The sequence below is a fragment of the Achromobacter animicus genome (assembly GCF_902859585.1).
Taxonomy (GTDB): domain Bacteria; phylum Pseudomonadota; class Gammaproteobacteria; order Burkholderiales; family Burkholderiaceae_B; genus Achromobacter; species Achromobacter animicus.
The window spans coordinates 168,526-223,453 of record NZ_CADIJM010000002.1; the positions used below are offsets into that span (position 1 = coordinate 168,526).

General features: G+C 65.4%; 53 protein-coding genes (2 of these 53 running past the window's edge). 14 read left to right on the plus strand and 39 right to left on the minus strand.

The genetic code is table 11. The features are described from left to right. The 3 genes from HV681_RS05625 to HV681_RS05635 all read right to left on the minus strand — a co-directional run. A protein-coding gene (locus HV681_RS05625) for an SDR family NAD(P)-dependent oxidoreductase (RefSeq protein WP_175122156.1) crosses the window boundary here: on the minus strand, nucleotides 1-561 show its 5' portion. 207 nt of this gene lie to the left of the window's left edge; only the first 561 of its 768 coding nucleotides appear in the window; the start codon lies at nucleotides 559-561; its stop codon lies beyond the left edge, outside the window. A 14-nt stretch (nucleotides 562-575) separates the two neighbouring features. Further along, a complete protein-coding gene (locus HV681_RS05630) occupies nucleotides 576-1,274 on the minus strand; it encodes an NADPH-dependent F420 reductase (protein WP_175122157.1) in 699 nt (232 codons plus the stop codon). A 63-nt stretch (nucleotides 1,275-1,337) separates the two neighbouring features. Then, the gene (locus HV681_RS05635; RefSeq protein ID WP_175122158.1) at nucleotides 1,338-2,141 is read right to left on the minus strand and encodes an NADPH-dependent F420 reductase; all 804 of its coding nucleotides are present in this window, start codon (nucleotides 2,139-2,141) and stop codon (nucleotides 1,338-1,340) included. A gap of 93 nt (nucleotides 2,142-2,234) precedes the next feature. Here HV681_RS05635 and HV681_RS05640 point away from each other — a divergent pair, with 93 nt between their 5' ends. Continuing rightward, nucleotides 2,235-3,200 carry a LysR family transcriptional regulator gene (locus HV681_RS05640; RefSeq protein WP_239214968.1) on the plus strand — a complete coding sequence of 322 codons (966 nt, stop codon included), beginning with the start codon at nucleotides 2,235-2,237 and terminating at the stop codon, nucleotides 3,198-3,200. Between the two features lie 11 nt (nucleotides 3,201-3,211). Here the strand turns inward: HV681_RS05640 and HV681_RS05645 are convergent, their stop codons facing one another. Continuing rightward, nucleotides 3,212-3,799 carry a hypothetical protein gene (locus tag HV681_RS05645; RefSeq protein ID WP_175122159.1) on the minus strand — a complete coding sequence of 196 codons (588 nt, stop codon included), beginning with the start codon at nucleotides 3,797-3,799 and terminating at the stop codon, nucleotides 3,212-3,214. A gap of 87 nt (nucleotides 3,800-3,886) precedes the next feature. Next, nucleotides 3,887-4,720, minus strand: coding sequence for an oxidoreductase (locus tag HV681_RS05650; protein WP_175122160.1), 834 nt, complete (start codon nucleotides 4,718-4,720; stop codon nucleotides 3,887-3,889). Between the two features lie 151 nt (nucleotides 4,721-4,871). Here HV681_RS05650 and HV681_RS05655 point away from each other — a divergent pair, with 151 nt between their 5' ends. After that, nucleotides 4,872-5,780, plus strand: coding sequence for an AraC family transcriptional regulator (locus HV681_RS05655; protein WP_175122779.1), 909 nt, complete (start codon nucleotides 4,872-4,874; stop codon nucleotides 5,778-5,780). 27 nt (nucleotides 5,781-5,807) lie between these two features. On the opposite strand, the gene HV681_RS05660 is transcribed toward HV681_RS05655, so the two are convergent. The 3 genes from HV681_RS05660 to HV681_RS05670 all read right to left on the minus strand — a co-directional run bounded on the left by HV681_RS05660 (nucleotide 5,808) and on the right by HV681_RS05670 (nucleotide 7,820). After that, nucleotides 5,808-6,407 (minus strand): glutathione S-transferase, encoded by a 600-nt coding sequence (locus HV681_RS05660; RefSeq protein ID WP_175122161.1) that lies wholly within the window; start codon nucleotides 6,405-6,407, stop codon nucleotides 5,808-5,810. 235 nt (nucleotides 6,408-6,642) lie between these two features. Continuing rightward, entirely contained in the window at nucleotides 6,643-7,293 is a 651-nt protein-coding gene (locus tag HV681_RS05665) for a carbonic anhydrase (protein ID WP_175122162.1), read from the minus strand. Nucleotides 7,294-7,478: 185 nt separating this feature from the next. Continuing rightward, on the minus strand, nucleotides 7,479-7,820 hold the full coding sequence (locus HV681_RS05670; RefSeq protein WP_175122163.1) for an FxLYD domain-containing protein: 342 nt from the start codon (nucleotides 7,818-7,820) through the stop codon (nucleotides 7,479-7,481). A gap of 245 nt (nucleotides 7,821-8,065) precedes the next feature. Here HV681_RS05670 and HV681_RS05675 point away from each other — a divergent pair, with 245 nt between their 5' ends. Then, nucleotides 8,066-8,392 (plus strand): PsiF family protein, encoded by a 327-nt coding sequence (locus HV681_RS05675; RefSeq protein ID WP_175122164.1) that lies wholly within the window; start codon nucleotides 8,066-8,068, stop codon nucleotides 8,390-8,392. 145 nt (nucleotides 8,393-8,537) lie between these two features. Here the strand turns inward: HV681_RS05675 and HV681_RS05680 are convergent, their stop codons facing one another. Genes HV681_RS05680 through HV681_RS05705 form a run of 6 tightly spaced genes read right to left on the minus strand, consistent with a single transcriptional unit; the run spans nucleotide 8,538 to nucleotide 12,393 of the window. After that, entirely contained in the window at nucleotides 8,538-9,578 is a 1,041-nt protein-coding gene (locus HV681_RS05680; protein WP_175122165.1) for a cyclase family protein, read from the minus strand. A gap of 5 nt (nucleotides 9,579-9,583) precedes the next feature. After that, nucleotides 9,584-10,363 carry a 3-oxoadipate enol-lactonase gene (gene pcaD / locus HV681_RS05685; protein WP_175122166.1) on the minus strand — a complete coding sequence of 260 codons (780 nt, stop codon included), beginning with the start codon at nucleotides 10,361-10,363 and terminating at the stop codon, nucleotides 9,584-9,586. Between the two features lie 54 nt (nucleotides 10,364-10,417). Further along, nucleotides 10,418-10,714: a YciI family protein gene (locus HV681_RS05690; protein WP_105240952.1), complete on the minus strand. Its 297-nt coding sequence runs from the start codon at nucleotides 10,712-10,714 to the stop codon at nucleotides 10,418-10,420. A gap of 12 nt (nucleotides 10,715-10,726) precedes the next feature. Further along, entirely contained in the window at nucleotides 10,727-11,002 is a 276-nt protein-coding gene (gene catC, locus HV681_RS05695) for a muconolactone Delta-isomerase (protein WP_056559790.1), read from the minus strand. A 60-nt stretch (nucleotides 11,003-11,062) separates the two neighbouring features. Beyond that, nucleotides 11,063-11,707 carry a 3-oxoacid CoA-transferase subunit B gene (locus HV681_RS05700; protein WP_175122167.1) on the minus strand — a complete coding sequence of 215 codons (645 nt, stop codon included), beginning with the start codon at nucleotides 11,705-11,707 and terminating at the stop codon, nucleotides 11,063-11,065. Beyond that, complete coding sequence (locus tag HV681_RS05705) at nucleotides 11,704-12,393, minus strand: 3-oxoacid CoA-transferase subunit A (protein WP_056559787.1); 690 nt, start codon at nucleotides 12,391-12,393, stop codon at nucleotides 11,704-11,706. Before HV681_RS05705 ends, HV681_RS05700 begins: the two co-directional genes overlap by 4 nt. Nucleotides 12,394-12,586: 193 nt before the next feature. Here HV681_RS05705 and HV681_RS05710 point away from each other — a divergent pair, with 193 nt between their 5' ends. Beyond that, on the plus strand, nucleotides 12,587-13,369 hold the full coding sequence (locus tag HV681_RS05710; RefSeq protein ID WP_175122168.1) for an IclR family transcriptional regulator: 783 nt from the start codon (nucleotides 12,587-12,589) through the stop codon (nucleotides 13,367-13,369). Between the two features lie 53 nt (nucleotides 13,370-13,422). Here HV681_RS05710 and HV681_RS05715 read toward each other — a convergent pair whose 3' ends face one another. The 5 genes from HV681_RS05715 to ppc all read right to left on the minus strand — a co-directional run bounded on the left by HV681_RS05715 (nucleotide 13,423) and on the right by ppc (nucleotide 21,010). Then, nucleotides 13,423-14,151: an SDR family NAD(P)-dependent oxidoreductase gene (locus tag HV681_RS05715; protein ID WP_056559783.1), complete on the minus strand. Its 729-nt coding sequence runs from the start codon at nucleotides 14,149-14,151 to the stop codon at nucleotides 13,423-13,425. Nucleotides 14,152-14,178: 27 nt separating this feature from the next. Beyond that, on the minus strand, nucleotides 14,179-15,519 hold the full coding sequence (locus HV681_RS05720) for a short-chain fatty acid transporter (protein ID WP_175122169.1): 1,341 nt from the start codon (nucleotides 15,517-15,519) through the stop codon (nucleotides 14,179-14,181). 170 nt (nucleotides 15,520-15,689) lie between these two features. Beyond that, nucleotides 15,690-16,625: a 3-hydroxyacyl-CoA dehydrogenase family protein gene (locus tag HV681_RS05725; protein WP_175122170.1), complete on the minus strand. Its 936-nt coding sequence runs from the start codon at nucleotides 16,623-16,625 to the stop codon at nucleotides 15,690-15,692. Between the two features lie 701 nt (nucleotides 16,626-17,326). Continuing rightward, nucleotides 17,327-18,148: an alpha/beta fold hydrolase gene (locus tag HV681_RS05730; RefSeq protein WP_175122171.1), complete on the minus strand. Its 822-nt coding sequence runs from the start codon at nucleotides 18,146-18,148 to the stop codon at nucleotides 17,327-17,329. 12 nt (nucleotides 18,149-18,160) lie between these two features. Then, nucleotides 18,161-21,010 carry a phosphoenolpyruvate carboxylase gene (gene ppc, locus HV681_RS05735; protein ID WP_175122172.1) on the minus strand — a complete coding sequence of 950 codons (2,850 nt, stop codon included), beginning with the start codon at nucleotides 21,008-21,010 and terminating at the stop codon, nucleotides 18,161-18,163. Between the two features lie 167 nt (nucleotides 21,011-21,177). On the opposite strand from ppc, the gene queC reads away from it, so the two are divergent. Beyond that, nucleotides 21,178-21,897, plus strand: a complete 720-nt coding sequence (gene queC / locus HV681_RS05740) for a 7-cyano-7-deazaguanine synthase QueC (RefSeq protein WP_175122173.1) — start codon at nucleotides 21,178-21,180, stop codon at nucleotides 21,895-21,897. Nucleotides 21,898-22,003: 106 nt separating this feature from the next. Here queC and HV681_RS27785 read toward each other — a convergent pair whose 3' ends face one another. The 6 genes from HV681_RS27785 to HV681_RS05770 form a co-directional block, all read right to left on the minus strand. After that, nucleotides 22,004-22,804: a DUF6708 domain-containing protein gene (locus tag HV681_RS27785; protein WP_254594890.1), complete on the minus strand. Its 801-nt coding sequence runs from the start codon at nucleotides 22,802-22,804 to the stop codon at nucleotides 22,004-22,006. Nucleotides 22,805-22,939: 135 nt separating this feature from the next. Beyond that, nucleotides 22,940-23,629, minus strand: coding sequence for a DUF6708 domain-containing protein (locus HV681_RS27790; protein WP_254594891.1), 690 nt, complete (start codon nucleotides 23,627-23,629; stop codon nucleotides 22,940-22,942). A 110-nt stretch (nucleotides 23,630-23,739) separates the two neighbouring features. Beyond that, nucleotides 23,740-27,012, minus strand: a complete 3,273-nt coding sequence (locus HV681_RS05755) for a T6SS effector BTH_I2691 family protein (protein ID WP_175122174.1) — start codon at nucleotides 27,010-27,012, stop codon at nucleotides 23,740-23,742. Continuing rightward, a complete protein-coding gene (locus tag HV681_RS05760) occupies nucleotides 27,009-27,719 on the minus strand; it encodes a hypothetical protein (protein WP_217467827.1) in 711 nt (236 codons plus the stop codon). The genes HV681_RS05755 and HV681_RS05760 overlap by 4 nt, the downstream gene beginning before the upstream one ends. Nucleotides 27,720-28,259: 540 nt before the next feature. Further along, complete coding sequence (locus HV681_RS05765) at nucleotides 28,260-29,498, minus strand: MFS transporter (RefSeq protein ID WP_175122176.1); 1,239 nt, start codon at nucleotides 29,496-29,498, stop codon at nucleotides 28,260-28,262. Beyond that, nucleotides 29,495-30,040, minus strand: coding sequence for a GNAT family N-acetyltransferase (locus tag HV681_RS05770; RefSeq protein ID WP_175122177.1), 546 nt, complete (start codon nucleotides 30,038-30,040; stop codon nucleotides 29,495-29,497). Before HV681_RS05770 ends, HV681_RS05765 begins: the two co-directional genes overlap by 4 nt. Before the next feature lie 191 nt (nucleotides 30,041-30,231). Here HV681_RS05770 and HV681_RS05775 point away from each other — a divergent pair, with 191 nt between their 5' ends. From HV681_RS05775 to HV681_RS05800, 6 genes are all read left to right on the plus strand, one after another. Beyond that, nucleotides 30,232-31,131, plus strand: a complete 900-nt coding sequence (locus HV681_RS05775; protein WP_175122178.1) for a LysR family transcriptional regulator — start codon at nucleotides 30,232-30,234, stop codon at nucleotides 31,129-31,131. 146 nt (nucleotides 31,132-31,277) lie between these two features. Continuing rightward, nucleotides 31,278-32,090, plus strand: a complete 813-nt coding sequence (locus tag HV681_RS05780; RefSeq protein ID WP_175122179.1) for an AraC family transcriptional regulator — start codon at nucleotides 31,278-31,280, stop codon at nucleotides 32,088-32,090. A gap of 139 nt (nucleotides 32,091-32,229) precedes the next feature. Further along, nucleotides 32,230-34,098 carry a dihydroxy-acid dehydratase gene (gene ilvD, locus HV681_RS05785; protein WP_175122180.1) on the plus strand — a complete coding sequence of 623 codons (1,869 nt, stop codon included), beginning with the start codon at nucleotides 32,230-32,232 and terminating at the stop codon, nucleotides 34,096-34,098. A 237-nt stretch (nucleotides 34,099-34,335) separates the two neighbouring features. Next, a complete protein-coding gene (locus HV681_RS05790; protein WP_175122181.1) occupies nucleotides 34,336-34,596 on the plus strand; it encodes a helix-turn-helix domain-containing protein in 261 nt (86 codons plus the stop codon). A gap of 2 nt (nucleotides 34,597-34,598) precedes the next feature. Beyond that, a complete protein-coding gene (locus HV681_RS05795) occupies nucleotides 34,599-35,954 on the plus strand; it encodes a type II toxin-antitoxin system HipA family toxin (RefSeq protein ID WP_175122182.1) in 1,356 nt (451 codons plus the stop codon). 19 nt (nucleotides 35,955-35,973) lie between these two features. Further along, nucleotides 35,974-36,855 (plus strand): LysR family transcriptional regulator, encoded by an 882-nt coding sequence (locus HV681_RS05800; RefSeq protein ID WP_175122183.1) that lies wholly within the window; start codon nucleotides 35,974-35,976, stop codon nucleotides 36,853-36,855. Between the two features lie 126 nt (nucleotides 36,856-36,981). Here the strand turns inward: HV681_RS05800 and lpdA are convergent, their stop codons facing one another. The 10 genes from lpdA to HV681_RS05850 all read right to left on the minus strand — a co-directional run bounded on the left by lpdA (nucleotide 36,982) and on the right by HV681_RS05850 (nucleotide 48,364). Next, the gene (gene lpdA / locus HV681_RS05805; protein WP_175122184.1) at nucleotides 36,982-38,379 is read right to left on the minus strand and encodes a dihydrolipoyl dehydrogenase; all 1,398 of its coding nucleotides are present in this window, start codon (nucleotides 38,377-38,379) and stop codon (nucleotides 36,982-36,984) included. 8 nt (nucleotides 38,380-38,387) lie between these two features. Next, the gene (locus HV681_RS05810; protein ID WP_175122185.1) at nucleotides 38,388-39,749 is read right to left on the minus strand and encodes a pyruvate dehydrogenase complex dihydrolipoamide acetyltransferase; all 1,362 of its coding nucleotides are present in this window, start codon (nucleotides 39,747-39,749) and stop codon (nucleotides 38,388-38,390) included. A gap of 10 nt (nucleotides 39,750-39,759) precedes the next feature. Beyond that, nucleotides 39,760-40,248 carry a VOC family protein gene (locus tag HV681_RS05815; RefSeq protein WP_175122186.1) on the minus strand — a complete coding sequence of 163 codons (489 nt, stop codon included), beginning with the start codon at nucleotides 40,246-40,248 and terminating at the stop codon, nucleotides 39,760-39,762. Continuing rightward, entirely contained in the window at nucleotides 40,245-42,428 is a 2,184-nt protein-coding gene (locus HV681_RS05820) for an alpha-ketoacid dehydrogenase subunit alpha/beta (protein ID WP_175122187.1), read from the minus strand. Before HV681_RS05820 ends, HV681_RS05815 begins: the two co-directional genes overlap by 4 nt. Before the next feature lie 40 nt (nucleotides 42,429-42,468). Next, nucleotides 42,469-43,263 (minus strand): SDR family NAD(P)-dependent oxidoreductase, encoded by a 795-nt coding sequence (locus HV681_RS05825; protein ID WP_175122188.1) that lies wholly within the window; start codon nucleotides 43,261-43,263, stop codon nucleotides 42,469-42,471. 35 nt (nucleotides 43,264-43,298) lie between these two features. Beyond that, nucleotides 43,299-44,018 (minus strand): ABC transporter ATP-binding protein, encoded by a 720-nt coding sequence (locus HV681_RS05830; protein WP_056559753.1) that lies wholly within the window; start codon nucleotides 44,016-44,018, stop codon nucleotides 43,299-43,301. Beyond that, nucleotides 44,015-44,767, minus strand: a complete 753-nt coding sequence (locus HV681_RS05835; RefSeq protein ID WP_105240929.1) for an ABC transporter ATP-binding protein — start codon at nucleotides 44,765-44,767, stop codon at nucleotides 44,015-44,017. The genes HV681_RS05830 and HV681_RS05835 overlap by 4 nt, the downstream gene beginning before the upstream one ends. Continuing rightward, nucleotides 44,764-46,044 (minus strand): branched-chain amino acid ABC transporter permease, encoded by a 1,281-nt coding sequence (locus HV681_RS05840; RefSeq protein ID WP_175122189.1) that lies wholly within the window; start codon nucleotides 46,042-46,044, stop codon nucleotides 44,764-44,766. The genes HV681_RS05835 and HV681_RS05840 overlap by 4 nt, the downstream gene beginning before the upstream one ends. Next, nucleotides 46,041-46,982: a branched-chain amino acid ABC transporter permease gene (locus tag HV681_RS05845; protein ID WP_056559748.1), complete on the minus strand. Its 942-nt coding sequence runs from the start codon at nucleotides 46,980-46,982 to the stop codon at nucleotides 46,041-46,043. The genes HV681_RS05840 and HV681_RS05845 overlap by 4 nt, the downstream gene beginning before the upstream one ends. A gap of 146 nt (nucleotides 46,983-47,128) precedes the next feature. Continuing rightward, nucleotides 47,129-48,364 (minus strand): branched-chain amino acid ABC transporter substrate-binding protein, encoded by a 1,236-nt coding sequence (locus HV681_RS05850; protein ID WP_175122190.1) that lies wholly within the window; start codon nucleotides 48,362-48,364, stop codon nucleotides 47,129-47,131. Nucleotides 48,365-48,855: 491 nt separating this feature from the next. Here HV681_RS05850 and HV681_RS05855 point away from each other — a divergent pair, with 491 nt between their 5' ends. Next, a complete protein-coding gene (locus HV681_RS05855) occupies nucleotides 48,856-49,593 on the plus strand; it encodes an SDR family NAD(P)-dependent oxidoreductase (protein WP_175122191.1) in 738 nt (245 codons plus the stop codon). Between the two features lie 149 nt (nucleotides 49,594-49,742). Continuing rightward, a complete protein-coding gene (locus tag HV681_RS05860) occupies nucleotides 49,743-50,489 on the plus strand; it encodes a FadR/GntR family transcriptional regulator (protein WP_175122192.1) in 747 nt (248 codons plus the stop codon). A 53-nt stretch (nucleotides 50,490-50,542) separates the two neighbouring features. On the opposite strand, the gene HV681_RS05865 is transcribed toward HV681_RS05860, so the two are convergent. The 4 genes from HV681_RS05865 to HV681_RS05880 all read right to left on the minus strand — a co-directional run bounded on the left by HV681_RS05865 (nucleotide 50,543) and on the right by HV681_RS05880 (nucleotide 53,814). Continuing rightward, entirely contained in the window at nucleotides 50,543-51,880 is a 1,338-nt protein-coding gene (locus HV681_RS05865; RefSeq protein WP_175122193.1) for an NAD(P)H-dependent oxidoreductase, read from the minus strand. 71 nt (nucleotides 51,881-51,951) lie between these two features. Beyond that, nucleotides 51,952-52,512, minus strand: coding sequence for a 5'-3'-deoxyribonucleotidase (locus HV681_RS05870; RefSeq protein ID WP_175122194.1), 561 nt, complete (start codon nucleotides 52,510-52,512; stop codon nucleotides 51,952-51,954). Nucleotides 52,513-52,548: 36 nt separating this feature from the next. Continuing rightward, the gene (gene thpR, locus HV681_RS05875) at nucleotides 52,549-53,079 is read right to left on the minus strand and encodes an RNA 2',3'-cyclic phosphodiesterase (RefSeq protein WP_175122195.1); all 531 of its coding nucleotides are present in this window, start codon (nucleotides 53,077-53,079) and stop codon (nucleotides 52,549-52,551) included. 48 nt (nucleotides 53,080-53,127) lie between these two features. Then, the gene (locus tag HV681_RS05880) at nucleotides 53,128-53,814 is read right to left on the minus strand and encodes a M24 family metallopeptidase (protein ID WP_175122196.1); all 687 of its coding nucleotides are present in this window, start codon (nucleotides 53,812-53,814) and stop codon (nucleotides 53,128-53,130) included. A gap of 256 nt (nucleotides 53,815-54,070) precedes the next feature. Between HV681_RS05880 and HV681_RS05885 the strand changes: the two genes are divergently transcribed. Further along, nucleotides 54,071-54,928, plus strand: partial view of a GlxA family transcriptional regulator gene (locus HV681_RS05885; RefSeq protein ID WP_175122197.1) — the 5' portion only. It continues 126 nt past the right edge of the window; 858 of the gene's 984 nt are visible here — the first part of the coding sequence; it begins with the start codon at nucleotides 54,071-54,073; the stop codon falls past the right edge of the window.

Consider the following 54,928-nt stretch of genomic DNA (forward strand, 5'->3'; position numbering starts at 1 on the left):
ATTCACCGTGATGCCGCGCGTGCCCAGCTCCTGGGCAAGCGCGTGGGTCAGGTTGTTGATGCTGGCCTTGGCCATCGAGTAGATGGGCACGGCGGACATTGCCCGCACGCCGGCGCCGGAAGAGATATTGATGATCCGACCATTGCGGGACAGACGGCTCAGTGCGGCTTGAACCATGAAAAAAGGTGCGCGGGCGTGGACGGCGAAGAGCGTGTCCCAACTCTCCGGGGTGGCCTCCGCCAATCCGCCCCAGCCGGAATTTCCCGCATTGTTCACGAGAATGTCGAGTGCGTTGCTGCCCATCAGGTCAGCGAGCCTGCCGTCAAGATTCTCGAACAGGGCCGGAATGGTGTTTGCATCGGTCAGATCGGCGTGCAGTGCGAAAGCGCGGCCTCCGGCTGCTTGAATGGCGCCAACCACGTCGTCCGCGCCAGCCTTGCTGACGTTGTAGGTCAGCGCGACCATCGCACCTTCCTGGGCCAGGCGTTCAGCGATCGAACGGCCGATGCCGCGGGACCCTCCGGTCACCAGGGCGGTTTTTCCAACTAGCATCTGTGACATGGAAATCTCCTTGGTCAAACGATGCGTTCGCGCACGATGGGCCCAGGATCTGCCAAAACAACCGACAGCCCCATTCGAATCAGATCCGCATCGCCGCCGTATTCGTGCCGCGCGATGTGGTGCAGCAGCACACCCAACTGCTCCAGCTGGCGAGCTGCCTTCAGCGGGCCTGCGTTGACGGGCGCAAAGCCCGCGTCGTCGATCAGCTTTCGCACGACCTGACCGGCTTCGGGGTCGTCCGTGGCATAGAAAACGTTGGGCCTGGACGGCGATGACGCCCAGGCGGCGGCTTCCAGCACGGGCGCGGCCATCAGGCTGAACGCCTTTACCACCCGCGCCGCAGGAAGTCTTTTTTGCAGGTATTCGGCGGTCGAGCTGTCTCGCATGAAGGCATGATCATGGAAGTGTTCGAAATCGCCGGTGACGCCAAGCGGGTTCATGGTTTCGATCACGATCTTGCCGTCGAGCGCATTGCCCACCGCGTCGATCACGGCGTCCACCCGAGGCCAATAGACCGAGAAGAGCACCGCTTCACCGAAGTCTGCTGCCTGTTTGATGGTGCCAAGCCTTGCGTCGTCGGCCAGCTCGGCAAGCAAGGGAGAGATCTTGCGATCCTCGCCGTCCTTGGCAAGCACCAGTTGATGATTGGCGGTGGCCCAGGCTCGCGCGAGCCGGCTACCGATGTTGCCGGTGTTCAGAATTCCTATCTTCATTGCACTTTCCGCTAACGATGAATGCGGCTGGCGGCGCCGCGAACGGGCGCCGGCGCCAGGGAGTTATTGCTTGACGGTGTCGGCGCTGGCCTGCTCGAGGAAAAGATCCACGTGCACTTTCGGCATGCCCACCAGCGTTCCACCGATCGGGGACGGACGCACCGCCTCATCGATGAGCTTGCGTGCCTCTTGCGGGAGAACCGGCTCGCCCCGCTGCTGGTAGATCCTCTTGGCCTCGTCATCCGACACGCCCGCGGGAACGACCGGCGCATACCGCCAGAAGTAGATCGGCGTACCGGGTTCCACGCGCCAGCTGTCGGCAAGCGAGCCGGCGTTGACGACGTCGTAGCCCACTGCCTCGATGAAGCGCGTCACGGTCTGCACCGCCTCGGCGTCGTCACCGGCAATGGGCAGCGTTGTCCGATCAGCATTGCCCTTGGGGCGGGCGTTGCTTTCCATGTGAATCCAGCTCAGGTTGTGAAGCCCCTTGACCACCGCCGCGCCTGGCAGGTGCCGCTGGATGAGTTCGCTTGATGTCAGTTCGCCTGCATCAAGATCGGGGCGGCGAAATCCGCCCATGCCGGGGTAGTAGTTGGTCTGGTCGAGCACGACCTTTCCGGCGAACCGGTCGGCCGGCAGGCTTTCGAATGTCGCCAACGGAATGGCGAGCGAGACGATGTCTCCCGCTGCGATCGCGTCGTCGACCGAGCCGGCACGGGCAAGGGGTCCCAAGGCTTTGGTCAGCGCAGAGAGCGTTTCGGGGCCGCGTGAATTGCTGATCACGACGTTGTGACCCGCCGCGACGGCCAGACGCGCGACAGCCTTGCCGACAAGGCCGGCGCCAATGATTCCGATTGTTTGTTTCATCGTAGATATCCGTTGATGGAGCGCGGCGGAATTCGCCGGCAGATGTCATGCAGGGCACACCCGCCGCGTCGCGGCCGATGTGCAGCGTGTTGCATGAAGCTCACTGTAGATTCGGCTCCCGGATTGATAAATGGTGCTGAAAGGCAAATACTGTTGTCCATGAATACATCAATCGATTTGCCCGAAATGAGAGTTTTCGCGGCGGTGGTGACCGATGGCTCGTTCACGTCCGCGGCCGAGCGGCTTGGCACCGATAAGGCGCGCGTCAGCCGCATCGTCAGGCGTATGGAAGAAAAGCTGGGCGTCCAACTCCTTACCCGTTCGACACGCCGCCTCAATGTGACCGAGGTGGGGCGGGACTATTTCGAACGCGCCGTCTGCATCCTGACCGCTGCTGAGGCGGCTGAGGCCGCGGTGGCGCAGCAGTCCCGCGAGCCCAAGGGATTGCTCAAGATCACGGCGGGCGCCGAGTTCGGGACGATGGTGGTGGATGACTGGATTGCGGCGTTTCTGCGCGCGGCGCCCAAGGTGACCGTGGAAGCGGAATACACGAACCGGCTGGTGGACATCATCCATGAAGGATTCGACGTCGCAATCCGTGTCGGCGCGCTGGAGGATTCAGGGCTTTCTGCGCGTCGGCTTGGCGAAGTGTCATACGGGCTGTATGCAGCGCCGAACTACCTCAAGCGCGCACCGAAGCTATCCGCAGTCGGAGATTTGAAACACCACGCGTTGATCATGAAGACAATCCGTGGCCGCTCGAGTTGGACGCTGGTCAAAGAGGCGATAGCGGAAAGGGTCACGGCGACGCCCCGTTGTGCCGTCAACAGCATCATCGCGGCAAAGAATCTTGCCGTCGCGGGGCTGGGAATTGCGCAGCTGCCACGTTTCATGGCAGCGCCGTTCGTGGCGGACGGCAGCCTCGCCTGTGTGCTTGCGGGCTGGGCTGAAATTCCTGCACCCGTTCATGCCGTGTTCGCATCCAGCCGCTATATGGATCCCAAGGTGCGCACTTTCGTGGATCTGAGCGTGGAGGCGTTCAAGGGCGGAGACGCCTGAACGCCGTCCGCTTACATCCAGCGTGATTGGCCCGGCCGGTAGCGCGCGTTGTCGGTCACATTTTCAGTGGGCCCGATGTTGGCCACTGCTGGGATGCCGGCGCTCGCCGCCTTCATGACAGCCGCCGCCTGCAATTCCACCTGCGGATTGCCCATGGCGACGCGATAGGGTTGCAGCGGCGCCAGGCCTTCGATGGTGCCCCAGTCGTTAGCGATGTCGGCGCGTTGCGCCACCGGGTCCGGCCGCGCGGCAAAGTCCTCGACCGCGCGCCGCATCCGGGCGTCCGCGTACAGGTCGCGCAATTCATCGATATTGATGGCGGGCGCGATGAGGGCAAGGGGCGCGACGGCAGGGTCGGCTTTGTGTCTGACAGGCGGGGCGTCTTGTTCCGCCCTTGCCAATCTGTCGGCCTGGGCGCGTTCCACGCGCTGGGCGTCGCGGGCGGCCTGGGCTTGCGCGGTGCGCTGGGCCTGCCGGGCGGCGAAGTTCTGCGCGGCGCGTTCGGCTTCCCAGGCAGGGCGGTTCTCATCCAGCATCGAAACGCGCGCCGGATAAGGCGCGGCGACGTGGGGGATGGCGGAGATCGCAGAAATGGCCATGCGGGGGCTCCTTGTCGTGATTGACCTTTGGGTTGGTCTGTCCGGGGAGATGCAAGTTCACTGTAGCAAAGGCCTCTGCGAAAGGCTTTACCCATCTGTGGATTTCGTAACCGTCTCCCACGCCGTCAATTCCTCCTGCAAGGCGGCCAGCTTGCCCCGCACCAACCCGAGCGCATCGCTGCCGAGCAGCAAGTGCGCGGGAGGATGATCGGCGTCGATGACCGCCAGCATGGCGCGCGCCGCCTTGCGTGGATCCCCCAGCTGACGGCCGTTTTTCTCTTCGCGGGCCTTGCGGATAGGGTCGAAGATGGCGTCGTAGTCCGCAATGGTGCGGGGCGTGCGCGTCATGGATCGGCCCGCCCAGTCGGTGCGGAACGACCCCGGCGCCACCGCCGTCACGGCAATGCCCAGCGGCTGCACTTCCTTGCCCAGCGCTTCGGAAATCCCCTCCAGCGCGAACTTGCTGCCGCAGTAGTACGCGATGCCCGGCATGGTGATGTGGCCACCCATGGAAGTGATGTTCAGGATGTGGCCGCGCCGGCGCTGGCGCATGAAGGGCAGGACTGCCTTCATCATCGCGACCGCGCCAAACACATTCACGTCGAACTGGCGGCGCATTTCCGGCAGGGGCGACTCTTCCATCACGCCTTCATGGCCATAGCCCGCGTTGTTGACCAGCACGTCGATGGCGCCGACGCTGGCTTCGATATCGGCCACCACGCCGTCAATGGCGTCGAAGTCGGTCACGTCCAACACGCGACCGATCGCAGCGCCGGGAGACAGGCTTTCAAACGCGAGGCGGGCCGGCTCGCCGCGCACCGTGCCGACAACGCGGTGGCCTGCGGCCAGGGCTTCCTCGGCCAGGGCGCGGCCGAAGCCGCTGCTGACGCCCGTGATGAGCAGGGTTTTGGAGGAGGTCATGGAGGGGGCTCCGAAGTCATTGGAGAATGCATGGTAGTCTTGACAAACTGCGCGGATAAGCCGTAGTCCGCTGCTTATCTTGCACAAAGCTATGAACACCGACGCCATGGCCCCCGACGACGCGGTAGGCGCGGATCCTGCCGAAAGCCGCATGGCCGCGCTGCTGCGCGGCCTGGCGCCTGATGAGGGCTACAACCTGACCGCGTTGCCCAGCGTGCGCGTGCTGCGCGCCAACCGGGCGCTCGCGCGCACGCCGGTGCTGTATGACCCGGGCATCGTGATCGTCTGTCAGGGCCGCAAACGCGGCTACTTCGGCGATAGGCTGTACCTGTACGACGAGCAGCATTACCTGGCCGTGTCCGTCCCGGTGCCCTTCAGCATGGAGACCGACGCAACGCCCGAGCGCCCGCTGCTGGCGCTGTACCTGCACCTGGATTTCGCGCTGGCCGCGGAACTGGCGTCTCAGATCGACGCCGCCGGCTCTGCGGCGGCAGCCCAGCCGCCGCAGAGCATGTTGTCGACGCCGATGGATGACGCGATGCGCACGTCGGTGCTGCGATTCATCGAGGCCATGTCCCGGCCGCTTGAAGCCGCCGTGCTGGGACCGGGGCTGTTGCGTGAGCTTTATTTCCGCGTGCTGACCGGCCCGCAGGGCGGTTCGATGCGGGAAGCGTTGTCCCTGCGCGGGCAGTTTGGCCGGATCGGCAGATCCCTGCGCCTCATTCACGCGGAATACGCCCGGCCGCTTGACGTGACGCGGCTGGCCAACGAGGCGGGCATGAGCGTCCCCAGCTTTCACAGCCATTTCAAGGCGGTGACGCAGGTCTCTCCCATGCAGTACGTGAAATCGACGCGCCTGCACCAGGCGCGTCTCTTGATGGTGCGGCAGGACCTTACGGCCGAGTCGGCGAGTCAGGCGGTGGGCTACACAAGCCCGTCCCAGTTCAGCCGCGAGTTCAAGCGCCTGTTTGGCCTGACGCCGGCGGCGGAGGCGCGACGCATGCGCGAAGGCTTCGCTTTGCCGGCATTCGCGGACGCCACCTACGTGTCGTCACACTGAATCGGCGGCTGCCCGCCGACGGTTCGTTCAAGGCTTGGTGGCCTGCATCGACGGACGCTGGCTGAGCCCTTCGAACCACTTGGCCGTGGCGGGATGCGACGCGCGCCAGTCCAGATCCGGGAAGCGGAAGTCCAGGTAGCCCAATGCGCAACCGATGGTGATGGTGCCGATGTCCAACCGGCCTTCGAGGCCTGCGGCGTTCTTCTCGATGAGCGCGAGACCGTCGCGCACCTTGCCAAGCTGGCCTTCAACCCAGCCATCCCAGCGCAACGCCTCCGGGCGCAGCACGGTCTCATAGCGCGCCAGCAGCGCCGCACCCAGCATGCCGTCGGCCATCGCCTGCTCGGCCAGCACCGGCCAGCGGGCCTTGCCAGCGGGGAAGAACGTGCCGCCGCCCAGATCGTTCAGATACTCGCAGACGACGCGGCTGTCGAACAGCGCCTGGCCGTCATCGGTGATGAACGTGGGCACCTGGCCCAGCGGGTTGCTCGGGATGATGGTCTGGTCGCGGGCGACGGGACCGGCGGCGCTGGGCAGCTTTTCAATGCGGTCGACCAGGCCGAGTTCATGGGCGATGACCATGCACTTGCGTACGAAGGGCGAAGCAGGCGAGAAGAAGATTTTCATGGGGTTCCCTGTCGGTGAGAGGCGTCAGTGTTGCGCAGGGGGCGAACGCTGTCCAGCCTGCGTGCGGATGACCGGCGGGGAACACATGAAAGGGGGAATGGATGCGCTGCGCAAGGCGGCGCGAACGCTGGCATGAAGGCGATGGCGCGCGTCGGGCGACGCGCACTTTGCATGCAGACCGCGCCGGAACCGTTGCGGTCCGGCGCGCGCCGCGTATCAGCGGCTTATCCGCTGCTTATTCCGTAATACCCGATTCCAGGCAGGGCTTGAATTCGCCGGTGTCCGGATCGCGCAGGAACAGGACGCCGGTGGCCACGCCGAAGTACGCCCCGTGCAGTTCCAGTTCGCCCTTTTCGACGCGGCGGCGGATGGACGGGAACGTCATCAGGTTGTTCAGGCTGTGCGCGACGGTGGCCAGTTCCAGACGCTTCAGGTTGGCCTGGCGGTCGCCGGTATCCGGCGACATGCCCTTGGCCACGGGTTCGATCTGCGACATCCACTTGCCGATGAAATCGCTCTTGCTCAGCGGCGTGGCGTCGTCGAAGAAGAAACGGATGCCGCCGCAGGACGCGTGGCCCAGCACGACGATGTGCTTGACGTTCAGGCCGTTGACCGCGAATTCGATGGCGGCGCTGGTGCCGTGGTACGACGATTCCGAGTCCGGGTCACAGGGCGGCACAAGGTTGGCCACGTTGCGCACGACGAACATCTCGCCGGGGCCGGCGTCGAAGATCGCTTCGGGCGACACGCGCGAGTCGCAGCATCCGATGATCAGGATTTCCGGGCTTTGGCCGATTTCGGCCAGCTTTTGATAGCGGCTGCTTTCAGTCTGGAAGCGGCCGTCCAGGAAAGATTGATAGCCTTCGGAGAGTCTTTTGGGAAACATGATCTTCACTTCCTAGTATCGAGGCCAGGCTTGCTGGCGCGCCGGCATACGCAATAAGGGGCTTCGTTTGGAAGCCCCTGTTATCGAGTCGGCAGACGCGATTTTCCCATAACTGGCCTGATAGCCACCTGTCTAAACCCTGATCACAAAAGGGTTTTTGGCGGCTGGCCGGGCGGCGGTCTGACCTAGCGTGCGGCGACGTCCAGCGCATTCACCCGGGCGAATTCCAGCGGCGTGATCGCCTTGACCACCTTGATCTGGCCGGGCGCGAACGGGCCGACGACATCTTCGCTGACCCTGCCGATCTCGCGGTTCTGCGCGTCGTACAGGACGTAAGTCAGCAGGACGCTGTTGACGTTGCGCTCCGACTGGTTGGCGAGAAAGCCCGTAATGGTGGAGACGTTGCGGGTGCTGTCGCGCACGGCCTGGACGTTGCCCAGGGTGATGCCGTAGGCAAGGCTTTGCGCGGCAGCGGCGCCGGACAGGCCGGCTAGCACGACGAGCGCGGCAAGGACGAGTTTTTTCATGGTTGTCTCCTGATACGGCCCGCGGCGGCGACGGTAGTACGGCATCGCGGCGGGGATCAGGCGTATCTCACTCCTTTCTGCCACGAGAGACAACGGGCCAGAAGGATGAATGGGTAACAGGTTGCGGCGGATGTTGCCAATGCTGGGGCTTTGTTCGATGATTGCCAAGCCGGCGCCTTGGCCGGCGGACCGTGCCGCCCGCGTCGCGCGTGCCATTGCGCGAGGGGCGCTCAAGGGAGGAACTCATGCTTTCCCGTACCAGCCAGCTGGCTTCGGCCATCCTGTTGACCGCATGTTTTGCCGGCGCGCAGGCGCAGACCCCCGCCGCTCCCTCAACCGCCAAGACGCCCACGCCGCAGCAGCAGCGCATGTCTGACTGCAACAAGGCCGCCGAAGGCAAGAAGGGCGACGACCGCAAGACGTTCATGAGCAGTTGCCTGAAGGGCGAGGAGCCGGCCAAGCAACTCACGCCGCAGCAGCAAAAGATGAAGGACTGCAACGCGAAGGCCGCGGAACAGAAACTGGCCGGCGACGCGCGCAAGACGTTCATGAGCACGTGTTTGAAGGGGTGAACAACCGGCAAGAAAAAACGCCAGACGATGTCTGGCGTTTTTTTTTGGACCGCTGACCGATGCTGTTGGGTGTCAGACACCCAAGACGCTCAGGTGCAGCTTCAAGGCCGTCTTGTACGGGTGCCAGACACCGGCGCTCCGCGCGTCACGCCGTCGCAATCGGCGTGACCGGCGATCCGATCGCATGCGGCAGGCGCAGCGGCGGCGCAGTCAGCATGAAGTGGTGGCGGCCATTGGCAAACAGGAACTCCGCCAGGTCCTTCAAATACCAAAGCTCCGCCAGCGGCAGTCCCAGCTTGAACAGGCAGTGATGATGCAGCGGCAGCATCGGACGCGCGCCGGACTTTTCGCGGGCGGGGTAGGCCTCGACCGCGTAGTTGTCGGCGCAGATGGCGGCGATGCCGCTGTCGGTGATCCATTGCAGCAGCGCGTCGTCGGTGCCGTCCAGCGCGGCGCCGTAGGTGTGCAGCACCTCGGGGTCGGGCGTGCCGTTCATCGCGACCACGGCTTCGGCGTAGCCGGTGCGCAGCACCAGCATGTCGCCGCGCTCAATCGTGATGCCATCCGTTGCCAGCACGTGCATCAGTTCGGCGTGGCCGATCAGCGTGCGGCCCGGGCCGTAATGGCGGAACAGGTCGACCAGCACGCCGCGGCCCTGCATGCCTTTCTGCGCCAGGTTTTCAACGCCCAGCTTCAGCGCGGCAGACGGGCCACCGCTGTTGCAACCGCAGCCGGTGTGATCGCCATCATTGGGTCCCACAACGTCCACGCCCGCCTGAAAGCCGTTGTAGTAGCGCAGCTCGGGTGTGCCGTCGCCATCGGCATCGAACAATGCGCCCACATGCGCCAGCGCGTCCCATTGCGTCGAATACTGCATGGACAGCAGCACCTGGTCGTCGCTCAACACGTCGAGCGCGTCAGGGTTGACGTTTTTCAACGGGAAGTTCAGGTACGGGGTGTCCTTGAGCTTCGTGGGGCTCAATTGCGGCGGGTGGCGCCGCGGGTTGAGCACGTTGCCGCCGGGCAGGTCCAGCGGCAGGGACAGGCAGAAGGTCTTGCCGGCGCGGATCTCGCGTGCGCCCTTCAGGACTTGTTCTTCGGTGATGAGATTCAGGCGGCCGAGTTGGTCGTCGGGCCCGAAGTCGCCCCAGTTGGAGCCTTCGGGCCGATGCTTCCAGCGTTGCATGCGGCTTACTCCGTCAGGAAGTCGACGACCGCGCGGGTGAAGGCTTCCGGTTGCTCCCAGTTCGAGATGTGGGAGGTGTTCAATTCCACGTAGCGCGCGCCGGGAATGGCGGCCGCAAGTTCCTGGCCTTGCGCGGGCGTGGCAGCCAGGTCGTGCGTGCTGCTGATGACCAGCGTGGGGGCGGTGATGGACGACACCTGCTCGCGGAAGTCGGCGTCGCGCAGCGCGGCGCAGTTGCCCGAGTAGCCGGCGTCCGGCGTGCGGCGCAGCATGTCGATCAGCACCTGCGTCAGGCCCGGCTCGGCGGCGCGATAGCCGTCGGTCAGCCAGCGTTCGACCAGCGTGGGCGCCATCTTTTCGAGCGTCTGCTCGGCCACGGCGGCGATGCGGGTGCTCCAGCCTTCAGCCGAGCCGATGCGCGCGGCGGTGTTGCACAGGACCAGCTTGCCGACGAGTTCGGGTCGCGCCAGCGCCAGCCACAGGCCGGTCGGGCCGCCCATCGACAGGCCGCAGAAATGCGCGCGCTTGATATCCAGGTGGGCCAGCAATTCGGCGACGTCGTTGCCCAGCTGCTCGAAGCTGTATTCGCCTTCGGGGACCGACGACTTGCCGTGGCCGCGGGTGTCGTAGCGCAGCACGCGAAAGTGGCGGGTCAGTTCAGGGATCTGGCGGGCCCACATGTCGGCGTTGGTGCCCAGCGAATTGGAGAGCACGAGCACCGGCGCGTCGGCGGGGCCATCGATGACGTAGAACAGCCGTGCCTGGCTGAGATCGGCGTAAGCCATGTGGAATTCCTTTGGGGAGGGCGGCGGCCGCGCAAGCAGGCGGCCGCGCGGGTATTACAGGTGGCAGACGCCGTCGACGTAGGCTTTGCGCCAGCGGGTGATGGTTACGCGGTCGAACAGGTCGGCCTGCGCAAACGGATCGGCGTCGATGAACTGCTGCGCGGCTTCGCGCGTGTCGACGTCGACGATGTACAGCCCGCCGCCCGCATCCTTGCCGTCATCCTGCAGCTTGGCGCCGCACGCCAGCAGCAGCTGCTTGTTGGCGTCCAGGTATTCCAGGTGCTTGGCGCGGTGCTGCTGGCGCATTTCCTGGTGATTGGGCTTGTCGAAGGTTTCGATGATGTAGGGCATGCGAGGCTCCTGTCAGATCGCCGAGGGATGGCGCGCGAGCGCGGTGACTTCGATATCCATGTACGGGAAAAGCGGCAGCGACGACAGCAGCGTGTGCAGCTCGTCGTTGTTTTCGACGTCGAAGATGCTGACGTTGGCGTAGCGGCCGACGACGCGCCACAGGCTCTTCCACTTGCCGTCGCGCTGCAGCTGCTGCGCCAGGGCCTTTTCGTCAGCCTTCAGTTTGTCCGCGCGTTCGGCGGGCATGTCGACGGGCAGATTGACCTGCATTTGAACCATGAACAACATGATGGACTCTCCATGATGCCGCCCCGGCGCGCGGGGCGGTGTAGCGGCAATTTAGGGAATTCAGTTCGAAAATTTAAGCGGCAGGCCGGTCAGGCGCAGCAGCTCATCGGCGGTCATGTCGCCAAAGATATCGGTGACCGTCACCCCATCCTTGTTGATGTCGAACACGGCCACATCCGTGTACACGCGCGACACGCAGCGCACGCCGGTCAGCGGATACGTGCAGGCCTCGACCAGCTTGCTCTGGCCTTCGCGGGTCTGCAGTTCCATCATCACGAAGACGTCCTTGGCGCCGATGGCCAGGTCCATCGCGCCGCCGACGGCGGGGATGGCATCGGGCGCGCCCGTGTGCCAGTTGGCCAGGTCGCCATGCTGCGAGACCTGAAAGGCGCCCAGCACGCAGATGTCCAGATGGCCGCCGCGCATCATCGCGAACGAATCGGCGTGATGGAAGAACGAGCAGCCGGGCAGTTCGGTGACGGGCTGCTTGCCGGCGTTGATGAGGTCGTAGTCTTCCTCGCCCTTGGCGGGCGCGGGGCCCATGCCCAGCATGCCGTTTTCGGTGTGCAGGATGACCTCGCGGCCGGCGGGCAGGTGGTTGGCGACGAGCGTGGGCAGGCCGATGCCCAGGTTGACGTAGGCGCCTTCAGGAATGTCCTGCGCGACGCGGGCGGCGATCTGGTCGCGGGTCAGTTTGGTGCTCATTGCTGCTCCTTGGCGGCCTGCTGGCCTGCGATCTGCACGACGCGCTTGACGAAGATGCCGGGGGTGACGACGGTTTCGGGGTCGAGCTCGCCCAGTTCGACGATCTCGCGGACCTGGGCCACGGCCACGCGCGCGGCGCTGGCCATGATGGGGCCGAAGTTGCGGGCGGTCTTGCGATAGACCAGGTTGCCCCAGCGGTCGCCGCGCTCGGCCTTGATCAGCGCGTAGTCGGCGTGCAGCGGATACTCCAGCACGTACTGGCGGCCGTTGATCTCGCGGGTTTCCTTGCCGTCGGCCAGCGGGGTGCCGTAGCCGGTGGGCGTGAAGAACGCGCCGATGCCGGCGCCAGCGGCGCGGATGCGCTCGGCCAGGTTGCCTTGGGGCACCAGTTCCAGTTCCAGCTTGCCGCTGCGGTACAGGCCGTCAAAGATCTGCGAGTCCGCCTGGCGCGGGAACGAGCAGATGATCTTGCGCACGCGGTTGGCGCCCAAGAGGGCGGCGAGCCCCGTGGTGCCGTTGCCGGCGTTGTTGTTGATGATGACCAGGTCCTTGGCGCCCTGTTCAAGCAGGGCGTCGATCAGTTCCATGGGCTGCCCGGCGGTGCCGAAGCCGCCGATCATGACGGTGGCGCCATCGGGGACGTCCGCCAGGGCGGCGGCAGCGCTTGCAACAGTCTTAGAGATCATGATGTTCGCTCATAGGTGGCGTGTCATAATTTGTTCTTCTTTCGAACTTTCGTTCTTCTGAAGAACATCGTTTCATGGGGAATGCGAAGGCGTCAAGGCAAGCCCGCACGCCGCACTCTCCATCGTTCGGAGTCGCCCGCAAGGGGCAACGCAGGCTCGCCGCGGCGGGCCTTTTACTCGTGGAACCAGACGGATGGCCGAGCAAGATCCCCAGCAACCCAGCGACAGTTACGTGCAGTCCTTCGCGCGCGGCCTGTCGGTGATCCGGGCCTTCGGCCCCGACCGTTCGCAGATGACGTTGTCCGAGGTGGCCGCGGTGACGGGGCTGACCCGCGCCGGCGCGCGCCGCATCCTGCTGACGCTGGAACACCTGGGCTACGTCACGGCCGACGACCGCAAGTTCTCGCTGACCCCGCGCATCCTGGAACTGGGCTACGCGTATCTGTCGGGCACGCCGCTGTGGAACCTGGCACTGCCCTACATGGAAGAAGTCGCCGAGCTGACGCGCGAGTCCTGCTCCGTGTCGGTGCTGGAAGGCGCCGACATCGTGTACATCCTGCGCCTGTCGACGCATAAGGTGATGACGATCAATCTGGCCGTGGGCAGCCGCTTGCCGGCATGGGTAACGTCGATGGGCCGCGTGCTGCTGGCGGGCCTGCCCGAAGCCGAGCTGGACCGGGTGCTGGCGATGAGCCAGATCCAGACCTACACGGCGGAAACCGTCACGGACGTTGCCGAGCTGAAGCGCGTGCTGGCCGGCGTGCGTGCCGACGGCTATGCCTGCGTGGCGCAGGAACTGGAACCCGGCCTGCAATCCGTGGCGGTGCCCATCATCGACCGCAGCGGCCGCGTGATCGCCGCGATGAACGTCAGCGGTCACGCCAACCGGTTTTCGCGCGAGGCGATGCTGGAAGCGTTTTTGCCGCCGCTGCGCCGCGCCGCCGACCAGATCAACCACGCGCTGCTGCGCCGCTAGGCCAAGCCTGGGGGCGGCAGAGGGATGGGTCCGGACGGACATGGCGGCCGCGCTCAGATGGGCGCGACGCCGAGCGTCGTGCCGCCGCAGACATACAGCATCTGGCCGGTGACAAACCCGTTGTCGGGCGACAGGAAGAACATCGCGGCGCGCGCGACGTCTTCGGGCGTGCCCAGGCGCTTGACGACGATGCTGTTGATGATGCGCTCGGTCTGCGGGGCCCCGGCCGGATTGCTCTTGGTGAAGAGGTCGGTGGCGATGGGGCCCGGGCCGATGGCGTTGACGGTGATGCCGTCGCCGCCCAGTTCCATGGCCAGCGTGCGCGTCAGGCCCACAAGCCCGGCCTTGGTGGCCGAATAGACCACGCGATCCGGCTTGCCCAGCGCGGCGCGCGACGACATGTTGACGATGCGGCCAAAGCCGGCTTCGCGCATGGCGGGCAGCGCGGCCTGCACCAGGATGAGCGCGGTGCGCAGATGCAGATTGACGACGTAGTCCAGGTCGGCCAGCGTGGCGGTGTCGGCCGTGCCGGGCCGCGTGGCGCCGGCGTTGTTCACGAGACCGACGATGTTGAACGCGCTGGTGACTTCGCGCGCGACTTCCTGCGTGCGCGCCTCGTCGGTCAGATCGGCCTGATACGAGACCAGACCCGCCGGCGGATTCTCGGGCAGCTTGTAGTCGATGTTGACGACCTTGTGGCCGGCATCGAGCAGCATGCGGATGATGGCGGCGCCGATCCCGGCGCTGCCGCCGGTGACGAGATATGCGGTGGGTTTGGTCATATCGGTTTCCGTTCAGTGTTCAAGAACTCAATGGGTCAGGTAGCCCCAGGCGAGGACGGCGGTGATGTGGATCACGCCGACCCACAGCATCATGATGACGGTATAGCCCATCACGTCGCGCAGCTTGAGCTTGGACAGGGCCAGCGCCGGCAGGATCCAGAAGGGCTGCACCAGATCGTTCCAGGCGTTGCCCAGCATGACGGCCATGGTCGTCTGGTTGAGCGCGCTGCCGATTTCCTTGGCGGCGTCGATCATGAACGGACCCTGGATGACCCAGTGGCCGCCGGCGGACGGCGCGAAGAAGTTGATGACGAACGAGCTGATCAGCCCCCAGAACGGCAGCGTTTCAGGCGTGGCGACGTCGACGAAGACCGCGGAGATCGTGGTGACCAGACCCGAGGCGGCCATGATGGCCATGATGCCGGCGTAGAACGGGTACTGCAGGATGATCCCGGAGATGGTCTTGATGCCCTCGGTCAGCTTGGCGACGTAGGCGGCGGGCGTGCCGAGCAGGATGATGCCCAGGAACAGGATGATGAAGTTGATGAGGTTCAGGTCGAGCGAGCCGCCATCCATGAAGTGAAAGACGACGTAGGCCACGCCGAGCGCGCCGATCAGCATGCTGAGCAGGCGGCTGTTGTTGAGCTTGGAGGCGATGGTGCCCTTTTCGAGCATGTCTTCGGCGGCGTTGGACGCGTTGGCGTCGCGGTCGATGTTGGGGTCGACTTCGACGATGGCCTCACCCTTCTTGGGGTGCAGCCAGGCGTTGAGCAGCGGCAGGGTGATGATGATGACCAGGCTGGTGAGCAGCATGGGCACGGAGAAGATGGTTTCCGACAGGGGGATGGTGCCCATCTGCGCGGCGGTGGGGTGGCCGGGCGTGGCGACCAGGACGGGGATGCTGGCGGACAGGCCCAGACCGTACATGGTGAAGCCGCTGTAGGCGGCGGCGATGATCAGGGGGTAGTGAACACCCTTGACCTTCAAGGCCAGCTTCTTGGCGACGATGCCGCCGATGACAAGACCAAAGCCCCAGTTCAGGTAGCTGCCGACGCCGCCGACGAGGGTGGCGACGATGATGGCGGTGTGCGGCTTGTGGACGTGGCTGACGATGCGGTTGAGCAGGCGGTCGGTGAGCGGTGCGGTGGCCAGCACGTAGCCCATTGCCAGGATGACGGCCATCTGGGTGGTGAAGGCCAGGAGGCTCCAGAAGCCTTTGCCCCAGGCGCGGGTGATGTCGCCGATGCCCTGGCCTTCGATGCCCATGGCCAGCAGCACGGTGAGCAAGGTGAGCGCGATCGCAAAGACGAAGGGATCGGGCAGATACTTGCGCATCAGCTCGGTAAAGAATGAAGCCAATTTATTCATGGTGCCTCCAACAACTCCGTAAGGCGGTTCTCTGATGTCCGGTGGCGCGAGTCATCGGGTGACGATGCGGGCGTGCCGGACGATTGCTTTTCTTTGTGTGGGTGGGCTCGTGGCCCGATGGCGCGGTCGGTCATGGCCGCCGCGCTTTTTGTGGATGCTTGAGAACGGACTCAGGAGCCGCTGGCTTTGCCGTTCAACCAGGCGGCCAGTTCGCCGAGGGCGGCGCTTTTCTCGCGCAGGACGCGTTCGCGGCGTTCGGGGCTCCAGGTGTAGAAGCCCTGGCCGCTTTTGGCGCCGATGTGGCCGCTGTCGACTTTGCTTTTGAGCAGGTCGGAGGGTTCGGTGCTGTTTTCGAGATCTTTGTACAGGTAGCTGGCGATGGCGTAGTGAACGTCAATGCCGTTCATGTCGCGCTGTTCGAGGGGGCCGGACAGGGCGAGGCGGATGCCCAGGCTCCATTTGACGACTTCGTCAATATCCTCTGCGCTGGCGACGCCTTTCTCCAGCAGGGAGATGGCTTCGCGGGCGAGGGCGTGCTGGATGCGGTTGGCGATGAAGCCGGGGATGTCCTGACGCACGAGAACGGGGCGCTTGCCGCCGAAGCGCAGGGTGGCCATGACTTTGGCGACGGTGTCCTCGGAGGTGTCGTCGTTGCGGACGACTTCAACTAGGGGGATGACGTCGGCGGGGGTGAAGAAGTGGGTGCCGACAAAGCGGTCGCGGCGCTGGACGGCGCTGGCGATGGCGTTAATCGACAACCCGGAGGTGTTGGTGGCGAAGAGGGTGTGCGCGGGGCACAGGGTGTCGAGCTTGGCGAAGATGCCGCGCTTGAGATCGAGGTTTTCGGGGACGGCTTCGATGACGAGGTCGCTGGTGGCGGCGGCTTCGAGGCCTGGTTCGAGGCGGATGCGCTGGATGGCTTGCTGGACTTGGCCGGGGGCGTAGACGTTTAGCTGGCGTTCGATGGTCTTCAACGCGCGCTCGAGGGCGCCTTCGACGGGGTCAATCAAAACGACGTCGAGTCCCTTCGAGGCGAACAGCGCGGCAATGCCGCTGCCCATGGCGCCTGCGCCGATGACGGCGAGATTCTTGAGGGGAGTGTCCATGATGGCTCGCTTGGTGCTTGCGGCTGCTGCTTGCAGGCGGACACGCGGGGACCAGGGGTGATGCTGTCTCGTCCGGGGTGCCTTTCTGTGCGCGGCTTGGCCAGAAAAATCTTTGTGTTCTATATACGAACATTTGTGCGTGTATAGAATTTCTGTGGGGATAGTACTAAAAGTTGCTGGGGGTGGACAAATGGGGGGTTGGGGGTGTTCGGTGGGTGGACGGTGGGTGTGCCTGAGTGTTTCGCTGGCTGCGGGCTTGCGGTGGACGGCGTTCTTTTGACGCCCGGCACGTCGTCGGCCTGGGGTGCGCGGGGCTACGATTGCGGTCCGGAGCCTTCGCTCCGGACTTGCCTAGGCGGCCCCCCCCCGTCGTCATCGTCGTTGTCGCCTCCGGCGACTGCCTTCCGATTCCCTCGGGCGCATCTACACGCCCCGCGCACCCCAGGCCGACGACGCGCCGGGCTCGGTGGATTGAACTTGGCGGTCGCTGGGTCGAGCGGGGTTCTTGAGATTCTTATCTCGGCCGACGCGGGTTTGAAGCATCTTGCGATGCCCGCCCCGCGACGGCCGCGCGGGCGGCCTGGCGGGGCTTACGCGGTGTCTTGCGTCGGTGTGATGACGCTTCGCGATTGCGCAGTGTCCTTGGTGTTTGACGCCGGCCGTGTGAATATGCCGTTCGACAAATCTGGTGGCGCACCGCTTCAAGTGCAGCGTTTGACCAGGTCCTTAAGCAGTCCGGTCAACTCATCAGGCTGCTCAAGCCCCGCAAGATGGGCCGCCCCTTCCAGCGCGTGACCCTGCGCGTGTGGCAATAGCCGCGCCACCGTGTAAGCGCGTTCCTGAATGTGAGGAAAGTCCAACTTGCCCCATACGATTGACGCAGGAACATCGATTGCTCCTAGCCGGGTGAACGCCTCAAAATCGTCGCGATTAGTACCGACGGGCGCTGCCGCCAGCGCAATAGCGTTCATTTCCAGAAACAAGCGGCGTGTCTCGCCGGTAACGCGCCCAGGATCCGCCAATGGGCCGTCCAAAAAGAGTTCAGCTTTGATCTCGTTGATCCGGCCACGATCTGCGGCCGATTCCGCCTCGCGTTGACGCGCGACCATCTCCAGAATTACCGGCGGGTAGACGGGCGCTGGAGCGCCATTGACGGTGGGTGAAATCAGCATCAGCCCGCGCACGCGGGCAGGGTGCATCAAGGTCGCATTCAGCGCGATGCTGGCGCCCTGAGAGCAGCCGGCCAAGATCACCGGCGTGGAACCGGCCGTGGCGTCGATGACGGCTAACAAATCGGCGACGGCGGAGTGGTCCTGGGCTTGCGCGCGGGTTTCCCCAAAGCCCCGCCGGTCATACGCGATGGCTTGGTAATCCGGCCCGCTTGCTTTCAACTGCGCGCGCCACATGCGCCGGTCGCAGACGTTGGCGTGCAGGAAGACGACGGGCAAACCGCTGCCCGCCGTTTCCACGGCGATCATGGCAGCGCCGGACGCGACCTGCAATGTCGAGTTCACCGAGTTCATGGCTGGTGCCTCTTACCCCGAATTCCGCAGCCCCGCCGCGATTCCGTTGATCGTCAGGTGAATCGCGCGTTGCACGCGCTTGTCGACCTCTGCGCTGGGATTCTTCTGCACCGCGCGATGACGCCGGATGAGATCAACCTGCAGGTAATTCAGCGGGTCGATATAGGCAAATCGTTCGCGCAGGGCGATCTGCAGCGTGGGGTTGTCGGCGAGCAGTTCGCGTTGGGTCAGCAGTTTCAGCATGCCGACAGTGCGGCCGTGTTCGGCGCTGATGGCGCCGAAGATGCGTTCGCGCAGGGCGCGTTGGGGGACGAGTTGGGCGTAGCGGGCGGCGATGGCGAGGTCGGATTTGGCCAGGACCATTTCCATGTTGGAGAGCAGGGTGCGGAAGGCGGGCCAGTCGCGGGCCATTTCGCGCAGTTGTGCAAGGCGGCCGCGGCGCGAGCGGGGGGCGTCGGGGGCGCCGGTTTCGAGATAGGCCTCGATGGCGGAGCCCATGCCGTACCAACCGGTGAGCATGAGGCGGCATTGGGCCCAGGAGAAGCCCCACGGGATGGCGCGCAGGTCTTCGATGCGTTGGCCTTTCTTGCGGGAGGCGGGGCGCGAGCCGATGTTCAGGCCGGCGATTTCGCTGATGGGGGTGGCGGCGAAGAAGTATTCGGCGAAGCCGGGGGTGTCGTAGACGAGGCCGCGGTAGGTGCGTTGCGCGGTGTCGGACATGAAGGACATGGCGGGGCCGTGGTGGGCCATGTGGGCGTCTTCGGCGCTGGTGGCTTCGGCGCGGGGGGCTAGGCTGGATTCGAGGGTGGCGGCGATGAGGAGTTCAAGGTGCCAGCGGCCGACTTCGGCGTCCTTGTATTTGCTCTGGATGACTTCGCCCTGCTCGGTCAGGCGGATCTGGCCGGCGACGGTGCCGGGGGGCTGGGCGAGGATGGCGTCGAAGCTGGAACCGCCGCCGCGTCCGACGGAGCCGCCGCGGCCGTGGAAGAGGCGCAGGCGGACGTTGCGGGTGGAGAAGACGTCGACGAGTGCGCGTTCGGCCTGGTAGAGCGACCAGTTGGACGTGAGGAAGCCGCCGTCCTTGTTGCTGTCGGAGTAACCCAGCATGACTTCCTGGGCGCCGTTTTGCGCAAGTTTTACGCGCTGGCGGATCTCGGGCAGGTCGAGCCAGGCGGCCATGATGTCGGCGCCGCGCTGCAAGTCGGGGATGGTTTCGAAGAGGGGGACGACCATGAGGCCGTCTTCGGGGGCGATGTCTTGCCCGGCGGGGGCGATGAGGCCGGCCTCTTTCTGCAGGACCATGACTTCGAGCAGGTCGCTGAGGGTTTCGGTGTGCGAGACGATGGTCTGGCGCACGGCCTGTTTGCCGTAGCGGGCGCGGCCGGCGGCGGCGGCGCGCAGGACGGCGAGTTCACGGGTGGTGTCTTCGGAGTAGGCGATCCAGGGGGAGGCCAGGGGGCGTGCCTGCGCGAGTTCAGTGCGCAGGAGGTCGACGCGTTCTTCTTCGGACAGCGCGAGGTAGTCGAGGGGTTTGCCGTTGTGGGTGACGCCGGCACGCGAGAAGAGTTCGGCGAGCGCGGCTTCGTGGACGTCGGAGCTTTGGCGCAGGTCGACGGTGGCGAGGTGAAAGCCGAAGACCTCGAGGGCCTGCTGCAGGCCGGACAGGCGCAGCTTGGCCAGCGGGGCGCCGTGATGGGCGCCGAGCGACGCGGCGATGACGGCGAGGTCGGCGGCGAGCTCTTGGGGGGCGTCGTAGGCGGGGGCGGCGACGGTGCTGCGGCGGGCGAGGTTCTGGCCGGTGAGCCGCAGCGCGGTGGCGGCCAGGCGGGCGTAGATGCCGACGAGGGCGCGCCGGTAGGGTTCGTCGCGGCGGTGCGGGGAGTCGTCGCCGCTGCGCTCGGCGAGCGCGAGCAGTTCGGGGTCGGCGGCGATGAGCAGGGTGGTGATGGAGAGTTCGGCGCCGAGGGCGTGGACTTCCTGGAGGTAGTGTTCGAAGAGGACGGTGGCCTGGCGCAGCAGGGCGCGCTCGAGCGTGGTGGCGTCGACGTTCGGATTGCCGTCGCGGTCGCCGCCGATCCAGCTGCCCATGCGCAGGAAGGGTTCGAGCGGCGGCGGCGGGGCGGCGAAGGGCTTGGCGGATTCGCGGTTGAGCAGCTTGGAGAGGTCGCCGTAGAGGCGCGGGATGACCTGCAGGAAGGTGCTGCGATAGTAGGAGAGCGCGTTCTCGATTTCGTCGGCGACGGTCAGGCGCGTGTAGCGCAACATGCGGGTCTGCCACAGGGTGGCGACGCGGCCGAGCAGGGCGGTGTCGAGTTCGGCGAGCTCGTCGGGCGTCAACTGGGCTTCGCGTTGGGCGAGGGCGGTGGAGATTTCGCGGTGGACGTCGAGGGTGCTTTTGCGCTGGACTTCGGTGGGGTGCGCGGTGAGGACGGGCATGACGCACGCTTCGGCCAGCAGGCGGCGGATGCGCGCAACGCTGACGCCTTGTCCGCCAAGGATCTGAATGGCTTCGCGCAGGCTGCCGCGGGCGGGCGTGCCGTCGGCGAGCGCGCGGGCGCGCTGGCGGCGGTTCTGGTCGCGGTCTTCGGCGATGTTGGCCAGATGCAGAAAGTAGCTGAAGGCGCGGGCGACGGAGTTGGGGTCGCTGCCTTGCAGGCGCTTGACGCGTTGTTCGAGCAGTTTGCTGTCGGCCTCGTCGCCTTCGCGGCGGAATTTGACGGCGGTGCGGCGCAGGGTCTCGATGGTGTCGAAGACGCGCTTGCCTTCGCATTCTTCGATGACCTCTCCTAACAACCGGCCCAACAGCCGGATATCGTGACGCAAGGGTTCTGCGGAATCGGACTGCGTGCGCTTGGCATTCATCGTGCGGGGATCCGTCTGACGGCGGTTGGAAGGGGATTGAGTCGAAGCGGGCGTTGCGGGCAAACCTTGAAAATGATCGGTCGATTTTACGCAGCGTTCCTTACGGGGGAGGCGGTTTGCTCGGTTAAAGTGCGGGGTATCCCTTCGTTATTCCAGAAGCCCCCTTTATGCAAAATCATCAACGTCGCGCGCTCGTGCTGTTTTCGGGCGGGCAGGATTCCACCACTTGTCTTGCCTGGGCGCTGGAACGCTATGCGCACGTGGAGACGGTGGCGTTCGATTACGGACAGCGCCATCACATCGAACTGTCGGCGCGGCTGAATGTGCTGCGCGAGATCCGGGCCAGTTTTCCGGACTGGGCGGCGCGGTTGGGCGAGGACCATCTGCTGGACCTGAAGGTGCTCGGGCAGGTGGGCGATACGGCGATGACCAGCGACCGGGCGATCGAGATGCAGGCGAACGGCTTGCCGAATACGTTTGTGCCGGGACGCAATCTGCTGTTCCTGACGCTGGCGGCGGCGCTGGGGTATCGGCGGCAGTTGGACGTGCTGGTGGGTGGAATGTGCGAGACGGATTTTTCCGGGTATCCGGATTGCCGGGATGACACGATCAAGGCGCAGCAGGTGGCGCTGGGACTTGGACTTGGGTCACGGGTGACGATCGAGACGCCGTTGATGTGGATCGATAAGTCGGAAACCTGGGCGTTGGCTTATGCGCTGGGGGGTGATGCGTTGGTGGAGACGATCGTCGAGGAAAGCCATACGTGTTATCTCGGGGAGCGGGGGGCTCGGCATGATTGGGGCTATGGGTGCGGGGAGTGCCCGGCTTGCAAGCTGAGGAAGATCGGGTGGGAGAAGTGGGTGGTGGCTTCGGCGGCTGAGGGTTGAGCTGGCGGTTATTTTCTGGTGCTTGGAACAGACGCACGAACCGCAGCAGTCGGCTGGCGAACGGCCGCTTCGGGGAAACAGATTGAATCTCCGGCCTCGCCCGCCTTCATGGTGCGGTTCGGGATTCCAGATCCATATCCGCAGGCCATTGAACTCTTGGGGCTAGACGCAAAGCGATGTTGTACGGTGCGACGTCGTTGGCATCACGCGGTTCGGCGTGATCGGGGTCGAGGCCTTCGATGCCGTTCTGCATGTAGGAGCACACGTAGGCCCAGAAATTGGAGGTGTTAGCAGCGTCAGTATTTAAGTGGAAGCGTGTTACGACTTTGTTAGTACCGGGTTCCACAACTGCGATGGAGACGCCTTCCTTGATGATGAGACCTCCGCCTGGCGTCGCACCACGGACTTTCCATTTCTCCGCGCGCAGATCGTCCCAGTCATAGCTGGCGGTGGTCACGTATGCGCGCTCGAAGGGATTCCACCATACAGAATGGAAGTCATAGACGTATACCTTGCGGCGTAGACGGTTGAATCGAAGCGGAAGATCGCGGGGCGGGGATACGTCGGCACGGTAGATTACAAACGCTGTCCACAGGCCGATGGAAATTGAACTGGCAAGCATCAGAAAGATTCCGGCCATAGATGCGCTAACACCTGTAGTGGCGAGTGAATATATATCCTTTGCGGCCATTACTAAGTGCTCTAGAAGAACCCATGCGACCAGCGCTAAAAAGAAAAAGCAAACACCGCGCATACTCGAAGTGTTGCGAGCGAACTCGATATACGTTTCGTCCATGTGCGTCGGCGCCTGCCAGAGCAGCATGGGGGCCTCATCTGGAGGATCATTGGGACCTGGCAGATCGCGTTGCCAGCCGCCGCAGGGGGGATTAAGTTGCGGTCTTGCCATCAGAGTCCTTTCCTAATTTCTTTGGCGGTGAAGCTGGAGTTCATGAAACAAAAGCATCAGAGCCGTTAAGCAGCAGCGGGATGGCGCACGGCCCATTTTTTGGGGAAGCAAATTACACCCTCCCCTCAAGGACTTTCACGGTGCCGTTCGGGATTCACGGTCCATATCCGCGGGCCATTGAACTCGTGGGGCTAGACGCAAAGCGATGTTGTACGGGGCGACGTCGTTGGCATCCCGCGGTTCGGCGTGATCGGGGTCGAGGCCTTCGATACCGTTTTGCATGTAGGCGCACACGTAGGCCCAGAAATTCGAGGTGTTTGCAGCGTCGGTGTTTAGATGGAAGCGCGTCACGACGTGATTGGTACCCGGTTCTACAACCGCGATGGAGACGCCTTCCTTGATGATGAGACCTCCGCCTGGCGTCGCGCCTCGGACTTTCCATTTCTCCGCGCGCAGATTGTCCCAGTCATAACTCGCGGTGGTCACGTAGGCGCGCTCGCAAGGATTCCACCAGACTGAATGGAAGCCATAAACGTAAACCTTGCGGCGAAGACGATTAAAGCGAAGCGGAAGATCGCGGGGAGGTGAGACGTCGGCCCGATAGAAAACACATACTGCCCAAACGCATAGGCCAATCGCAATCGCAAACAGCAAGAACATTCCAATTTCAAATGCTCCAACCCCCGTCGTCGTGATAGCGCTGAAATGCCTGGTGATCAGAATTGTCTGTTCGAGGCATGTCCATGCAATCAGCAGCGAAAAGATAAGAAGCGTACCCCGCAGAACGGATGTACTCCGAGCGAATTCGACATATATTTCGTCCATGTGCGTCGGCGCTCGCCAGAGCAGCGTGGGGGGCTCGATAAGAGGGTCATTCGGACCGGGGAGGTCACATTGCCATCCGGCGCAGGGGGGATTTAGCTGTGGTCTCGCCATCAGAGTTGCTCCGTGATCTCGATGGCAGCGAAGCCGGTACTGTCGTCCTTATCGGGCCAGAATGCCACAGCAAATGTGGCCGATTTGATCTTGTTGATGGGATCCAACCAATACCAGCCGCTAAGGACTGGCCGTTCCGATGTCGGCTTCGTCTCACCGACCAACGTGTAATCCGAATCGTCTAAGGTCGAAGTTTGGATGGCACGGGCAGTATCGTTGACTTGCCCAGATGCCATGACGTGGGAAGACAGAATAGGGCGACGTTTGCCGTCTCGTGCGAGGTCAAAACGCTCGATGGTGAGGGCGAAGCGGTAGCGCGATCGTTCGGCATCGAAGCCGGGTAAGGTTGCGCTGTAAACAAGCGCCTTTGTTTTCTTGACTGCGCCGCGGTTTTTGAGCACTTCGACGTCTTCGCTGTAGAGCTCGTCTTTCGATATCGCTCGGTCTTCATTTGAGAAGCGGAGGTCGACGTCCATGCCGAGTACTGCGGCATTGAGTGCAGCGATGGCGACGTCCATATCGTCCGGATCGCGCCAGCGTTCACTGCTTTCTGTTCGACCGAAATAGCAACGCCGAGCCCATTTTTCCAATGCGTCAGACTCTAGGCTCCTTGCTATCTGCAACATCGCGTAGGCGACTAGTCCAACAATGACGCCGGCACCTAACGGACCGAACAGCGCGAGTGATCCAATGACTCCAAAGTAGGTAAGCCCTGCTCCGATGATTGATAGAAAGCCAGAAAATGCGTAGGGTATCGCGACAACTGCTTCGCCAGCTTTTATTACGCGTACGACGGCACGAAAACTCGCACCGGCATCCGCAATTCCCGCCAAAGCCGATATCGCTCCACCGATCATCACCATTTTCGAACCCAGCCCCACAACGCGAGTGAGCACAGGAGTTTTCTCCGCTCCCCATCGCAGCACGAAATCCTTGGCAGCGTCCGCCGGTATTTTGATCGCTAAGCCCGCCGCCTCAACACTCGCTCCTACGAAGCCGAGCGAAACGCTGTAAAACGCCGCGACGGCCTCGGGATGCTTTGCTCCCACTTTCCCATCCAGGTCGGCAATCGCGCTTTTCAAACTGTCCCTTAGAAAGTACAGCCCGATAAACGATAAGCCGCCGTCCACGCTACCGACGGCCAGGCTCTTCAAGCTTGCAAAGGTGCTGCCGGCGACACGTCGAACTCCCGCTGCGCCAACCTGCATTCCATTCAGCACCGCGGCGGCAGCGGGTTCCAGATTCTTCAGGCCGGCGTTGACTTGACGTAAGGCATGTTGGGCTTCCCTTTTGACCTCCTGTCCAAGTGCGCCGGCCGCCTGCTTGATGTCCTGCGCACCCTCCTTGGCTTCTTGGCTGAAATCCAGTATGCGTTTCTTGACCTCTTCGGCAGTTCCATGCGCCCATAGCGTCACGTTGATCAGCACATTGCGGACGTTGGCATTCGGGATTGTGATCAGACTGCCCAGCAACATGGCGCGTGCGCGCTTGCCAGTTGCCTTCTGGGCCGAGTTGGCATGCGCGCGGATCTCGCTCGCCAGCAGTTCGAAGCACTCCCCCACCGTGAGCTGAATGGTGATCTGGGTGAACTTGGCTTTACCGTACAGCCAGGCGGCGCCGGACTGAAGGTTGTCTACCGCCGCCTTGGCGCCGATGCTCAAAGTGTTTTCGAGGCGGTTGCTCGCATCGTGAATGGCTGCTAACAACTGATCGGCAGCTTCAACAACAAGCGCCCCGCGCCAATCGCTACCCTCCTTGCTGGTGGCGACCATTTTTATCGCGTCAAAGTACTTTTTGCCCGCCTCGGAGGGCATTTCGCCCGTGAACTGCGGTTCGAACGCTCGCTGCAAGTCGGTGTGTTGCCCATTGAGTGCGGTATAGGCCGGGCTCCCACCGTCGGACAGAAGGTCTTGCCAAACCTGACTGCTGGGACCCAACACTTCCGGAGTGGGCTTTTCGCCAGGTTTGCTCTCGTCAGCCGCTGTTGTTTGCTGTGGCGGGGCATCCGTGATGCCGCCTGCAAGACAAGCCGCAGTGGCGCTTAGCCGATATTGTCGCGAACGAGCATCGGAGTCCGCATAGTCCAGAGCCATGACCCGGCGCCAGTTGGCGCCAGTCACCAGGTCAGCCCAATCGGTTGCATAAGCGTCGATCTGCTTTTGAAAGTTCTCGTCTTCCTTGTCGTACGAATCCTGAAAGGTCTTTCGCCCCGCAGGGCCAGTTTCCCAGTAACGATCTTCCAGCCGGGCCATGCGACGCTTATTCTCGCTGTCGACCGCGCGGGCCCGATCCTGTGCGGGGTCACTGTATACGGGCGGGACGCCGGATTCGCTGGACGTCCAGTAATCGCTGGCTGGCGGCGGCGGCGGGTGTGCAGCCTCGACCTGCTGGGCGATGTAAGCTTTGATGCCGAGCAGGCACTGAGAGGTCAGGTAGGCATACCGCCTTGTGGGTTCTTCACGCCATCGCTGACGCATCGTGTTGACGGAGAGCCGCAGGCTGTTGAGTTCTGCCGCCATGCCCACCGGGTCGGGCAGGACGAGGCCGGCTACTCCTTTTGGAAGCCCATGCTGCTTTTCGAGCATGCGCAGTTGCGCCTGCATGGCTTCCAAGCGCGCATGACGGGGATGCCAATCATGGACGCTGCCGAAATCGCGGGTGCCGATCGCGTACTCGGCGACATGCTGGTGGAGATCATCGCAGTTCTCAAGGGCAAGCGCCTGGTTGCCACCAGTCGGATCTTGCTTGAGCGTCAAGAGGTTGACCACCCTGAACCGTTCACGATAATCAGCCGGCAGTGCCTTTCCATCAACGTATTTACCGGTGCGATAAGCATCGAGCGTCGCCTTCGGCCAAGGATCCTGTGAAAACGCGATCCAGGCTTGCTTATGCGTTGCGGTGTCGATATTGATGAATGCCGCGCGCAGATCATGGCCCGCGTCCACGCATGAGGTGGCTAGCGGCTCGGGCTTCGCCCGCGGCATGGAGAATGGATTGAACTGGCGTAAGTACCCTTCCGGGGTGACCTGATAGGCATGCCAGATTTCTTTGTCCAGCAAGACGTAGACATAACCTTGCCGCAGTACGCGCAATGCAGTCTGAATTGATTTTTGACTCAGTGCGCCATGCTGGCTGAGCCCGTCGGTGACCGGCATGATTGCAAGGCGTAGCGGCAGGATCGGTAAACCGGTTCGTTCGCAGGCGGCGCAAGTGCCGGTGGGATTGGGAGCCGCCTGGCGCCGGGCCTGGGTCAGGGTTTTGCTGGTGTTCATGTGTAGTCCGCGGCGGGAGGTAATGACGCAACGATGCGTTGCCACGCAAAGTCGTCGTAGCTTTCAAAACGCGCTTGCAACGTGGACTGGCCTGCGGCTGCGATCGCGATATCGGCTTGAACTTTTGGATGCTGTGGAAGACCGGGATGAATGAACACGCGATGTGTGCACAGGTCGATGATGTCTGCGCTTTGGCGTAATCCCAGTTTGCGGGCGTCGCGGATCATCCGGAATGCATGCACGGCGGCTTGTGGCGGCAGAAACGTGACGCCACGCCAGCGCATGGGGGCATACGTCATCGGAAGCGTTAACGCCAGGCGCCACACATCCAGGAAGTCGCCGACGAGCGGTGCTAGTTGTTGAGCCTGTCGAGCTAGCTCGGGTGCATCCATGCCAGCTTCGGTTGGGGCACCGCGAAGCAAGGTGTAGGTACCCCAACTGGTCGGGCATAGCCAACGCTTTACCGGCCATAACAGTGCAGGAAAGGCACGTTCCATCGATGCCGCGAGCAGTTCGAGTCGCAATGGCTCGAACCAGGGTGTCATCCGTTTGCCAGCTACAGGCTTGATGGCATCCATGCAGCGCGCAGCTAAGTGATCGGCAACGGCATTGATGGGCCGATCACTAGTCAGCCATCCGCAGACATAGCGCTTCCTATAACTTGCGTCGTCAATTGCATGACGTTCGGCGGATGCGAGCAGCGACATGTTCGCTGTGTCGCCAGGTGCCGCCAACTGTACGAGCGCGGGACACGCGTCAGGCGTATGCGCGAGGTCTGGCCGCATTACGGGCGCGATCGCCTGTGCGCCCAACGCTTGGGTCAACGATTCAATACTTAGAGGATCTGTTGGCGGACACGGCGACAGCGGGTCCAGCAAAAGGTAAAGATGGTCGTTGGATTCGCGCTCTGTTCGGGCGAATTCTTGTACGGCGCTCCGCTTCACCTGGCGCGCTCCATCGCTCTGCCGAAGTGAACGGCTGGCTCGGCCTTGGCCAGCTCCACTTCAAGCGGGACCGTCTGGGACAGGCATCCAGGCAGCGTGAATTTGACGAGCTGAAAGGGCGCTTCGCCGAGGGCGCTAGCGGAGTGCAGATCGGTTTGCGTTGGCATGGCGAGCTTCCGGGTGGCGACGGACCGCACGGGTCGTCCTTGGTGCCAGATGGCACTACCGCTTTTAGAAGCTGCCAATACTGCGTGTAAATCAGAGGAGTCTTATTAATGAACCAAATTGACTAAGACACCACTGCTAAACACCATCCCGCGCCGCCGGCGCAACATTGGGTGTGATGGCCGCTGTCATCGCAGCTTCCTTCACCCGGCCGATGAACTTCCATCTCAACATCACCGCCGCCGCAGCGATGATCGCTGCCAGCGCGGCGGACACGATCATTGCTGCTTTCGCGCCCTGCCACTCGATAACGAACGCATACGCAACCGGCGCCGCAGCCGTCAGCAGAAAACTGGGAATCAGCAACGCGCCAACCAGCGCGCCGTAACTGCGGAAGTCGAAGAGCGCCAGCGGCAGGGTCCCGCGGGTGATGGTCATGAGGCCGTTGCAGGCGCCGTAGAGCAGCGTGTAGGCGGCGGTGGCGTAGAGGTTGCCGCCGGGGACGAGGGCGAGCAGGAAGCACAGTGGGAGGACCAGGGCTACTGCCAAGTTGAGCGTCAGCGGATGAAGGCGGGCGCCGACGAGGACGTCGCCTAAGCGGGCAGCGAATTGGCCGATGCCCCAGAGCGATGCGACGGTGACCGCGGCGGCGGTGGCCAGGCCCAGGCCGGTCAGCAGCGAGAAAAGGTGCGCGGCGTTGCCGGCTGCCAGGAAGTTGGTCAGCATCGCCATGACGGCGTAGAGGGTGCCGGCCAGGCGGCGTTCGGCGGCGGTGCGGGTGAGGCCGGTGGCGGCCCTGCCGGGGTCGGTGGTGGACGCGGTGTAGCGGCGGCGGGGCAGGGCCAGGTAGAGGGGGATGGTGGCGAGGGCGAGGGCGGCGTAGCTCCAGGCGGCGCCGCGCCAGCCCAGCCATTCGGCCAGGAAGTGGCCGACGGGCCACATGACGGTGGATGCCAGGCCGCCGAAAAGGGTGATCTGGGACATGGGCCGGCGCGCGGCGGGGCCGGCGGCGCGGGCCAGCGCGGCGAAGGCGGCGTCGTAGAGGCACAGGCGCATGCCGACGCCGAGCGCGGCCCAGGCGGCGAAGTAGAGCGCGTGCGAGTGCGTGATGGCGAGCAGGGCGCAGCCGAGTGCGGACAGCGCGGCGCCTGCGGGCATGACGCGGTGGCCGCCCCAACGGTCCACCGCGGCGCCGGCGGTGGGGGAGACAAGGGCCATGACGACGATGGCGGCGGAGAAGCCGCCGTAGACGGTGGCGGTGCTCCAGCCGAGGTCGGCGGTCATGGCCGGGCCGAGCGCGCCGATGAGGTAGAAGGTGACGCCCCAGCCGATGAGCTGGGTCAGGCCCAGACAGATGACGGCGCGGGCGCGGATCATGGGCGTTGCGGGGGCGTGGTGTCGCCGTCGCCGAGGCTGCGCTGCATGAGGACGGTGTCGCGCCATTCGCCGTGCTTGTGGCCCACGGACCGCAGGGTGCCGACGGGGTGAAAGCCTTGGCTGGCGTGCAGGGCAAGCGAAGCGGCGTTGCGGCTGTCTCCGACGACGGCAAGCATCTGACGCCAGCCGGCGGCGGTGCAGCGCTCGACCAGGGCGGCGAGCAGCTTGCCGCCGATGCCGAGGCCGGCGCGGCCGGCCTTGACGTAGACAGAGTCTTCGACGGTGTGCCGGTAGGCGGGGCGCGGGCGGTAGGGGGTGACGTAGGCGTAGCCGACGACCTCGCCGTTGATCTCGGCCACGAGGTAAGGCATTTCCTTTTCTAGGACGCCGGCGCGGCGCTGGCGCATTTCGGCGATGGAGGGCGGCTCGAGCTCGAAGGAGGCGGTGCCGTGCTGCACGTGGTGCGCGTAGATGGTCTTGATGGCGGGCAGATCGGCTTCCGCGCTGTCGCGGATGAGGACGGTGGGCGAATGGGGCGACATGGAAAGGGCCGGAGATTTATTAGTAGGCGGTCAGGTGTGCAAGATGCCGTACCCACGGACGTGCGAATGCGGGCGGTGTCCAGGGATGCGAGTACGCGGGGTCCGATCGAAAACGCCAGTGTGAGGCAAGGTCAATCATTAATAAAGCTTTGGTCTATTATGATTTTCATAAGCAAAACTTTGGTGAATCTATGCGCGGCTTGAATCTGGACCACTTGCGCACGTTTGCGCAGGTCATCGAACTGGGCAGTTTTTCCGCCGCCGCGGAACGAGCGGGCGTGACGCAGCCCGCCGTCAGTCTGCAGATCCGTCAACTGGAGCGGCGTTTCGGGCTGAAGTTGGTGGAGCGCGTGGGACGCCGCGCGGGGCCGACGGCGGCAGGGCGGGAATTGCTGGCCCATATCCGCGTGATCGACGGCGCGATCGCGCAGGCCGAGCAGGCGATGGCGTCGCATGCGTCGCAGGTGTCGGGGCGGATCCGGCTCGGCACGGGCGCGACGGCGTGCACCTATCTGCTGCCGCCGGTGCTGGCGGATCTGCGTCAGCGGTTTCCGGCGCTGGACATCGTGGCCAGCACGGGCAATACGGCGGACATGCTGCGCGGGCTGGAGGCCAATACGTTGGATATCGTGCTGATCACGCTGCCGGCGCCGGGCCGCATGTTCCAGGCGACGCCGGTGATGGAGGACGAGTTCGTGGCGATCTTTCCTTCGCGCGATCCGGCCGCCATCCCGGAGGTCGTGACGCCGCAGTCGCTGGCGCGGCTGCCCTTGGTGCTGTTCGAGCCGGGCGCGCGCACGCGGCGGCTGGTGGATGACTGGTTCGAGGCGGCGGGCGTGGCGGCCAAGCCGATCATGGAGCTGGGCAGCACGGAGGCGATGAAGGAGATCGTGGGGGCGGGGCTGGGCTGCGCGGTGTTGCCCCGGCTGGCGGTATCCGGCGCCGGACGGCGTGACGCGCTTGAAGTGCGTTCGCTGACGCCAAGGCTGTCGCGCGATCTGGCGATCGTCCTGCGGCGCGACAAGCCGCTCAGCCGCGGGCTGCGGCATTTGCAGGACGCGCTGCTGGCGTTGGGGGGGCGGGCGTCATGACGGTTTCACGCAGATCCGGCTCGACTCGTATGGCGCCTTCGATCGCTACGGCTTCTACCGTTTCTACGACCCGAACGACGCGTACGACTCCTACGACCACTACGACTCCTTCGGTCGCTACAGCCCCTACGCTGCATAAGACCCGGATGGCCCTTACGAGCCATACGACCCGACCGCTCGCCGAACCCGATCTCTATCCCTACGAATCCTCGCGCCGTCCGCTGGCGGGGCTGGCCATCGACTATCCCGACGGTCACCGGGTCAAGCGACACCGCCATCGGCGCGGCCAGCTCGTGTACGCGATGTCGGGCGTGATGGTAGTGGATACGGACGCGGGCATCTGGGTCGTGCCGCCGACGCGCGGCGTGTGGGTGCCGGCGTGGGTGTCGCACGGCATTCGCATGAGCGGCGAACCGCGCATGCGCACCGTTTTCGTCGAGCCGGGGGCGGCGGCACACCTGCCGGCGCAGTGCTGTGTGCTGTCCGTGTCACCGCTGCTGCGCGAATTGATGGCGGCCGCTGCCGAGGTGCCGCTGGATTGGGAGCCGGACACGCGCGACGGGCGGCTGATGATGCTGCTGCTGGATGAGTTGCGCCAGGAACCCGTGCTGCCGCTGCATCTGCCACAGCCGTCGGAACCCCGGCTGGCGCGCATCTGCCGCGCCATTGTGCGCCATCCGGAACGGCAGGACGGGGCAGCGGACTGGGCGCGGGAATTGGGCGTGGATCCCAAGACGGTGCACCGGCTCTTCGTGCGCCACACGGGTATGACGTTCGGCCGCTGGCGCCAGCAGGCAAGGCTTTTGGCGGCGATGGAGCGGTTGGCGCGGGGTGATCGGGTGCTGGATGTGGCGCTGGACCTGGGATACGAAAGCCCCAGCGCATTCGCAGCGATGTTCCGCAAGGCGCTGGGGGAGTCGCCCAGCGCTTTCGCGGCGCGCGGCGTGGCGTCCGCCTGATGGCCGCCGGCGGGCCGGCTGGTGGCCGGCCGACCGCCGCGCGTCCGTTTCCAGGGCGCGCACGGGCGGCCGGGCGCGGAAGCAGCGTATTATTTAGCGTTTTGCCGCCCACGCTAACAGCTACAGCCTGAGACAGATCATGCCGCACTACCGCTCCCGCACTTCGACCCACGGCCGCAACATGGCCGGCGCCCGCGCCTTGTGGCGCGCAACCGGCATGAAGGATGGCGACTTCGGCAAGCCGATCATCGCCGTGGTGAACTCGTTCACGCAGTTCGTTCCGGGCCACGTGCATCTGCGCGACCTGGGCGCGCTGGTGGCCAAGGAAATCGAAGCCGCCGGCGGCGTCGCCAAGGAATTCAACACCATCGCCGTTGACGACGGTATCGCCATGGGTCACGGCGGCATGCTGTATTCGCTGCCGTCGCGCGAACTGATCGCGGACTCGGTGGAATACATGGTCAACGCGCACTGCGCCGACGCCATGGTCTGCATCTCGAACTGCGACAAGATCACCCCGGGGATGCTGATGGCCGCCATGCGCCTGAACATCCCGGTCGTGTTCGTGTCGGGCGGTCCGATGGAAGCGGGCAAGGTCAAGTCGCCGACCGACGGCAAGGTCATCGCCAAGATCGACCTCGTCGACGCCATGATCAAGGCCGCCGACCCCAACGTGTCGGACGCCGAAGTGGCCGAAGTCGAACGCAGCGCCTGCCCCACGTGCGGCTCCTGTTCCGGCATGTTCACCGCCAACTCGATGAACTGCCTGACCGAAGCCATCGGTCTGGCGTTGCCCGGCAACGGCACCATCGTCGCCACGCACGCCTGGCGCAAGGGCCTGTTTGAACAAGCTGGCCGCCTGGTCGTGGACCTGTGCCGCCGCTACTACCTCGAAGAAGACGAATCGGTCCTGCCGCGCAACATCGCCACCAAGAGCGCGTTCCAGAACGCGATGGCGCTGGATGTGGCGATGGGCGGGTCGACCAACACCGTGCTGCACTTGCTGGCCGCGGCGCAGGAAGCCGGCGTGGACTTCACCATGGCCGACATCGACCGCATCTCGCGCAAGGTGCCGTGCCTGTGCAAGGCAGCGCCCGCCACCGACAAGTACCACATCGAAGACGTGCACCGCGCTGGCGGCATCCTGGGCATCCTGGGTGAACTGGCGCGCGCCGACCTGCTGGATCTGTCCTGCGGCAACGTGCACAGCGGCACGCTGGGCAACGCCATCCAGAAATGGGACGTGGCCGGCGACGCGGGCGAAGAAGCCAAGAAGTTCTACCGTGCAGCCCCCGGCGGCATCCCGACCACGGTCGCCTTCAGCCAGGACGCCACGTTCCTGACGCTGGACACGGACCGCAAGACGGGCTGCATCCGCAGCAAGGAAAGCGCCTATTCCAAGGACGGCGGCTTGGCCGTGCTGTACGGCAACCTCGCTGAAAAGGGTTGCATCGTCAAGACGGCCGGCGTGGACGAATCGCAGTGGGTCTTCACGGGGCGCGCGCGCGTCTTCGAAAGCCAGGACGACGCCGTCGAAGGCATCCTGGGCGACAAGGTCGTGGCGGGCGACGTGGTGGTGATCCGCTACGAAGGCCCCAAGGGCGGCCCCGGCATGCAGGAAATGCTGTATCCCACGTCCTACCTGAAGTCCAAGGGCCTGGGCAAGACCTGCGCGCTCTTCACCGACGGCCGCTTCTCGGGCGGCTCGTCGGGCCTGGTGATCGGCCATGCCTCGCCGGAAGCGGCGGAAGGCGGCACGATCGGTCTGGTCGAAGAAGGCGACACGATCGAGATCGACATCCCCAACCGCAAGATTCACCTGGCCGTTTCCGACGAGGAACTGGCCTGCCGCCGCGCCGCCATGGACGCGCGCGCCGACGGCTGGGAGCCGGTGGGCCGCGAACGCGTGGTGTCGCAGGCGCTGCAGGCGTATGCGGCGCTGGCCACGTCGGCCGACCGCGGCGCGGTGCGCGATCTGTCGCAGCTCAAGCTGAAGGGCAAGCGCTGATCGGTTGATGGCGAGTTGTTGTGAAAGGCGGCGCACTTGGTGCGCCGTTTTTTTTTCAACTGACGATATTCGATGCGCATCTTGCTGTTGCCTGCATCGGGAAAGCGAGGATCAATTACAGCTTGCACGTTGTATTTTTGAAATACAGCTTATGAGTTGTATTTGATAAATACAGCCTACATTGCGTATTCCAGTTTTACAATCTAGAATCTGTAAACCTCACCTTCAAGGGCTGGCATGTCCGACTTCACCGTCCGCACGGCGGACCAGCTTCCCGCCTTGCTCCGGGCATTCCGCAAACAGGCTGGCATGACCCAGGCCGAAGCTGCGCTGCGTTTGGGCGTCACGCAGCAAACGCTTTCGGCGTTTGAGCGCAATGCCGGCAAGCTTGGCGCTGACAGGTTGCTGGAGATTCTCGGCATCCTGGGCGTGGAAGTCGTGTTGCGGCAACGGGAAAAATCCTCCGCGTCCAAAACACCGGCCACACCGGATTGGTAGCCATGGGCCGACGATCGCACCACCGCGCTCTGGATCTCTGGATGAACGGGGACTTCGTGGGCGTCTGGAGCGTCCAGCCCCAGATCGGCGAGACGCTCCAGTACGACGAGGCATGGACTGCCTCGGGCCGGGGGCGGCCTCTTTCGCTTTCGCTCCCCTTCACGCCGGGCAACCCGCCGCATCGCGGACAGATCGTGCGCAGCTATTTCGAGAATCTGCTGCCCGACAGCCAGAACATTCGCGAACGCGTCGCGCGGCGGTTCCAGGCGGGTTCCACTGATGCGTTCTCGTTGTTGGCCGAAGTTGGTCGGGATTGTGTGGGCGCTGTTCAAGTCATGCCCCGCGGCGTGGCGCCTGACCCCGTGACGCAGGTCGACGCCGTGGCGCTCAGCGATGCGCAAGTGGCCCAGGCGCTGCGCAGCACCCTGACGCCCGGACCTTTGGGCGGGCGCAATGCGGACGACGATGACGGGTTCCGCATCTCGATCGCCGGGGCCCAGGAAAAGACGGCCATGCTGTGGCTCGATGGCCGTTGGTGCAGGCCTCACGGCGCCACCCCGACCACGCATATCTTCAAAATGCCGCTCGGCCTCGTCGGCAACCTGAAGTTCGACATGAGCCATTCGGTGGAGAACGAGTGGCTGTGTTCCGAGATTCTCCATGCCTACGGGCTGCCGGCGGCGCGCACCCAGCCGTTGATGTTCGAAGACATGAAGGTGCTGGCGGTCGAGCGGTTCGACCGCCTGTGGTGGCGCAACGATGATGGCAAGCGCTGGCTGATCCGCCTGCCGCAGGAAGACATGTGCCAGGCGACGGGCACGCCGCCGCATCTGAAGTACGAATCGGACGGCGGCCCCGGCATGCGCAGCATCATGAAGCTGCTGGCCACCTCGCGCGACCCCGATCGCGACCGGCGCACGTTTTTCCAGTCGCAGGTCCTGTTCTGGATGCTGCGCGCCACGGATGGCCACGCGAAGAACTTCAGCATTTTTCTGCGACCCGGCGGCGCGTACGAGCTCACGCCGTTGTACGACGTACTGTCTGCCTATCCCGTCATCGGTACCGGCGCCAACCAGCTGTCGCCGTTCAAGGCACGCATGGCCATGGCTGTGCGCACCAAGAACACCCATTGGCTCATGCGCGACATTCTGCGGCGGCATTGGCTTGCCGTCGGTGCGGAACATGGGGTCGTGGCGCCGGACGGCCGGGGCGTGGAAACGGTGGTCGACGATCTGGTTTCGCGTACGCCGCATGTGGTGCGCGCGGTGCGAGACATTTTGCCGCCCGCGTTTCCCGAGCACGTGGCCGATACCATCCTCCAGGGGCTGCAGGCCGCAGCAGACAGACTGGCAGGTTAGTCAGAAGGAGTCTGAACCAATGTCCCTGAATTCCGATGCCTTGCGCCTGTTCCTTGGCGTGGTCGACGCCGGCTCCCTCAGCGCCGCAGCCGAAATGCTCGGCCAGACCGCATCCGGCGTCAGCCGTGGCCTGCATCGGCTTGAAGAAGACCTGGGCGTCACGCTGCTGAACCGCACCACGCGCCGCATGGAGCTGACCGAAGAAGGCCGGCACTTTCTGCCGAAGGCGCGGCAGATCGTGGCGGCGCTGGAAGAGGCCGAGGAGTGCATGCGCATGGTCCACCAGCGGCCCGCGGGCCGTTTGCGCGTGGACGCGTCGGTGCCGGTGATGCTGCACTGCGTGGTGCCGCACGTCGCCGAGTTCCGGCGCGCGTATCCGGAGATTTCGCTGGAACTGACCAGCAACGATCGCATCGTGGATTTGATGGAGCATCGCACCGATGTTGCGCTGCGCATGGGGCCGCTGACCGATTCCACGCTGCATGCGCGCGCACTGCGGCCGTCGCCGCGCTGGATGATGGCCAGTCCCGATTACATCGCTCGGCGTGGCGCGCCGCGCACGGTGGGGGATCTGGCGGACCACGAATTGCTGGGATTCACCCAGCCGGAAAGCCTGAACCTCTGGCCATTGCGCCATGCCGGCGGTTCAAGTTTTCAGGCGACGCCGACGCTTGCGACGTCCAGCGGCGAGACGCAGCGGCAGCTGGCGCTGCGCGGCGTCGGCATCGCGTGCCTGTCGGACTTTGTCGTGCGCGAGGATATCGCGGCCGGGCGCCTGGTGAAGGTGCTGGAAAGCGAGTACACCGATCACCTGCAGCCGATGCACGCGGTGTATCACCGCAACACGCAGCTATCGCGGCGCATTGCGTGTTTTCTGGATTTTTACGCGGGTCGGATTTGAGGGGGGCGCGGCGGAGTAATGCGCCAGTGTCAGACACCCGGGTTGAGACTCGTCAGCCTGAACCGATGCCGCAAGGGTGTCTGACACCGATGAACGACGACGGTGTCCGACACCCGTCGACAACCGCTACGCGTGCAGTGCCCGTCCAAATGCCGCCAGCACAGATTCATGCAGCGTTTCCGATAGCGTCGGATGCGCGAACACGGTGTGCATCAAGTCCTCTTCGGTGGCCTCCAACGACGCTGCCACGCCATAGCCCGTGATCAGCTCGGACGCCTCCGGATGGATGATATGCGCGCCCAGCAGTTCGCCTGACTTGGCGTCGAACACCGTCTTGACGAGCCCCTGATCCTCGCCCATCGCAATCGCCTTGCCGTTGCCGGCGAAGGTGAATTTCCCGACACGGATCTCGCCGCCGGTCTTCGTGACGTGTTCACGCGCGCGGGCTTCGGTCATGCCGATGCTGGCAACCTGCGGATAGGAATACGTGCAGGCGGGAATGCGCAGCGGATCGATGGCATGCACCGGCAACCCGGCGATGGCCTCCACGCACAGTACCGCTTCGTGGCTGGCCTTGTGAGCAAGCCATGGCGCGCCGGCCACGTCGCCGATCGCGTAGACGCCCGGCTCGCCGGTGCGGCACAGGCCGTCGGTGTCGATGTGCGTCTTTTCGACTTTGACGCGTGTCTTTTCCAGGCCAAGATTCTCGACGTTGCCGACAATGCCGGCGGCGACGATGACGCGGTCGAACGTCTCTTCGATCTTTTTGCCGTCATGCTCCAACGTCACCTTGACGCCGTCGGCAGTGGTCGACGAGGCCGTCACGGCGCAACGGGTCAGCACGCGGATACCTTGCTTCTCAAAGGCCTTGCGCGCCAACTGGGAGATCTCGGCGTCTTCCTGCGGCAGGATCTCCGGCGTCATGTCGATCAGCGTGACCTCTGCGCCCACCGCTCGATAGAAGCTGGCGAACTCGGCGCCGATGGCGCCCGCGCCCACGACCAGCAGCGACTTCGGGATTTCGGTCGGGACCAGCGCCTGGCGGTAGGCCCAGATGCGTTCGCCGATGGGCAGCGCCGGCAGTTCGCGAGCACGTGCGCCGGTGGCCAGGATGATGTGCTTGGCCGACAGGGTGGCGCCGTTGTCCAGCGCCAACTTGCCGGACCCGGCAAGCCGCGCGCTGGCCGCGAACACCGTCACGCCATTCTTCTTCATCAAGTGCGCCACGCCCTGGCCCAGCCGGCCGGCCACCTTGCGTGACCGGGCGACCATCGCGGCCAGATCGGGACGCGCTTCTGCCGCGCCCGTCACGCCGTAGTGCGCGGCCTCGCGGCAGGCGCGCAGCACGGTTGCGCTGTGCAGCAAGGCCTTGGTGGGAATGCAGCCCCAGTTCAGGCAGATGCCGCCCAATTCAGCGCGCTCGACCAGCGCGACCGACAAGCCAAGCTGCGCGCCGCGGATCGCGGCGACATAGCCGCCCGGCCCGCCGCCCACCACCACCAGATCAAAACTCGTCTTCGTCATGGCGGGGCTCACAGCAGGATGCGCACGGGGTTTTCGATCAGCGCGCGGAAGGCGGCCAGCCAGCGTGCGCCGACCGCGCCGTCCACGACGCGATGGTCGGCCGACAGCGTCACCGTCATCAGGGTGGCGGCAACCAGCTGTCCGTCGGCGTCGACCACCGGCCGGCGTTCGGCCGCGCCGACGGCCAGGATGGCGGCCTGCGGCGGATTGATGATGGCGGCGAACTGGCTGATGCCGTACATGCCCAGGTTGCTGACCGTCAGCGAGCCGCCGGTGAACTCCTCGGGCTTTAAGCGGTTGACCTTGGCGCGCTTGGCCAGTTCGACGATCTCTGCCGCGACGGCGGCCAGGGACTTCACGTCGGCGTCGCGCACGATGGGCGTGACCAGGCCGCCGTCGGTAGCGACCGCCACCGAGATGTCCGCGCCGGCGTGATACTCGATGTCGTCGTCGTGCCAGGACGCGTTGACCTCGGGCACCTCGCGCAGCGCCAGCGCGGCGGCGCGGACGATGAAGTCATTGACCGACAACTTCACCGCGCCGCCGTGGTTGGCCTGCGCGCGCAGGGCCAGCAGCGCGTCCATGCGGCAGTCGACGGTCAGGTAGAAGTGCGGCACGTGCTGCTTGCTTTCGGTAAGGCGGCGCGCAATGGCGCGGCGCATGCCGGTGTGCGGCACGCGGCGCGCGGCGGGGCGACCGGCGAGCGGCGCAGTGGCGGGCGCTGCGGCTGGCGCGCGGTCACGCGCCGACTCAACATCGCGCCGCACAATGCGGCCATGCGGACCGGTTCCGGTGACGCCCAGCAGGTCGACGTGCCATTGCGCGGCAAGACGCCGCGCGACGGGGCTGGCGAAGAGGCGGCCGCCGGGAACGGCAGCGGTCGATGAGGCAGATGCGGAAGCGCTGCCGGCTTGCTGCGAAACAGTGGCAGCGCCGGACGCGACGTTGCCGGCCATAGCCATTTGCCCTGTCGGCGCTCCGGCGTTCGGTGTCCCGCCGGCCGACGCTGCACCAGCCGACGTTCCGCCCGCCGCCGAGGCCGCCCCAGCCGACGCTCCAGCAGCCGATTCCGTCGCCGCCGCGCCACCCTGCTCAGCCAGCGCACGATCAATCGCCGCCGCGTCTTCACCATCCGCGATCAGCACGCCGATCACGGTGTTGATCGGCACCGACGCCGGCCCGGCCTGGACCACGATGCGGCCCAGCACGCCGGCCTGTTCGGCGTTGATCTCGACGATGGCCTTTTCGGTTTCGATTTCCGCCAGCGCATCGCCGACGGCAACGCGGTCGCCTTCCTGCTTGAGCCACTGATGCAGGATGCCGCCCGAGGCGTCGGCGGCTACGGATGGGAGTTTGATGAGGGTTGCCACGATGTTCTTCCTATTCAGCGGCGCCGGCCAGGTCGGGCCGGTACGCGGCGGGGTCGTCGTATTCGACGAGTTCGAGCACATTGCCTTCGGGGTCACGGAAGAAGGCGAGCCACGTGCCAGGCCGCACTTCCATGGGCGCGGGCGCGCTGTCGAAGACGACGCCCTTCGATTCCAGATCGCGCACCACGCCGCGCAGGTCGCGCACGATGAAGGTGAGGTAGGCGGCGCCCTGGCGGTCCAGAATCGCCGCGCCGCGCACGGCGGGTTCAGGGGCAACGGCCGGTTGCAGCAGCTTGATGCGCTCGCCGTACGGCGTCTGCAGGCGCGCGACGTCGTAGCCGTGCGCCGTGAGGCCCGTTGCCCGCGCCTTGTCGGCGGGCACCGTCACGCGGTTCACCAGCGTCAATCCCAGGACGCCGGTGTAGAACGCGGCCAGCGCATCCAGATCCGCGCAGCAGATGCCGACCTCCATCGGCACGGTCATGTGCACGCCGCTCATGACTGCTCTCCAAGATCGGCCAGCACGTCGGCCAGGCCCGCCATCACCTCGTCGGTGTCGGCGAACGCCGCGCGTTCCAGCACCTTCGAGATGCTGGGGGAGGCCTCGCCGCCGGTGACGCGCTTGACCGGCTGGTCCAGCCAGTCGAAGTAGCGGCGCTGGATCTCGTCGGCCAGCATGGCGCCGTAGGACGTGCCGCGCGCGCCTTGCTCCACGATCAGCACATTATTAGTTTTCTGGATGCTGGCGCCGATGGTGTCCCAGTCCACGCTGGCGCGGTCCAGCGTGCGCAGGTCGATGACTTCGGCGTCCACGCCCGCCTGTTCGGCGGCCGCCAGCGCGCGGCTGACCATGGACAAGTACGTCAGGATGGTGACCTTGCCGCCTTCGCGGCGCACTTGTGCGCGGCCGAAGGGAATGGCGTAGTCCAGGTCGCCGTCGGGCACGTCGCCCGACGACGCATACAGATCCACGTGCTCGATGACCAGCACCGGATCCTTGGACGCCAGCGCCGTGTTCATCAGGCCCACGTAGTCGTGCGGCGTGGACGGGGCAACGATGCGCCAGCCGGGCGCCGTGGCGAAGATGCCGGCCGGGTCCATCGAATGCTGCGAGCCGTAGCCCGTGCCCATCGCGACCTTGGTGCGCAGCACGAACGGCACGTCGATGTCGCCGCCGAACATGTGACGCGCCTTGCCGATCTGGTTGAAGATCTGGTCGGCCGCGACCCACATGAAGTCCGGGTACATGAATTCCACGACGGGCTTGTAGCGGCCGTCCATCGCCAGCCCGCCGCCCAGTCCGGCAAAGGCGTTTTCCGAGATCGGCGTGCCCAGCACGCGGTCCGGGTACTTGTCCTTCAAGCCGCGCGTGGCGCCGTTGGTGCCGCCCTTCAGGCGGTGCACGTCCTCGCCCAGTACGACGACGCCGGGGTCGGTTTCCATGCGGCGGTCCAGCACGTCGGCCACCGCATCGACGAACTTGCGCGTCACCTTCGCGCCGGTGTGATCGGCGGCTTCCTGGTAGCGCAGGCCTTCCAGTTCCGAGCCATCGCTGCGCAGGCCCACGTCGCGGAAATTAGGGCTGGGCCACAGGTCGGCGCGCACGCGGCGCTTGCCGCCGTCCGCCGCTTCCGTCAGGCGGCCGGACACGTCCTTCATCACGTCCTTGCAGCGCTGGCGCAGGGCATCCACCTCGGCCTGCGTGACGAGCTTGCGGGCGATCATTTCCGAGGCGATGCGGTCCAGCGGATCGCGCTGGCGCCACTGCGCCTCTTCGTCCTTGGTGCGGTAGCCGAAGGCGCTGCCGGGGAAGGGACCGTTCTGGTGGAAGAAGCGGTAGACGTCCACTTCGACAATGGTCGGACCGTTGCCGGCACGCATGTGCGCAACGGCTTCCGACATGGCCAGGTGCACGGCCAGCGGATCCATGCCGTCGACTTTCCAGGACGGGATGTTGAAGGCCAGCCCGCGCGCGGACAGGCGCGGCTCGGCGGTGGACTCTTCCACGGTGGTGGACACGGCGTAGCGGTTGTTCTCGATGAAGAAGCACAGCGGCGTCTTCCACGCGGCGGTCAGGTTCATCGTTTCCAGGACCGACCCGATGTTGACCGCGCCGTCGCCAAAGTACGTGACGGCTACGCGGTCCGTGCCCGCATGCTTGTGCGCCCAGCCCGCGCCGGCGGCCAGCGGCACGCCGCCGCCAACGATCGCGTTGGTGCCCAATGCGCCGGCTTCCAGCCAGCGCAAGTGCATGCTGCCGCCGCGGCCGCGGCAGTAGCCGTTGGCCAGGCCCATGATCTCGGCCAGCGTCTTGTGCAGGACTTCGTCGATGGCGGGCGTCAGCGGGTTGCGCGGATCCAGTCCAAGCGGCGCGACGTGTTGCAGCGCCTTCGCCAGGAACTGGTGATGGCCGCGATGCGAGCCGTTGATCTGGTCGCCTGCGCCCAGGGCCAGCACCGAACCGACGGCGCCGCCTTCCTGGCCCACCGACGAGTGCGCGGGGCCGTGTACCAGGCCTTCGGCGGCCAGCTCCAGCACGGCTTCCTCGAAAGCGCGGATCCAGTGCAGTTGGGTCAGCATCGTGCCGAGCAGCGCGGGGTCAGCCTGCTGCCAGTCCGAGGCCTCGGCCGTCAGTTGCCGCCAGGGCGCCTGGGGCTCAAGCGGTTGGTAGGTGGCCATGAATGAATCTCCAGAGTGTTTTTGTAAGCGTCGGGGGCAATCAGAGGTAGCTGTAGCGGCTCCAGCCGCCGTCGGCCACCAGGGTGTGTCCGGTGATGTAGGCGGCCTGGCGCGACGCCAGGAAAACCGCCAGGTCGGCCATTTCGGCCGGTTGCGCCATGCGGCGTAGCGGCGTGCGTTGCTTGAGGCGTTCGGGATCCAGCCGGCCGCGCGCCGCCAGGTCGCGCACCAGGTCGGTTTCGACGTACCCCGGCGCCAGCGCGTTGACGCGCACGCCCGACGGGCCCCATTCGACGGCCAGCGTCTCGGTCAGCAGCACCACCGCGCCCTTGGTGGCGCAGTAGGCCGCGCGGTCGGGGGCGGCCACCACGCCGTACATGGAGGCCAGGTTGATGATGCTGCCCGAGCCCGCGGGCACCATGCGCCGGCCCGCGGCCTGCGCGCACAGGAAGACGCCGGTCAGGTTGATGTCCACGGCGCGCCGCCATTCGTCCACGGTGACTTCCAGCGTGGGCTTGTTGGCCGAGATGCCGGCGTTGTTGACCAGCACGTCGATGCCGCCCCAGGTCTCGGCAACCTGCGCGAAGGCGCGTTCGACCGCGTCGGCGTCGGTGACGGACGCCTGCACGGCCATGGCCTGCGCGCCGGTTCCCGTTGCCGCCAGACTTGCGACAGCCGCCTCCAGCGCGGCGGCGTCCGTGTCCAGCAGCGCGACGCGCGCGCCCTGGCGCGCAAACGCCTGCGCCGTGCTGTAGCCGATGCCCTTCGCGCCGCCGGTGATGACGACCGTCTGGCCGCGCAGCTCCGGATGGATGACTTCAGTGGTGTTGTCCACAATGTGTGCCTGTAATGGATGAGTACGTAGGCCGGCTAGACCGCCAGCCATTCCTGGACGACGTCCTGGCGCTCATGAAGCTGCGCGGGCGGTCCTTCGAACACGATGCGGCCGTGGCCCATCACGCTCACGCGCGTGGACACCTTCAGCGCGATCGTCAGCTTCTGCTCGACCAGCACCACCGACACACCCTGCTTGTGGATATCCCGGATGACGTCGGCGATCACCTCGACGATCTTGGGCGCCAGGCCTTCGGTGGGCTCGTCGATCAGGATGACCTTGGGGTTGCCCAGCAGCGAGCGGCACATGGTCAGCATCTGCTGCTCGCCGCCCGACAGGTTGCCGGCCTTCGTGCTGCTGCGTTCCTTCAGGCGCGGGAAGTAGTCGAACATCTGCGCCACGGTCCAGTACGGCGCATCATCGCGCCGGGGCTGCTCGCCCATGCGCAGGTTCTCGTCCACCGTCAGGTTGGCGAACACCTCGCGTTCCTCGGGCACGAAGGCCAGGCCGGCGCGCGCGATCTCGAAGGGACGCTTGTTGGTGATGTCGCGGCCTTCGATGGCGATGCGGCCGCCGGTCACGTCCACCAGTCCCATGATGCTTTTCATGGTGGTGGAGCGGCCCGCGCCGTTGCGGCCCAGCAGGCTGACCACTTCGCCGCGCCCGATCGACAGGTCGATGCCGTGCAGGATGTGGCTCTTGCCATAGTGGGCATGCACGCCCTGCAGCGACAAGAGGGGGGATTGCGTCGTCATACCGTTTCCTCTCCCAGGTAGGCCTCGCGCACGCGGGCGTCGCCGCGGATCGCGGCGGGTGTGCCGGTGGCCAGGATCTCGCCGTAGACCAGCACGCTGATGCGATCGGCCAGCGAGAACACCACCTGCATGTCGTGTTCGACGATCAGCAGGGTGCAGTCGCGCGTTACGTCCTTGATGAGTTCGACCGTGTAGTCGACCTCGTGCTGCGACATGCCGGCCATGGGTTCGTCCAGCAAAATTACCTTCGGGCGCGACGCCAGCGTCATGCCGATTTCCAGCGAGCGCTGCTCGGAGTAGTTCAGGTCGCCGGCCGCCGTGTCCTGCTTGGCCGTCAACCGCACCTTTTCCAGCAGGCGGTCCACGTCTTCATTGACGGCGCGGTTGCGCGCAATCGGCCGCCAGAAGTTGTAGACCAGCCCGTGCATGCGCAGCACCGCCAGCCGCAGGTTCTCGCGCACCGACAGGCGCGGGAACACGTTGGTGATCTGGAACGAGCGCGCAAGGCCAAGCCGGTTGATGGCCTCGGGCGCCAGGCCGCCGATGGACCGCGAGCGCAGGCTGATGTCGCCCGACGTGGGCGCGAACGAGCCCGACATCAGGTGAAACAGCGTGGACTTGCCCGCGCCATTGGGGCCGATGACGGCGTGGCGTTCGCCGGCTTCGATCGCCAAGTTCACGCCGCGGATGATCTGCGCTTCACCAAAGGATTTGCGCACGTCGGTCAGGGTCAGGATCTCGTGGCTCATTTGGCGGGCTCCAGCAGAGGGGCGGCTTCGCCGGCGTCGCGCCACAGGGTCAGCGCCCAGCGGCAGGCGGCAAGGCCGGCGGCGAACAACGCCAGCGGCACCAGCCAGGTCGACATGGCAAGCGGCGCCCACTCCTGGCCGAACAGCGGGATGGCGGGCCAGCCGGCCTCGGGGTTCATGGCGAGGAGGGCGCGGTAATCGCGCGCGAACATGCGTTGCAAGAGTTCGACGGTGAAGACGGTGGCGCCAGTCAGAAGCAGACCCCCGGCCACCGACACCGCGGCGCGCGGCAGCCAGTTGGCCAGGCCGCGCTCGCGCAGCGACTTGGCCGCGCGTTGCACCAGTCCGACCAGGCCGTCCGGCACGAACAGCATCACCAGCACGAACAGGATGCCTTGATACAGCAGCCAGGACCGCGTGATGTCGGCCAGCGTCTGCGACAGGAACGTCAGGATGGACGCGCCCAGCACCGGACCCAGGAACGCGTTGACGCCGCCGATGTAGGCGAACAGCACCGCGTCGGTGGACAGCTTGACCTCGAACAGCACGTAGTTGCCGGCCTCGATGTTCAGCGCCTGCAGGCCGCCCGCAATGCCGGCAAACATCGCCGACAGCGCGAACACCATGGTCTTGAGCGCATGCGGGCGGTAGCCCAGGTAGCGCAGGCGGTTGGCGTTTTCGCGCAGGCCCAGCGTCAGGCGGCCCAGCGGCGTGCGCGTCAGGCCGTACAGCGCGGCCAGCGACACCACCACCCAGGCCAGCACCAGGTAATAGACCTCGATGTCGGACCCGAAGGTAAAGCCCCACGCAGGCATGCGCATGGCGGATACGCCCGCCTCGCCGCCGAAGACGCCTTTCAGGTGCGGCGCCAGCGCGTGCAGCAGTTCGGCCAGCGCCAGCGTGATCATCGAAAAGTACACACCTGACCGCATGGTGGCGAACCAGCCGGCGACCACGCCGAACAGCAGCCCGGCCACGCCGCCCACGAGCGGCATCAGCGGCGTGGGCAGCAGACCCGCGCCGCCCAGCGCATTCATCGCATGGATGGTGGCAAAGGTGCCGACGCCAAAGTACGCGGCATGACCGAACGACAGCATGCCGCCCTGGCCGGCCAGCAAATTGAAGGCGCAGGCGAACAGTGCGGCAATCAGCATCTGCACGGCCGCCACGAGCTGGCCGGCAGGCAGCAGCCACGGCAGCGCGCATAGCGCGGCCACACACAGGATCAACAGCAGCGCGCCCGTGGCGCGGCCGGTGGAGGGGGTGGAATGGCTCATGCCTGCTCTCCTTTCAGGCCCGACGGCTTGACCAGCAGCACCACCAGCATCAGCAGAAACGGCAGCGTCGCGGCCAGGCTGGAGATCTTCACCGTCATCAGGCCGCCCACGCTTTCGGCCCAGTCACGCGCGCCGAACAGGCCGAACAACGTCGCAAGGCTGGCGTCGATGCCGACCGAGAACGAGCTGATCAGGCCGATCAACAGCGAGGCGATCATGGCGCCTTCCAGCGAACCCAGTCCACCCACCACGACCACCACGAACACCAGCACGCCCAGTTCCAGCGCCATGTTCGGGTTGGTGGTGTAGAACGCGCCCGCCACCGCGCCGGCAAGGCCCGCCATCGCGGCGCCCACGCCGAACACGCTCATGAAGACGAGCGGCACGTTGTGACCCAGCGCCTCGGCCATGCGCGGACGGTAGATGGCCGAGCGCACCACGATGCCCACACGGGTGCGCGACAGCAGCAGGTAGATCACCGCGAACATCGCGATCGACACGCCGCCCATCAGCAGGCGGTAGAACGGATAATCCGCGTCGAACACGCGGAACGCCGCGAAGTTCAGGAACTGCGGCACGCGGTAGTCGACGGGAAAATCGCCGTAGAAGAGCTTGACCAGCTCGGCGACGATGAACGCCAGCCCGAAGGTCACCAGCAATTCCTGCGCGTGGCCAAACTTGTGCACGCGGCGCAGGAAAAAGCGTTCGACGCCCATGCCCAGCACGCCCGAAATGATCGTGGCCAGCACGAGGGCCGCCCAGAAGCCCGTGACGGGCGTCAGCGTGTAGGCGGCGTAGGCGCCAATCATGTAGAACGAGGCGTGCGCAAAGTTCAGCACGCCCATCATTCCGAAAATCAATGTCAGGCCTGCCGACACCATGAATAGCAGCAGGCCGTAGATCACGCCGTTCAACAGCGAGACGGTAAAGTATTCCATGTCCGCTCCAGGATTCTTGCGCGGGACGCCGGGCGTCCCGCGAGCGATTGCGCACGTTGTTTTTGCCCGGCCCGCGCCGGGTGTGCGCTTGTCATGTGCCGGCGGCGGCCCGTTCGCGTTTCAGCGCCCGGGCCGCCGCGCCGGCATCACTTCGGACGTTGCATCTTGCAGGTGGCCTGCACCGGCGCGGACACGTCGGCCGCGGCCAGCACCTTGACCGGTTCAAAGCCCATGTCGGTGCCGTCCGCCTTGTACTTGGCGTTCTTGCTGACCTTGGACACGACCATCGGCAGTTGCACCTGGTGGTCTTCGGCGCGCATCGTGTAGTCGCCCAGCGCGGACTTGTAGGTGACCTGCTCCAGCGCGACGGCCAGTTCGGGCACCGACAGCTTGCCGTCCTTGGGCTTGACCTGCTTCAAGGCTTCGCCCAGGAAGCGAACGCCGATCACGGTCTGCGGCTCGGTGTAGCTGGGATAGTGGCCGGTCTTGGACTTGTAGTCCTCGGCAAACTTCGCGCCTTCCTCGCCCGCGGCCTCGATGTTGTACGGGTGCGCGATGTAATGGCCCATTGCGACTTCGCCGGCGTTGGCCAGGTTGCCCACCTGGTCCAGGAACACCGTGGCAAAGCGCACCTTCAGGCCGGCGGCCTGCGTGGCCTTCATCAGCAGCAGCAGGTCGTTGGACCAGTTGCCGGTGATCACCGTGTCCGGCGTGGCCGAACGGATGCGCGCCACGTACGGTGCGAAGTCCTGGATCTTGTTGACCTCGTGCAGCGTCTTGCCGACCACCTCGTAGCCGTAGTCCTTGGCAAAGCGCTCGGTCGCGCCTTCCATGTCCTGGCCCCAGGAGTAGTTCTGGTTGATGGCGTACACGCGCTTGCCCAGCGTGCCGTCGGCCGACATCACCGACGCCAGCGCCTTCACGCGCAGGTCGGCGTTGGTGGTGAAGCGGAAGTGGTAGAAGTGGCACTTCTGGCCGGTCAGCTCAAGCGCCTCGCCGCCCACGTTCAGGAAGACGATTTCCTTGCCGGGGTTGCGCAGGTTGTGCTTGCGCACGTCTTCCGTCAGCTGGCCGGAAATCGCCGATGACGACCCTTGCACCAGCACTTGCACGCCCTCGGCGGCAGCGGCGCGGAAGCGGTCGGAGGCGCCCACGGGGCCGCCCTGGTTGTCGAACTCCACCAGTTCCAGCGGCTGGCTGTTCCAGCCGCCGGCCGCGTTGATGCGATCCAGCTCGTATTTGACGGCGGCACGGAACATCAGGCCGGTCGAGGCCTGCGGGCCCGACAGCGTTTCGATCAGGCCGATCTTGACGGGCGCGGCGTGGGCGGTGGCGGCGAGTCCGGCCAGGCACAGCAGACCGGTGGTGAAAGCCAATTTCATGCGTGTCTCCTCCGTTGAACGGGAGTGTGGTGATTGCGTGGGTCAGGCAGGCGCGCGCGCCGCATCGCCGCCGCGCCGCAAGGGCGCGAAAGCGATGGGGAGCGAAGACGGGGAAGTGGCGGCGGCCACGGTCGCACAAGGCGCCGGGGCGAAACGCCGGCCGGGCAGGGCACGAAGCCGCCGGGGCGTCTGAAGGTGCGCCGTCGGACGTGCCGAGGGCGCGGATGCGGTCATGCTGCCGGTGAAGTTCACCTGGTTGTCCCCTGCCTGTTTATGCGGCGTGTCGCCGTGTTTTTCTGACTGACTTGCCTGAAAACGTCCGTTGAATTACGCTGTCAGCACAAGTTGTCAGGCAACTTTATCAAGTTGTCCGATAAATCATAGGCCAGGCGTTTTTCTCGTGTCAAGCAACGGATTCAGCAGTTCAATCGGAATTTGCACCGTTGCCGCGACAGCGCCGCGGACCGCTAAAAACAGCTTCAGGAGACAGGATGATTTCGTTCGAGGGGCAGGTTGCCGCCATCACTGGCGCGGGCAACGGCATCGGGCTGGCGACGGCGCGCCTCATGGCCGCGCACGGCGCGCGGCTGGTGCTGACCGACATCGACAACGCGCGGCTGGAGGAGGTGGCGGCAGAGCTCGACCCCACCGGGCAGCGCGTCTACACGCATGCGCTGGACGTGTCGCTGTCGCACGATTGCGAACGGGTGTTCGAGGCGGCGGCCAAGCATTTCGGTGGGCTGGATCACCTGGTCCACTGCGCGGGCATCTACCCGGAACAGCTCGTCAAGGACACCAGCGACGAGTCCTGGCGCACGCTGATGCGCGTGAATCTGGACGGCACGTTCTACGTGTGCCGCGCCGCCCAGCGCCATCTGCGCCACGACGGTTCGATCGTCCTGTTGACGTCGCTGGCCGCGCAGCGCGGCAGCTATGCCCACGCCGCCTATTCCGCGTCCAAGGGCGCGGTGCAGAGCTTCACCCGCAGCCTGGCATTGGAACTGGCCCCGCAGATCCGCGTGAACGCGGTGGCGCCCGGCATCATCGCCACGTCCATGACGCATGACCTGATCGGGCAGAAGGGCGCGCAGTTGCTGGAAAGCACGCCGCTGCGCCGCTTCGGCACGGCCGAGGAGATCGCGGGCACTATCGCGTTCCTGTGCTCGCCGCTGGCGTCATTTGTGACGGGCGAGGTCATGCAGGTCAATGGCGGGATCTATATCGCTTAAAGTGCAGGAACGCGGCGCGCCGGGAGAAACCGGCAAACCTATAATTTCCAAGGCGCTGCCGCGAAGATGCCTGTCAGGACCCCCACGCGAGACATTCCTATAAACATGGCCGCCGCACCCGCGCGCCGCCCTCACGTTTGAAGATCCCCATGCAGCCCAGTCAAGAATCCGATCCGACGCGCGCCGCGCCTCGCAGTTCGCTATCCGCGGCGGTGGCGGATGCCCTGGCCGACCAGATACGCCAAGGCGTGCTGGCCCCCGGCGACCGTCTGCCCACCGAAAAGCAATTGACCGAAATGCATTCGGTCAGCCGCGCGGTCGTGCGCGAAGCGCTGGCTCGCCTCAAATCCGAAGGACTGGTCACGTCGCAGCAAGGCAGCGGCGTGTTCGTCGATCCGAACTTCCAGAAGAACGCCTTTCGCATCGCCGCGCCCACGCCGGGCGACAACCAGGACCTGGAACACATCCTTGAGCTGATGCTGTCCATCGAGGTCACGGCGGCGCGCTATGCGGCGCAGCGGCGCACCGATCCTGATTTGAAAAAGATGCGGCAGGCGCTGGTGGGCATGGAGTACGCGCTCATCAACGACAAGCTGGGCGACGAGGAAGACTACCAATTTCACCAGGCCATCGTGCAGGCCACGCACAACCCGCATCTGGTGGCGCTGAACGATTATCTGGAAGCGAACGTGCGGCGCGTCATCCGGAGTGCGCGCAACAACACCGCGCGGATGTATGCAGAGCGCATGGCCGCGGTGCAGAGTGAGCATCAGGTCATCTTCGCGGCCATCGAAGCCGGGGACCCCGATGCGGCGGGGCGTGCGGCCGAACAGCATCTGCGCAACGCGGCGGACCGGCTGCGGTTGTTTCAGGCGGAGCGCCCGGCGCCGGTCTAGCGTGCCTCGGTCTGGCGCGCCCCGGTCTGATCCCATGACGAGCGCGCCGTCCTTTACGCGAAGGTCTGCTCCATCTCGCGCCGGAACTGCACCGCCGTCCAGCGTTCGTCGTATTCCACATCGCGCCAGCGGATCGCCTGCGACTGGCGCACGGGATTCTTCAGCTTGACCTTGTTCGACAACCCCAGCGGCAGATAGCCTTCCTCGACCGAATCGGGGGCTGGCATCAGGCGCCCGTACACCGTATAGCCGCCTTCGCCGTCCAGGATCTGGCCGGCTTGCAGGTCGCGCTTGGCCGTCGCCACGACGTCACCATGCCAGCCGGCCGGCGCACCCGTCGGCTCTCGCCGCAGGCCTACGCTGGCCACGCTGATGCCCAACTCAAGCCCGATCAGGTGGTAAGGCTTGTACATGGCGGTGAAATTGCCGCTCGGATCGGTGACCAGGCCGTATTCCTGGAAGCAGCGCCGCACGTAGTCGCTGTCGGCCGCCAGCGTGACATACACGCCCCAGCGCAGGTCCCGGAACACCGGCCGGCCGTCGCGTTCCAGCGACGATATCACCTCGACCTGGCCGCGATGGTGCAGCATGCCGCCATCTTCGCGGGGACGCAGCACGCGCGCCAGGTCGTCCACGCCGCACGGCGGAAAGTGCAGGCCGGACGGCGAGGGCAGCAGGCCCGTGGCATTGGAGACGGCCGCCATCTCGATGGCGCTCTTGGTGCCATCCAGAAAGCTGTTGAACATCTGCGCGTTGAAGTCGCCCGCCGCCACCATTTCCGCCGTGAAGCCGTAATAGGGCCAGACGGTATCGGGCGTGGACGTATGGAATTCCGGCAGGTACTTGGTGCCCTTGCCGGCGGCCATGACTTCAAAGCCGCTGGCGCGGGCCCAGTCCACCATTTCGCAGATCAGCGCGGGCTGGTCGCCATAAGCCAGCGAATAGACGATGCCCGCCTCGCGGGCGCGGCGCGCCAGCAGCGGGCCGGCCAGCGCGTCGGCTTCGACGTTGACCATGATGATGTGCTTGCCGTATTCGCAGCAGGTCAGCACGTGCGTGATGCCGGCCGCGGCCTGGCCGGTGGCGTCGATGACGATGTCTACGTCGGGACTGGCGATGACGGTGCGCGCATCGTCGCAGAAATAGACCTTGCCGTTCTTGTACGCGTCATTGATGCTGCTGGCGTTGAGCGCGCCCGCGGGCCAGCCGACCCGGGTCAGCGCGGCGCGAGCCCGGTCCGGCACCAGGTCCGCGACGGCGACCAGCCGCATCCCCGGCGTGCGCGGGGCCTGACTCATGAACATGGCGCCGAACTTTCCGGCGCCCAACAATGCGACGCGCAGCGGCTTGTGGTCGGCTTCTCGCTGCTTGAGCAGACGGTACAGATTCATGGCGCGGGCTCCTCCTGGGTGGGGCGTACGACTCCACAGGATAGTCCCAAACGATGACGCCTGAACAGGACTCAGGCATCTGCCGTATAGAGCTCGCCGGCCAGCACGTTGCGCCAGTTCTGCCACGTGATGCGCGGGCGGTCCGTCACCTCGCGGTTGTAGGGCGCGTCGAACAGGATGTGCTTCCAGCGCGGCCGCACGGCGCCTTCGATATGCGGCTTGTCGTCGATGAGCAGATGGCCCTGCACCAGCGTCTTGTCCTTGGTCAGGATCAGCCGGTTGGTGGCCTCGCGGCCCAGATTCTTTTCCACCCACAGGTATTTTTCGGCGACGCAGTTTTCAAACTGCGACAGCGGCGACGAGCAGATCCGCACATCCATGCCAAGCGCCAGCAGTTCCTTGACCGCGTCCAGCGCGCCGGGCACGGGCGGCAGATTGCGGATGAAACCCGGCGCGGTGTAGATCGCCTCGGCCATGCCGCGTAGTTCGGGGCCGTAATCCTCGCGGATGTAGAAGGACTTGCGGTCCTCGAACGCGATGGGCGCGATGTCCGGGTGGCGTTCGCGCCAGGCGTCGATGAAGGCGTGTTCGAAATCGGCCAGCACGCCGTCTTGATCCAGCAGGATGATCATGGGGGTCCCAAACGTTGGCAACCGTAGGATTGTGCCCTAGCCGACCAGCGGCCGGGATTGCGCCACGATGCGGTAACGGCTGCCGCCGGTCAGCGATTCGGACGCGACCAGCACCATGCGGTCGTAATGCCAGTCCAGCGGCGCGGGCGCGTCGGCGGGCGGCGCGGCGTGCGTGATGTTGCGCAGCAACGTGACGTGCGGGCGGAACGGCTGGGTCGGCGGGGTCAGTCCATAGCCGGACAGCCACTGCCAGAGATCGTCGTGGGCCTGCTGCAGCCCCGGGGGCGTCTCGGCGGGACCCGCCCAAAGAATGCGCTGGCGGTGGAAGACCCCGAAGCGGTCCAGCCGCACATCGCCCGGCGTCAGGCGGCGTTCGGGCGTGGCGGCCGCCAGCTCGTCGGCCAGGGCGCTGTCGACGGGCCCCAGGAAGGCGAGCGTCAGATGCAGCGTCTCGGTGCGCATGGCGCGTCCGCCCATGGCCGGCTTTGCGGCTTCCGCCCAGCCGGCCAGCGACGCCGCCAGCGGGGGAGACGGCCACAGCGCGTAGAAGAGGCGGATGGTGGACATGCGCTGATTGTAGGTCGCGTCTGCGAGGGGCGGGCCCACCGTTTTCCTTCAGCCGTAATGCTCGTCGTCCAGCAGCATGTCCTCGAAGAACGCGCCGAACCGGCGTTGGGGATCCAGTAGGTGGATCTCCAGGATCCAGCGCATGTCCGACGGCGCGATGTCCAGATCGGCAAGCGACCCGGTGTGAATGGCCGCGTGGGGAAAGTCGGAAATCCGGTGGCCGGGCAGCTCGAAGTTCAGCGCCCAACCCATGGCGCGCGCCTGGCGGTCGGCGTGGGCATAGAGCGCATGGCCGGTCAGGCGTTCGCGCAACCATCGGTCGCGCACGTCGTGGAAGAGGATTTCGGCATCGCGCGCGCAGCGCGCCTGCTCGGCGTTGCCACCCAATACGAATGACTTGCCGCCGTCGCCTTCCCAGGCGTCGAGGCGGGGTGCGATGTCCAGAAAGAAAATGTCGTCTTCGCCCAGCACCGCGCCCGGCTCGGACGGCTGGCGCATGGACTTGAGCGTGTTGGCGCCAAAGCGCACCCGCGTGGGATGCCAGCTCAGGGCCATGCCGGCGTCGATGAGTGTCTGCTTGGCGAGCCTCACGGCGTCTTCCTCCACCATGCCGGGCTGGATGCGGGCGGCGATGTCGGCAATGGCCTGGCGCGTCTTGTTGCGCGCCCGCAGCATGCCGTCCACGGAGAAGGCGGGGCCAACGCGTTCGCTGGCGGGGGAAGGAGGCATCGTCATGGCGGAATTCCTATGTGGCTGGGCGCAGCGGCATGCCGCGCCGGACAGGCGCCAGTCTGGGCAGAAGAGGGCAGGCCCGCGAGCGCCCGGCGGAACGGAATCGTGCCAGGCTGGCGCGTGGACGGGCCAGCGACGCAGGCAAGGACGGATTCGGGCCGCCATGGCGCGTTTCAAGGCCAAGGATTCGCGTGGGCCGCCGCACATGGTTGGCGCTGGGCTAACGTAGCGGTTTTCCTTTGTACGCCCGTCACCCGCCATGAAAACCGTCGCCCTTGTCGTGTTCCCCGGGGTGCAGGCCCTGGACGTCAGCGGCCCCATGGATGTGTTCGCGGAAGCGAACCGCTTTCTGGCGCCGGCCCGGCAATACCGGCTGGAGATCATCGGCCTCACGCGCGGCGCGGTACCGTGCTCCAACGGGATGACGATCCTGCCGCAGCGGCATTACGCCGAGGTGTCTGACACCCCAGACCTGTTGCTGGTCGCGGGAGGCCCGAACCTGCCGGCTGCGCGCGAGCCCGACGAGGCGCTGGTCTGGCTGCGGGCGGCCTGCCGGCGCGCGCCGCGGTACGGGTCGATCTGCAACGGCGCCTTCTTGCTGGCACGCGCGGGACTGCCCGATGGCGCGGTCGTCACCACGCACTGGAACGATGCGCAGGCCTTGGCCGCGCAGTATCCGGCGTTACGGGTCGAGGTGGACAGGTTGTATGTGCAGGACGGCCGCCTGCATACGTCGGCGGGTGTCACGGCAGGCATCGATCTGTCGCTGTATCTGCTGGCGCAGGATCACGGCGCAGAGGTCGCGCTGAACGTGGCCAAGCGGCTCGTGGTGTTCACGCAGCGCGCTGGCGGGCAATCGCAGTTCAGTCCGTTTCTGACCCCGTTCGTCGAGGAAACCTCGGTGGTCGCGCAGGTGCAGCAGCATGTGCTGACCAACCTGTCCGGCGACTTGGGCCTGGCAGAGCTGGCCGCCGTGGCCCGGATGAGCCGCCGCAATTTCTCACGGGTGTTCCGGCGGGATGCGGGCGTGACGCCGGCGGAATTCGTGGAAAGCGCGCGGGTGGACGCGGCGCGGGCGCGCCTGGAGCGCGACGGCGCGCCGCTCAAGACGGTCGCG

What these genes read in the sequence shown, in the direction of transcription:
- HV681_RS05880 (WP_175122196.1), bottom strand. Translation starts at nt 53,814, where the DNA reads ATGACGATGCCTCCTTCCCCCGCCAGCGAACGCGTTGGCCCCGCCTTC.
- HV681_RS27785 (WP_254594890.1), bottom strand. Translation starts at nt 22,804, where the DNA reads ATGGCAAGACCGCAACTTAATCCCCCCTGCGGCGGCTGGCAACGCGAT.
- pcaD (WP_175122166.1), bottom strand. Translation starts at nt 10,363, where the DNA reads ATGGCTTACGCCGATCTCAGCCAGGCACGGCTGTTCTACGTCATCGAT.
- HV681_RS05855 (WP_175122191.1), top strand. Translation starts at nt 48,856, where the DNA reads ATGATTTCGTTCGAGGGGCAGGTTGCCGCCATCACTGGCGCGGGCAAC.
- HV681_RS05725 (WP_175122170.1), bottom strand. Translation starts at nt 16,625, where the DNA reads ATGGACACTCCCCTCAAGAATCTCGCCGTCATCGGCGCAGGCGCCATG.
- HV681_RS05870 (WP_175122194.1), bottom strand. Translation starts at nt 52,512, where the DNA reads ATGATCATCCTGCTGGATCAAGACGGCGTGCTGGCCGATTTCGAACAC.
- HV681_RS05715 (WP_056559783.1), bottom strand. Translation starts at nt 14,151, where the DNA reads ATGACCAAACCCACCGCATATCTCGTCACCGGCGGCAGCGCCGGGATC.
- HV681_RS05655 (WP_175122779.1), top strand. Translation starts at nt 4,872, where the DNA reads ATGGCCGCGCTGCTGCGCGGCCTGGCGCCTGATGAGGGCTACAACCTG.
- HV681_RS05635 (WP_175122158.1), bottom strand. Translation starts at nt 2,141, where the DNA reads ATGAAACAAACAATCGGAATCATTGGCGCCGGCCTTGTCGGCAAGGCT.
- HV681_RS05755 (WP_175122174.1), bottom strand. Translation starts at nt 27,012, where the DNA reads ATGAACACCAGCAAAACCCTGACCCAGGCCCGGCGCCAGGCGGCTCCC.
- HV681_RS05680 (WP_175122165.1), bottom strand. Translation starts at nt 9,578, where the DNA reads ATGCAACGCTGGAAGCATCGGCCCGAAGGCTCCAACTGGGGCGACTTC.
- HV681_RS05850 (WP_175122190.1), bottom strand. Translation starts at nt 48,364, where the DNA reads ATGAAATTGGCTTTCACCACCGGTCTGCTGTGCCTGGCCGGACTCGCC.
- HV681_RS05710 (WP_175122168.1), top strand. Translation starts at nt 12,587, where the DNA reads ATGGCCGAGCAAGATCCCCAGCAACCCAGCGACAGTTACGTGCAGTCC.
- HV681_RS05835 (WP_105240929.1), bottom strand. Translation starts at nt 44,767, where the DNA reads ATGAGCCACGAGATCCTGACCCTGACCGACGTGCGCAAATCCTTTGGT.
- HV681_RS05645 (WP_175122159.1), bottom strand. Translation starts at nt 3,799, where the DNA reads ATGGCCATTTCTGCGATCTCCGCCATCCCCCACGTCGCCGCGCCTTAT.
- HV681_RS05820 (WP_175122187.1), bottom strand. Translation starts at nt 42,428, where the DNA reads ATGGCCACCTACCAACCGCTTGAGCCCCAGGCGCCCTGGCGGCAACTG.
- HV681_RS05775 (WP_175122178.1), top strand. Translation starts at nt 30,232, where the DNA reads ATGCGCGGCTTGAATCTGGACCACTTGCGCACGTTTGCGCAGGTCATC.
- HV681_RS05730 (WP_175122171.1), bottom strand. Translation starts at nt 18,148, where the DNA reads ATGAACTCGGTGAACTCGACATTGCAGGTCGCGTCCGGCGCTGCCATG.
- HV681_RS05770 (WP_175122177.1), bottom strand. Translation starts at nt 30,040, where the DNA reads ATGTCGCCCCATTCGCCCACCGTCCTCATCCGCGACAGCGCGGAAGCC.
- HV681_RS05800 (WP_175122183.1), top strand. Translation starts at nt 35,974, where the DNA reads ATGTCCCTGAATTCCGATGCCTTGCGCCTGTTCCTTGGCGTGGTCGAC.
- lpdA (WP_175122184.1), bottom strand. Translation starts at nt 38,379, where the DNA reads ATGACGAAGACGAGTTTTGATCTGGTGGTGGTGGGCGGCGGGCCGGGC.
- HV681_RS05840 (WP_175122189.1), bottom strand. Translation starts at nt 46,044, where the DNA reads ATGAGCCATTCCACCCCCTCCACCGGCCGCGCCACGGGCGCGCTGCTG.
- ppc (WP_175122172.1), bottom strand. Translation starts at nt 21,010, where the DNA reads ATGAATGCCAAGCGCACGCAGTCCGATTCCGCAGAACCCTTGCGTCAC.
- thpR (WP_175122195.1), bottom strand. Translation starts at nt 53,079, where the DNA reads ATGTCCACCATCCGCCTCTTCTACGCGCTGTGGCCGTCTCCCCCGCTG.
- HV681_RS27790 (WP_254594891.1), bottom strand. Translation starts at nt 23,629, where the DNA reads ATGGACGAAATATATGTCGAATTCGCTCGGAGTACATCCGTTCTGCGG.
- HV681_RS05675 (WP_175122164.1), top strand. Translation starts at nt 8,066, where the DNA reads ATGCTTTCCCGTACCAGCCAGCTGGCTTCGGCCATCCTGTTGACCGCA.
- HV681_RS05690 (WP_105240952.1), bottom strand. Translation starts at nt 10,714, where the DNA reads ATGCCCTACATCATCGAAACCTTCGACAAGCCCAATCACCAGGAAATG.
- HV681_RS05765 (WP_175122176.1), bottom strand. Translation starts at nt 29,498, where the DNA reads ATGATCCGCGCCCGCGCCGTCATCTGTCTGGGCCTGACCCAGCTCATC.
- HV681_RS05760 (WP_217467827.1), bottom strand. Translation starts at nt 27,719, where the DNA reads ATGTCGCTGCTCGCATCCGCCGAACGTCATGCAATTGACGACGCAAGT.
- HV681_RS05670 (WP_175122163.1), bottom strand. Translation starts at nt 7,820, where the DNA reads ATGAAAAAACTCGTCCTTGCCGCGCTCGTCGTGCTAGCCGGCCTGTCC.
- HV681_RS05815 (WP_175122186.1), bottom strand. Translation starts at nt 40,248, where the DNA reads ATGAGCGGCGTGCACATGACCGTGCCGATGGAGGTCGGCATCTGCTGC.
- catC (WP_056559790.1), bottom strand. Translation starts at nt 11,002, where the DNA reads ATGTTGTTCATGGTTCAAATGCAGGTCAATCTGCCCGTCGACATGCCC.
- HV681_RS05665 (WP_175122162.1), bottom strand. Translation starts at nt 7,293, where the DNA reads ATGTTTCCCAAAAGACTCTCCGAAGGCTATCAATCTTTCCTGGACGGC.
- HV681_RS05700 (WP_175122167.1), bottom strand. Translation starts at nt 11,707, where the DNA reads ATGAGCACCAAACTGACCCGCGACCAGATCGCCGCCCGCGTCGCGCAG.
- HV681_RS05790 (WP_175122181.1), top strand. Translation starts at nt 34,336, where the DNA reads ATGTCCGACTTCACCGTCCGCACGGCGGACCAGCTTCCCGCCTTGCTC.
- HV681_RS05845 (WP_056559748.1), bottom strand. Translation starts at nt 46,982, where the DNA reads ATGGAATACTTTACCGTCTCGCTGTTGAACGGCGTGATCTACGGCCTG.
- HV681_RS05795 (WP_175122182.1), top strand. Translation starts at nt 34,599, where the DNA reads ATGGGCCGACGATCGCACCACCGCGCTCTGGATCTCTGGATGAACGGG.
- HV681_RS05830 (WP_056559753.1), bottom strand. Translation starts at nt 44,018, where the DNA reads ATGACGACGCAATCCCCCCTCTTGTCGCTGCAGGGCGTGCATGCCCAC.
- HV681_RS05780 (WP_175122179.1), top strand. Translation starts at nt 31,278, where the DNA reads ATGGCCCTTACGAGCCATACGACCCGACCGCTCGCCGAACCCGATCTC.
- HV681_RS05650 (WP_175122160.1), bottom strand. Translation starts at nt 4,720, where the DNA reads ATGACCTCCTCCAAAACCCTGCTCATCACGGGCGTCAGCAGCGGCTTC.
- HV681_RS05720 (WP_175122169.1), bottom strand. Translation starts at nt 15,519, where the DNA reads ATGAATAAATTGGCTTCATTCTTTACCGAGCTGATGCGCAAGTATCTG.
- queC (WP_175122173.1), top strand. Translation starts at nt 21,178, where the DNA reads ATGCAAAATCATCAACGTCGCGCGCTCGTGCTGTTTTCGGGCGGGCAG.
- HV681_RS05660 (WP_175122161.1), bottom strand. Translation starts at nt 6,407, where the DNA reads ATGAAAATCTTCTTCTCGCCTGCTTCGCCCTTCGTACGCAAGTGCATG.
- ilvD (WP_175122180.1), top strand. Translation starts at nt 32,230, where the DNA reads ATGCCGCACTACCGCTCCCGCACTTCGACCCACGGCCGCAACATGGCC.
- HV681_RS05860 (WP_175122192.1), top strand. Translation starts at nt 49,743, where the DNA reads ATGCAGCCCAGTCAAGAATCCGATCCGACGCGCGCCGCGCCTCGCAGT.
- HV681_RS05865 (WP_175122193.1), bottom strand. Translation starts at nt 51,880, where the DNA reads ATGAATCTGTACCGTCTGCTCAAGCAGCGAGAAGCCGACCACAAGCCG.
- HV681_RS05705 (WP_056559787.1), bottom strand. Translation starts at nt 12,393, where the DNA reads ATGATCTCTAAGACTGTTGCAAGCGCTGCCGCCGCCCTGGCGGACGTC.
- HV681_RS05630 (WP_175122157.1), bottom strand. Translation starts at nt 1,274, where the DNA reads ATGAAGATAGGAATTCTGAACACCGGCAACATCGGTAGCCGGCTCGCG.
- HV681_RS05640 (WP_239214968.1), top strand. Translation starts at nt 2,235, where the DNA reads ATGAAGCTCACTGTAGATTCGGCTCCCGGATTGATAAATGGTGCTGAA.